The sequence below is a fragment of the Phycisphaerae bacterium genome (assembly GCA_035384605.1).
Taxonomy (GTDB): domain Bacteria; phylum Planctomycetota; class Phycisphaerae; order UBA1845; family PWPN01; genus JAUCQB01.
The window spans coordinates 1-41,173 of the sequence record DAOOIV010000043.1 but is presented as its reverse complement, the minus strand read 5'-3'; the positions used below and the strand labels follow the sequence as shown (position 1 = coordinate 41,173).

The window sequence follows — 41,173 nt, the reverse complement described above, 5'->3', positions numbered from 1 at the left end:
GACTACATATTCAAACCGGCGAAATCTCTGCACTTTCAGAACGACGCTGGCACTCGGGATCCGTCCGCGCGTTGGTGAAGATGGCCGAGTACAGCGTAGCCGCCGGCGTCTTTCCTTTGGAATCAAGCTGTTCGTCATAGCCCTTGGACATCGCGATATTCCATATCTCGCTAGGCGAAAGGGGCTTGTTCTCCTCGCGGAGAATCTTCTCTGCAAGACCAAGAAATGTCATTCTTGCCATGATGCACCTCTTTGCGATTACTGGCCTGAGGAACGGCAACACAAGAAAAGGTCAGGTTTGTTTTCTCCTTCAGTCTATCACCCGCCGTCTGTCATCTCGTCGATTGCGTTCACCGCTCTCCCCGTAACCTGAGGCCCGCCGTCGGCACGATCACAGGTTATAACCTATCCCCACAGTTTAACAGATACAAGTGGCAAGACAAGCCGTTGGCTCTCAGCTCTTGGCTCTTAGCTTTCCCTTGCTGTCCCTCGCCCCCTTCGGCATAGTCCGCGTCGTCCGCGGTTCGGTCCCGAACATCCGTTTCCTCCTCATGCCCTATCGCCTTTCTCGTGGCCAACAACCTCCACCCCCCATCCGCGTCCATCTGTGTGATCTGCAGGCCATACGCGCCGTTGGCTCTCACGTTTCCGGGTTCGGCACCAGCACCAATTGCCCCAGGCCCCGGCACCGAAGAATCCTTGGCTGCCCAAACGGTCTCTCCCCGCGCTTGCGTTCCGGTTTCCCTCATAGGCGGTTGCGTCTCCCGCCTGATCTGCCACGGACCCGGGGGCGGCCTCCGGGTCAGAATTGGCGGTCCTCCTTGTGATTGTCCGGGGTAGCGACAGACGCTGAATAGGTTTACAAAAAAGGGAAAGTGATCACCCGCGGCCTGATCCTGTGAATGTGGGCAACGTCGACAGCATGCCGCTTTCTTCTCTCGGAGGCCCAATTGAGCCGAGAATAGGTCGCTTCAGCGGTCTTTCCCGAAGGGCAGATAGGCCGGCCGTTTTACGGCTGGTTCGCGGTCACTCGTTCCTCTCTCCTTGTTTCCCCACATTGAGCCCGTTTCAACGGGCTTTCCCGGATTTCTAAGATGGCCCCGCGCTGACGCTGGGGGTTTTGAAAGAGCCGCCTGGAGGGTGACGCAAGCCCGATTCCGGGCTACCGTGCTCCCGGCATTGATTCACCTGCCCCGATGCGGTGTAATGGCGGGTCTGTGTTCTTGGGGTACCAGTGAGAGACGACATCAATGGATCTGTTTACCTACAGGAATGGCGAGTTGTACTGCGAGGACCTGCCGGTCCGTCAGATTGTAGATTCCGGCATCGGGACCCCGACCTACATCTACTCCGCGACAACCTTCAGGGAGCATTACTCCCGCATGGCGTCCGCTTTCGCCGAGTTGGATCCGATCATCTGCTACTCAATCAAATGCTGCCAGAACATCCACATCGTCCGCCTGCTCGTCGAGCAGGGCGCGGGCATGGACGTGGTCAGCGGCGGCGAGCTGTACCGGGCCCTCAAGGCCGGTGCGGATCCGTCCAAGATCGTTTATGCCGGTACGGGCAAGACGGACAAGGAGATCAACGAGGCCATCGACGCAAGGATCGGCTGGTTCAACATCGAGTCCGAGGCCGAGCTGGCCAACCTGATCCACATCGCTTCGCAGCGGCAGACGACGGTGCGCGCTGCCCTGCGGGTCAACCCCGATGTCGATCCCAAGACGCACCGCCACACCACCACCGGCAAAAAGGAGACCAAGTTCGGCGTAGATATCGAGCGCGCCAAGAGGGCGTTCGAGGAATACGGCCGCAACAAGTCGGTCAGGCTCTGCGGCATCCATCTGCACATCGGCTCGCCGGTCAACGCCGTCCAGCCGTACGTCGAGGCCATCGAAAAGGCATTGGACCTGATCCTCTCGCTGCGGCGAGACGGCTTCGAGATCAACACGCTTGACATCGGTGGCGGATACGGCGCCGACTACAGCGCCGGCGAGGCCCTGTCCGGCAAGGCCTACGCCCAGATGATTGTGCCGCTGCTTCGCGAACAGGGGCTCAAGATCATCCTGGAGCCCGGCCGATCCATCGCCGCAAACGCCGGCATCCTGGTCACCCGCACGTTGTTCATCAAACGCAGCGGCGACCGCCAGTTCGTCATCGTTGACGCCGGCATGAGCGACCTGATCCGGCCCGCCCTGTATGACGCCTATCATTTCCTGTGGCCGGTCGCTCCGGGTCCGCAGTACGCACTGGCCGAGCGTCGCCGGAACGTGAACATCCCCGAGACCGTTAAGGTCGACGTGGTCGGACCGATCTGCGAGACCGGCGACTTCCTGGCCAGGGACCGCGACCTGCCGCCGATTAAACGAGGCGACCTGCTGGCCGTCTTTACGGCCGGGGCCTACGGTTTCACCATGGCCAGCCACTACAACTCGCGGCCCAACGCCGCCGAGGTGCTGGTGGAAGGTTCCACGTTCCGCACCATCCGCCGGCGCGAGACCTACGATGATCTCATCGCCGCCGAAGAACAGGTCTGACCACTGCCCGCTGCGCCCCCAGGCCGTGGTCGCTTCTCCAGCCGCTTCCCCGCGAGCCCCGCCGCTGCGCCAATGGCCAGTCCGACCACGTGTGTCGCACCCACGAGCGCCACCCCCGCTGGTGCCGAGGTCGGCAGGAGCACCTGCCCGGTCAACGCTTCGATCACTGATTTGGCCGCAACCAGCGCCAGCACCCCGATCCATGCCATCGCCTTGCGCCGCCCGTCCTGGATCGCCATCGTCGTCAGGATCCACGCCAGCAAGGCGCAATCCACCCCCGAGACGCCTCGATAAGTGGCGACGTCGTCCGCCAGCCCGAACACCGCAAGTCCCACCGCCGGCGAAGACAGCGCCACCACCCAAGACAGTCCCCGTGATCGTCCTTCCGCAATCCAGCATAATGCGGCGAACGCCATAAGATTGGCTGCCAGGTGTGCCCAGCTATAGTGAACGAAGTTGCCGGTCAGAAGCCGCCAGGTCTGCCCGGCAGCGATATGACCGCGATCGAATTCCAGCATGGACTGGACCGCAGGCGACAGGTGCACCAACAAGGAGAACGCAGCCACGCCGATCCAGAAGAATCGCTCCCAGGAGATGGTACCCGGCAGCACCGTGCCGCCGGGTACTCGCGTCACATGGACATTGACCGTTGCAGGGTCGGCCGCTTTCATGCCGCACCCCGGCGACGACGACGCCATTCCATGACCGCTAGAAATGCGATGCCGGCTACTCCCAGCGGACCGACCGGGCCGCCGCCTCGCGGCCGCAGGCTGATGTCGCCCGGCCCCGACGGGGGCGGAGGCGGAGCGCCGGTCGAGACCATCTGCTGTCCGCCGAGTGGAGCGGTCGGCGGAGTCATGGTCAACGGCTCCACGCCGCCGTCGCGCGGCCCGAGGTCTGTCATCGCCTTGTTTCGTATCGCTTCGAAGTCGGCGATCAGCTTCTGTTGCGAATCGCGATCTCGTTGCGAGCGAAGCACGTTGCGGCGATCGATCTTCCACCGCTGATACTCGGCGTCGTTCTCCAACACCAGGAACGACGTGTACGGAGTCACGATGGAGTAAGCCTCGCCCAATCGCACGATCTCATTTGCGACCGCGGCGTGCGAACCTGCGCGGTCTCCCTCCTTCAGCAACCGCTGCACCTTGTGCCACGCCCACATACGCTCGATTTCAGGATTCGCGTCTTCGGCGTCCGGGAACTTCAGATCAACGCTGCTGACGATTTCCTGACCCTCCACGGCGGCACGCACCACGGCCTTGCCCGGCCCCTGCCCGCGATAGCGCCCGTACATCCTTGCGGGCGCGCCGTGAAACAGGTTGGGCACCAAGGGCGGCTCAACGTCAAAGGTTTCCACACCCTCGATGCTCACGCGGATGTTGGTCGCCGCCGGGCGCGTCAGCTTCCGCCGGAACGATTGAGCCTGTCGCTCGAAGTTGTCACCAGGCGACAGGAATGAGGCGAGCCCACCCGAATCATCGGCCATCTGCTCCAGCAGCGGCCGGTTGACCTCGTTGCCGACCCCCACGCAGAACACACGGGCGTTGCCCGGCCGCGATTTGATCATCTCCAGCAGCGTGCGGGACTCGGCCTGCTCGGTCATTCCGTCACTGAAAATGACCACGTTCAGCGTACGGGCGGGATCGGCGTACTTGTAGGCAACTTCCAGAGCAGGCTTCATCATCGTGCCGCCCCTCGCCTCCTGTGAAGCGAGAAAGGACGATGCTTTCGCCGTACTCTCTTCGCCGGTGGTCGTCAGGGACTTGAAGAGGGAATGCGGCGACACGTTGAAGGTGATGATCTCGAATCGATCGTCCTTGCCCAGCGACCGAATGAACGCTTCCACCGAGTTGCGGGAGAGCGCTAGCTTGCCGTCGTCAGCCATGCTTCCCGAGCTGTCGATGATGAACACGTAGTCCATCCCCGAGGTCTCCTTGGCCAGTTCCTCCCCGGCAGTCAACGTCAGGCAGAAGTATCCGTCCTCACCGGGTCGCCGAGAGGCGATCATGTCGATGCCGGTATGCGGGCGCGACACGTGACACGCCACCACCACGTCACGATTCAGGTCGCCCGACTTCGTCTCCAGGCTCGCCTGAATCTGCGTCTCGCCGTGCCGGGCAACGGCCATCTGGTCTCCGTGGCTGGGGCTTTCCACCTCGACAATGGGCACCTGAGACCTGGCCTGCAGGGCGAACGAGAATCTGCCCGTCGTCTTCGAATTGATGTCCTTGCGCGTCTGCGTGGCCAGCGGGTATACGTAGGTTGCCCAATCGTGGTCATAATCCAGTTCCTGGTAGTAGCAGATCTGCACCTTCTGGTCAGCCTTCGGACCGATCGGGAAGATCCGCATCTCAAAGGTCTTGAAGTCCTTCTGCTCCAGCAGGCCCGGGTCGCGACGCACGCGTTTGTAGCTGTCATAGATCTCCCGGGCCCTCTGCTTCTCCACCACTTCGCCGACCATTTCCTTGCCGTTGATCCACATGGAGAAATTGGACACCGAGGCGTCTTTCGGCACCGGGAAAGTGTAGAGCGCCTCAACCTGGCGATTCTCCGTATTGCGAAATACCTGGGTCACCTCGGTCACCGCGATACCGTTGTTGATCGTCACCTGCACGTTGTGCTCGCGGATTTCCAGTACGCCGCCGAGCCCGCCATCGGCAATCAGCAGCCCCGCACCGCTGGCGGCAGTCTGGATCATCAGGATCATGCAGCCGGCCGCGATCGACCCGCCCATGCGTCTGTGTTTCGAACCGTTCATCTCATTCTCCTTTTGCTCTTGGACTCTGTGCATGCGCGCACCTTCCACCTCGGCCCACACGCTGCCGCGCGCCGAGCCGCACTTCGACCCCTGCCGCCGGTTCATCGCTCGGCGACAGTTGCCCACGTCATCAAGGAAAACCCACTGACCGGGCCGCGCGCATCCCGGAAAACTCAGGAACCCTCCATCCGTTGCGGCGGGCCCTGCTTTGACAGCAGACTCGCCACCATGGACTCCAGTTGGTCCAACGACGTCGTCGCCGCATATCCCTTCGCCCACAGCGATTCACTGGGGAAGTCATTCGGATGCTTTCGTCTGACCGCCTTGCCTGCGGACTGAAAACGATGCACGGTCTTCTCCGGCGAGTGATTCGGCCATGTCTCGACCACCAGGACGACATGATCCGGCTCAATCTGACATTCGATGATTGACCATCCGTGCTCGATGGCCTCGCGTTCAAAGGCGTGCCGCATCCATTCCGCCCGCGGTCCGGCCAACAGAGGCAACCTGTGCCACGTAACCCATGCCAGTCCGTAAACCACCCGATGCACCACGTCTTCGTCGGTCTTGAAAACCTCGTGGAGCTTGCGCTTGACGTGGCTCATCGCCGAAGGCCGGTGAACGAGTTGAATCGACCGGGCCTTGTCCCGCGTGCGCGTGATGTGGCCTTTCTTCTCCAGCGCCTCCACATGCCCTCGCACGGCATTGACATTGGCCAGACCCAGCGCCGCGCCGATCTCCCTCAGCGTGGGTGGATAGCCATGTCGCTCGCTAAAGCCGCTGATGTAATCGAGCACGTTCTGCTGCTGGACTGTCAAAGGCTTGCCGTCCATACGGACCTCATGAACACTGTACGTATGTATAGTATACACCACCGGGCCACCGGATGCAAATCAGATCTACCAAAAAATGCAGGATCGCAGATTGTTCGCAATCGTATTTATTATAAGGACTTATGTTTTCCAGGCGTTGGTCTATCGGGTCGAGGCCTGCTCCTCGGCCCAGCCCGCCGGCTCCTCATCCTGCTTGAGGTCCAGCGTCTGGCGGCCGACTTGAATCAGGAAGCTCAGCAGGGCAATGAGCCACGCCAGTGTCGATTCGGCCCCTTGGTTGTGATTGGGCCCTTCGGGCGTGAGCCCGTCGCAACAGCCGCCCGTACGGAAGTCGTACAAAGGTGCATCCAAGTCGTTGCGGCCCAGGAACCATTCGACCGCCAGGCGGGCCTTGGCTAACCATTTCTCCTCGCGAGTCGCACGATATGCCTCGGCACAGGCCAGCACCATCTGCGAGGCCTCGATCGGTTGCTGATCGAAGGTTGCCTTCTCGCCGCCCCGTGAGAACCATCCCTGGTTGCCGACAAAGGAAAAGTGCCCGCGATCGGAGCCCTGCACGTCGCACAACCACTGAAGGCTCCGAAGCCCCTGATCACGCATCTCGCCATCGGGAATCCACGTACCCGCCAGAATCAGGGCGTGAACCAGAGTGGCGTTCGAGTAGGTCATGGTCGGCTCGCACCACTGCCAGTCCGGCGAGACGTTTCGTCGGAATAGATCGAACAGCTTCTCCGCCAATACCTGGCGGACGCGCCGCACCCGTGCGTCGCCGCTGAAGTACTCCAGGTAGGCGTGAATGCCCAGGAGCGAATACGCCCACGCCCGCGGGTACTCGAATTGCTCGGCCGAACCGATCACATCCTGGAACAACTGCACCGCCATCATCCGCGAATTCTCGTTGGGCGCGTGAGCGGCCGTCATTCCCAGGCCCCACAGGGCTTTGCCCTGACTGTCTTCGCTGCCCACCGCGTCGAGCCACTGTCGCGAATAGGACATGAAATTACGGAAGCGGTTGGTCTTCTCGTTATAGGCGTGAGACAGATACGCCAGGTAGATCCCGGCCAGGTCGTCGACTTCGTCCGAGTCGTAGAGCTGCCGATGAAGCGCGCAGACCACCAACCCGCGCCCGTTGTCGTCGAGTGAATAGCCCTGTCGCCGATCCGGCGTCGAGTACAGACAGTGCTGCAAGACACCCGTAGGGTCGGTCATCGTCCGCAGGTGGCGAACATCGACTTCGGGCAGCTCCTCGGCCCGAGCCACGCGGCGCCGCTTGTGGGCCAGCAGGCGGGGCTGTCGTGCCCGTTCGTGGAGCAGCGATTGCCCCAGCAGCAGATACTCGCGAGCCACCTGCTTCCAAACCATCTCCCGGCAATAGGTGTAGGCCCGCTTGCGTATCTGGTGCCGCTCGGTGTCATTCTGGAACAAGTGGATGACCGCGTCCGCCAGAGCCTTGGAATCCTTGAACGGCACCAGCACGCCTCGCCCGTCGGCCAGCAGTTCCTGGGCATGCCAGTAGGGCGTGGATACGACTGCTTTGCCCGCGCCGACCGCGTACGCCAGCGTGCCGGAGGTGATCTGCGCCTCGTGCAGGTAAGGCGTCACGTAAACGTCCGCCGCGCCGATGTACTCGCACAGTTCCTCCAGTTCAACGAACTGGTTGCGAAACCGAACGTGCTCCTGCAGGCCCAGATCCGCCACGCGACGTTGCAGACTGCTGCGGTAGGCCTCGCCGAACTGGCGAACCAGGTGCGGATGCGTCGCACCCAATACGATGTAGAGCACATCGGGAAAGGCTTTCACGATCTCGGGCATCGCCTCAATCATGTACTCGATGCCCTTGTTCGGAGACAGCAACCCGAACGTCAATATCACCCGCCGCCCCTCGGCCTTGAACTGGTCCTTGTAGTAATTCGGGTCCACGAACGGCACATCCGGTATGCCGTGCGGTATCAGCGCCACCCTCTCGGCGGGCACGTGGTAGACGTCCAGAAGCATCTGTCTGGCGCGATGGCTCATCACCACCAGCCGATCGCACAACTGGGCCAGCTCCTCCAGCACGCGACGCTGGTCGGCTGTCGGCTCCTGCAGAATCGTGTGCAAGGTGGCGATGACCGGTATGCGCAGCTCGCGGAGCAGCCGCAGCACGTGCGAGCCCGCCGGCCCGCCGAAAATGCCGTATTCGTGCTGAAGGATGAACACGTTGGCTTGATTGCCCATCACGTAGTCGGCCGCCAAACGGTAGTCGGGCTGATAGTTGGCGCGAAGCTGAAATCGGACCCGCTCCGGGTAACGATAGCCTTGCGGAATGTCGTCGAGTGCCAGAGCAAAAACCTCGCCCTTGTTGCCCAACTCCGCGGCGATGGCCTCGGCCAGATCACTCGTGAACGTGGCAATCCCGCATCGGCGCGGAACGTACGTTCCCATGATCGCAAGTTTCTTCAGATCCAATGCAGGAATCGTAGCCATGATGTGCTCAGAACCTCCTGATACCCGCGGCGCACGAACCAAACTACACCGAATGGTCAGCCACCCCCTCCAACCCCCGGAAGGTGACGGCGTTTCGCCACTGCGTTGCGTCCCCACTTCAATATCGGGGCAATCGCCCCGCAGTCTTGACACACGCAAGACCCTGAAGCATCGTCAGTATTCTGAACTGCATCAGTCTCTCTCAAAGCGAGCATGCCATATGGTGACTTCCCAAAGGTATCCTGATTTGCCCGACGCCTCCTTCATTCCCAGGGCCTACACGGGTCTCTCCCGACAACAAGTGTCGGAGTTGCGACACCGGTATCTCTCACCGGCACTACTACTGTATTACAGCAATCCAATCATGATTGTCGAGGGTCGGATGCAGTACGTGTGGGACGACACGGGCAAGCGGTATCTCGACGCATTTGGGGGTATTGCGGCCGTGTCCATCGGGCACTGCCACCCTCACGTAGCCAAGGCCGTCCAGGAACAGGTGAACCTCATCCAGCATACGACGGTGATTTATCTCCACCCGACGATCGCGCGGTTCGCCGAGAAGCTTGCGGCAACGTTCCCGGCGGGTAGCGGCCTGCAGGTCAGCTATTTCACCAACTCGGGAAGCGAGAGTAACGACCTGGCCCTGCTTATGTGTCGCCTGTACACCGGTCGTTTTGATGCCATTGCCCTGCGAAACGGATATCACGGCGGTACTCACGCCACCATGGCCCTGACCGCCCAGAGCACCTGGAAGTTTCCCATACCGCACTCGTTCGGCGTCCATTTTGGCATGCCGGGCTACTGCTACCGCTGCCCGATGGGATTGCACTATCCGGCGTGTGATTTGAAGTGCGCTCGCGACGTGGCCCAGACGATCCTCTATGAGACGCCGGGCGAGATCGCGTGCTTCATCTGCGAGGCCATCCAGGGCGTCGGCGGCGTAATCGTGCCCCCGCCGGATTATCTCAGAATCATCTACGAAGCTGTCCGCAAGGCCGGTGGCTTATGCATCGCGGACGAGGTTCAAGCGGGGCTCGGACGCACCGGTGAGACGTTCTGGGCCTTCGAGAATTGGGGAGTGGTGCCCGACATGGTCACCATGGCCAAGGGCATTGGCAACGGCGCGGCCCTGGGCGCCGTGGTTACTCGGATGGATGTGGCCAAGGGGCTGGCAGGGCGCCTCCACTTCAACACCTTCGGCGGCAATCCGGTCGCAGCGGCCGCCGGTCTGGCAACCATCGAAGCGATCGAAACAGAGAACCTGCGCGAGAATGCCCGACAGGTCGGCGCGTATCTCAAGAGCAGATTGCTCGAGATGCAGCAGCGACATCCGCTCATCGGTGAGATTCGGGGCATGGGGTTGATGCTCGGCATGGAATTCGTCCGCGATCGTGAAAGCCGCGAGCCGGCCAAGGACGAAGCCCATGACGTGGCCGAACTGGCCAAGGAACATGGGCTGCTTGTGGGAACCTCGGGCATCTTCGGCAACACCATTCGGCTTACCCCGCCTCTGTGCTTCACGAAGGACGACGCCGATTTCGCGGCCGATTGCCTCGACCAGGCGCTCGCCGAGGTCCAGGCCCGTGCCCGATAACGGCCCCAAGCGGCAGTGGCCGCTGTCTCGGGTCCCCTGGGCATTTCAATGCCGCTCCGCCCGCAACTGTAAGTCGTTGTCCTGCGGCGTCTTGCGGTCCGTGTCCCAGGGCTTTCCGGCAGTTGCCGACGAAAAGGAAACGGCAATTTCCTGGCCGCGGGGGCGTTATGCCCGTATGTTGGGAAGATGATGGATGCTGTGGTACTGGATGACCTGATCCGCAGAGCCCGTCAGCGGGATTCGGCGGCGTTCGAGACGCTGGTTGAGATCTACAGCCCACGTCTGTACGGCTACTTTTATCGGCTCACCGGCCGGCGAGAGGATGCAGAAGATCTGCTGCAGGAGGCTTTCGTCCGCGTCGTGCGAATGATCAGCCGATACGAGCATGACAACCGATTCGACGCGTGGCTCTTTCGGATCGCAACCAATCTCGTGCGCGACCGGGTGCGGCGGCAACGCCGATCCGCGGATGCCGGGGCTTCGGGTGCCCGGCAGGATGAGCCGGGGATTCTTGAGGAGGTTGCCGACAACGAGGTTGACCGGCCGGATGATGTCTTGGAGACCACCGAGCAGGTTGACCGGTTGCAGTGGGCCCTGAAGCAGCTACCCGAAGCCGAGCGAGAAGTGATCCTGCTGCGTCACTTTTCGCAAATGTCGTTCAGGGAAGTGGCCGAGGCAATGGGGACTCCGTTGGGGACGGCATTGGCCAGAGCGCATCGGGGCTTGGCGAAACTGCGGCGGTTGATGAACGAAGACGCCGCGTGAAGCAACAAGAGGTGCAATCTCAGGCCGGGAAAAGCACCGCAAAGCCGCAAGACGGATGAGAGAAATCGACCAAGGATTTATTGTTCGGCAGGAACAGTGATGAGTGACGAACTGAACGAACTGGAACGAGAAGTTGAGCAGGAAATGGCCTTGTTGCCAAGCCTCCTGGTGGAGCCGTCGGATGCCACCGTGCTTCGCGTGAAAGCCGTGGTCCGCCACGAGCTCAACGAGGAATGGCTTGCCGGCCAAGCGGCGCCGTTGCCGTCGGCCGAGGCCGTTCGACGGGTACATCAGGCTGTTATCGCCGAACTAGCCAAGCCCGCCTCCGCTCGATTGTCGGCATGGGGCAAAACGGCGGCAGTCTTGGCCGCCGCGGCAATGATCGCGATTAGCGTGGGTGTGATCCGACGGACCGGACTGGTTGGCTCTCCATCTGTGTCACCCGAGGTGGCTGAGGCCGAGAAACACGTGGAACTTTTCCTGGCAACGGCCGAGAAAGTGTTCTCGCTCGACGACTTGACCGAATCAATTGCCGATGACCTCAGCGCGATCGAAGAGGACATCGACGGTTGGCAATCAGCGGGCAGCGGCGAGACCGGCGGACTTGGAGACGTTCTGCGTGAGATCGACGGAACAACGCCGGAGCCTCTCGACAACCACGGCGTCTCTCATCTCTCGACCGTTTCTCAGGGAGCCTGGGGATGAAATGGGCAACGGCAGGATTACTGACGGCGGTCCTCGGCGGTCTCCTCGGCTTGTTCGGACCGGCGGACAGCAATGAGTCCCAAAGCCCGAAACCGCGCGACCGAGGTGCTTCAGCGATCGGCCGCCCCGCCGAGACAAGTGACGGGCTGGAAATCGAGCAGGGTGTTCGTTCTCCCGCATGGCCTCGAGACGCGTGGCCGAGACGCGATTGGCGAGGTCGCGATGGAACGGTCGGCCCGCCCGACCGCTCCCGCTACAGGCAAGGTATGGGGGGACGCTCCTGGGACGATGAAGATGACGAACAGATGTCGCCCGAGCAGGTAGCTGAGTTGATGAACTTCGCGGAAAGGGAGTTTCCCAAACTGCACCGGCGACTTGTAAGCATACGCGAGACGGACCCCACGTTGTTCAGAAAAATGATCAGACGCGTACGCGGTCCGGTCTCTGAAATCGTCCGGATCCAGCAACATGATCCCAAGGCAGCCAGACGATTAATCGATGCTCACCGCATCGAGATCGACCTGACGGAGCTGCAAAGTCAATACCAGGCCGCCCAAAACGACGCGCAGCGCGAACAACTGAAGGCCACGATGCGGGAACTGGTGGTCAAGCGCTGCGAGCTTCGCCTTCAAAGGCTCAAAGCCGAGATCACAGAATTGGAAAAGCGGCTCGAACACGCTAAGAAGGAAATGGCCAACCGCGAAAGAGACCAGGATCAGATTGTCGATCAGGAGTTAAGCAGACTCTTGACGACCGGAACCGCATCGCCCGGCGGGGGTCGTTTGTGGCCTTCAGGTGAACTGGGCCCCGGCTTCAGGGGCGGCAAACGTGGCCCCGGTCCGCCTTCGACAGGGCCGTCGGGCACGGTGGCACCGATCGAATAGGAGCCGTCTGCGTCGAGCACGATGGCCTTGTCGGGCACACCGGCGCTGACCGCCATATTACGCATGGCCTCGGTCTCGTGGTTGGGTCGGTTGCCCGGCCTGCCGGACATGATCACGGTGTGGGTCAGACCGTTGAGGTAGTAACGGCACGCGGTTCGCACGCGGTCGGCGAACGCATCGGAGAGTGTGCCATCCGTACAGGTCCGGGCTCCAAAAACGACGACCGCGTCGGCTTGTCGGCGATGGTCGGTCTTGCCGAAGCAGTCTGGGCCGGGGCGGAAAGGCGGAGTGGTAACAGGACCGCAGCGCCAACGAGGCACATGTTTCCGACAACGGGGAACAGGAAGCCAAAGCCGATCCACCGGATGCCGGGATCATGACCTGGCCGAGGCGGATTGCCGAGCAGGTTCAGTAGTGCCCCCCCAACGGATGCCGCCGGGCCGCAAACAAGGCCGTGTCAGATTAAAGAACAGGTGTCGCCATGAGTCATGCCGTTTTCTGCAGTCTCTGTTTGAGCCTTCTGACTTCTCCCTTGTACGGTGTATCTTCTCCCAGCATCGTGCTTCTCTATGCTGATGACCTGGGCTACGGCGACGTCGGGTGTTACGGCGCGACGCGGATCAAAACGCCGAACATCGACCGCCTCGCTCAACAGGGCTTGCGATTCACCGATGCCCACTCATCGGCCGCCACGTGTACGCCCTCTCGCTACTCTCTGCTGACCGGTGAATATGCCTGGCGACGAAAAGGCACGGGAGTCCTGCCCGGCAATGCCCGGCTGATCATCGAGCCCGGCCGAACCACGCTTGCCTCGATTCTCAAGAAAGCCGGCTACACGACCGGCGCGGTCGGCAAATGGCACTTGGGGTTGGGAGACGACAAGCTCGACTGGAACGGCGAGATCAAGCCCGGCCCGCTCGAGATCGGGTTCGACTACTGCTTCCTGATTCCCGCAACGGGCGACCGCGTGCCCTGCGTCTACGTCGAGAACCACCGCGTTGTCGGGCTTGACCCTGCCGATCCCATCAAAGTCAGCTATGACGAGCCGATCGGCGACGAGCCCACCGGCAAAGAGCATCCTGAGTTGCTCAAACTGCATCCCAGCCACGGGCATGACCAGACCATCGTCAACGGCATCAGCCGGATCGGCTACATGAGCGGCGGCAAGGCAGCCCGTTGGGTGGACGAGGACATGGCTGACGTGATCACCGACAAAGCCGTCGCGTTCATCGAGCGAAACCGCGACAGACCATTCTTTCTGTACTTCGCGACGCACGACGTGCACGTGCCCCGCGTCCCTCATCCACGATTCGTCGGTAAGAGCGAGATGGGCCCGCGCGGCGACGTCATCGTACAGTTCGACGCCTGTGTCGGCCGTGTTTTGGATGCCCTCGATCGCCTGAAACTGACCGAAAACACCCTGGTAATCTTGAGCAGCGACAACGGCCCGGTGGTGGACGACGGCTACCGGGACCAGGCCGTCGAGAAGCTCGGAGACCACAAGCCCGCCGGTCCCTGGCGAGGCGGAAAATACAGCAACTTCGAGGGTGGCACACGCGTGCCCTTCTTGGTCCGCTGGCCCGACCGCGTGAAACCCGGCACGAGCGAGGCCCTGATCTGCCAGGTGGATCTCATTGCGTCGTTTGCGGCACTCACCGGCCAGTCGCTCGGTCGGGATGACGCACCCGACGGCATGAACGTCCTGCCCGCGTTGTTGGGAGAATCCAAAATCGGCCGCGATCATCTGGTGCAGCAGGCCGGCGCGCTGTCGCTGCGAAAAGGCACGATGAAATACATCGCGCCAAGCAAAGGGCCCAAGGTCAGTCGTTACACGAATGTCGAACTGGGCAATGATCCCGCGGCGCAGCTCTACAACCTGGCCGACGACCCCGGCGAAACACGGAATCTGGCTCCCGACAAGCAGCAAGAGACGCAAGAACTTGGCATGTCGCTGCAAAGGCTCCAGGACTCGGGCCGATCGCGACCCTGACCGGCGAACCGGATCGCGAGACAGGGGCCGCGCTCGCTGTGCGGGGCCTTTTGCTGCTTCGAGATCGGGGTTACGCGCTTGGCGGCGCGACCGGAATCGGCTCCGGCACCGGCGCGACAGCCATGCCTTTGCGCCGGTCACGCTCGACACGGAACATGATCACCGAACCCAAAGCGAAAAGCACGACCGCCAGCGCGAGCGGCATGCGAAGATCGCCCGTCCAACGGTAGAGAGCCACGGCCGGGAACTGGCCTATCAGCCCGCGGATACCAACCATCGTCGCGTGAATCGCCAGGTAGGTCGGAGCTTGCGAGGCGTCCCGGGCCAGGAATATCGGCCCGAGCGTCCATGCCAGGTTCACGCCGCTGAGCATCACGCCGTACAGGATGGTCACGATCATCAGGCTGTTGACGTCGTACGCCCACATGAGGCCGATCGGATAGAGCGCTAACGCCGCAAAGGAGTAGGCCGCCGTCTTGAGCGGCCCGAGCTGATCCATCAGATAGGCCGTCGGCAGCATCGTCAGCAACAGTGTCAACTGCAGGACCGTCTGGGTGGACCGGGCAACCTCCTCGTACGTCAGCTTCAACTTGTCAACGCACAAAAACGGCAGCAGGGCCCAGCAGATCATCCAGCCCAGCCCGTAAATCGAGAAGGCCGTCTCATGCCGCCGGAAAATGCTGTCCTCTCGAAAGACTCTCAGCATATTGTGGTACACTCGCCGGAGGCTGGTGCGCAGCCGCTCCGACGGCTTGGCCTGCTGGCGCTCGATGAACAATTGCCGGCGAGTGATGCAATAGAGCAACCACATCCCCATGCCGACCAGCACCGTCCCGACCGGCAGGTACCATCTGAACGAATCCGGCCGCCAGTTGAGCCACAGACCGATAAGGTAAGTGCCCACCATGACCGTGAACTGCGTCACCATCTGAACAACGCTGAAGATCCGGTTCCGCGACGCCGGCGGATAACAGCTTCGCAGGATGTCGCCGGTGAGCGGCTGCATGCCGCCGAAGCCGGTTGCGGCGATCACGATGAATACGAGTGACGTCCATGCCTTGTGACATAACGCGATCCCCGCCAGAGGCGCGATGGCTGAAATCCATAGCAGGGCCAGATACCGCCCTGACCCAATCCGGCGGTACAGCTCGTTCCAGACGACCGACAGCACCAGGGTGATCGAAATGGCGGACGTCGAGATGACCGTTTCCCATTCGCTGGCCTGGAAATAAGACCGCAGCAGAACGGGTAGCATCTGAAACACCGCCGCCTGCAGGGCAATGAACGGCGTCGCCCAGAGCTGGAGCCGAAGGATGTTGCGGCTTTCGGGAAATGCGACCAGACGATCGAGAATCAAACAATGCCCCCATTCAACACGCGACAACGAAGGCCATAGTCTAATTGAAGCGGAGCCCTCATGGAATCACCGGATCGGTACCCTCGCTCAACGGGTACTCGTGCATGAGGTGGTGGAACTCCTCGCCGGACCGCACGGATCGCATCCGGTGTCGCCACTCGGGCGACGGCTGGAGCTTGGCGGCATACCAACTGAAACGCTGTCGCATGATCGCGCAGGCTACTCGCTCGCTCTTGATGCGCTTGAGCTGCTCGAAATGCCGGACGACAAGATCAAGCCGATCGCGCACCGTCGGCGGCGGCGGCAAGATGCCGGTTGTCAGATAGGCATGTGAATCACGGAAGATCCACGGATCGCTCAACGCCCCTCGGCCGATCATCACCCCCGCACAGCCGGTAGCGTCAATCATCCGCTTGGCGTCGGCGGGGCTGCGGACGTCTCCGTTGCCGATGACCGGGATGGATCGCACCGCCTCGACCACCCGGGCGATGCCGTCCAGCCGGACCTTCCCGCCGAACTTGTCCGCCGCCGTCCGCCCGTGGACGGTCACCGCCGCCACCCCCGCCCGTTCCAAGTCGGCCGCCAGTTGCGGTGCCACCATCGACGAATCATCCAAACCCAGTCGCAGCTTGGCGGTCACCGGCAAATCCACCGCCCGGACGACCGCCGCCGCCAGCCGGACCGCGCTGGCTGGGTCGGACAACATCGCTGCCCCGCCACCACGGGTGCAGATCTTGGCCACCGGACAACCCATGTTGATGTCGATGACGTCGGCTCCATGGTCCCGGCAGTATTTGGCTGCGTCGATCATCTCGGCCGGGTTGGCCCCGTAGAACTGCACGCAGAGCGGCTTGTCATCCGGCTCCGTGCGGATCAAGGCCATCGATGCCCCGGTTTGCCGCAATACCCCCCGCGGGTTGACCAGATCGGTGCACGCCAACCCGAGCCCGCCCAACGGCCGGACCACCAGCCGGAACGCCAGATCGCAGTATCCGGCGATCGGCGACAACAACAGGTTGGAGATCAGTCTGAGACTCCCGAGCGAGAACACTTTCTCGGCCTTTCACAGTCAAACCGAACGCGTTTCATCGGGCCGCATCTTCGCCGAGGTGCAGCCTCCCGACAACTCCCATCTTGCGATCGACCAACCTTCCGCGAGCATGCTTGCACAACCGTCCCGACACGCCTGATAATGCAGAGGGCTTTGAAAGCGGTCAGACGGCAGACCGTGAGGCCCTCTGCCCCTCGACTCAAAAGAAGTTTGCCAGCGGACAAGGCCGCGAGACGCACACGTAAACGATGTGAAAGCTGGCTGACCCGAAAACGAGCCCGCATACCGCTCGTCTCCGGATGGTCGCCTGAAAAGGACTGCCGCGAGGTAAGACAATCGCTCTGGATTCACCCATTTGTTGAGGAGCTGCCGCCTATGAGACACCTGCAACTCTGGATGGCACTTGTGGTCACATGGAGTCTCTCTCACGCGGTATCCGCAGGGGCCGGCGCACGGTATCGGATGCTCAGCTCAGTAGCGCGAAGGTTGCCTCCAGTGATCGAATGCCGTATCACCGTCGGTCCCACTGAAACGACGCCCGACGGAACCCAGGGCCAGTGGTGGTCCATTCGTTTCCAGAAAGAGGACGAGGATTTTCAGATCTGGTGCCTTTCCGAGCAGGTTCCGATGCTTGCCGCGTTGCCCGCCACAAGTCCCGGCCGAGTGTGGCGATACATCTATCGCGAGGGTCACAGGCCGATACTCGAATACCGCCGAGAAAGCACTGGGGAGGTCCTGCTTCCGGGATTTGGCTGGCAGGATCATTTCCTCCCGCACCCGAAGCGTGCCACCGAACGCAGCTCAGGCTGGCTGGTGAGCGGGCGGTGCATGGGGCATGTCATCGGTTTGTTGGAGACGCAGGAATCAGCCGAGTGGGACCAACCCTCCCCCCAGGAAGTCACCATGCTGCCGCTGGACGATGGACTGCTTGTTGCCACCTGCCTTTCCAAGCGAGACATCAACTACGGCAAGAAGCCGGACGGCGACTACACCTACCGACGCTGGGATGAGGCCGATGTGAAGGCGGTTATCGAAGCCGGCTTCAACATGATGATCGTGCACAGCCCTGAACTGGAAGACTGGGTGTGGAAGCAACCGGTGTTTCAGTTGGGTGCTCCTGACCCTTACCCCCAGATGTTTTTCCGAAGCGCCTACCTCGGATCACATTTCTTCATTGATGAACCCGCGCACCACGTGGCGACTCGCGAGCAACGCCGCTTCTTCGCCGATATCCCGCGTTACGACCTCATGTACGACCTTCTGGCCTCTTTCACTGAAGTCGCCCTCAAGGAGCAATCCTCGCACATCATGAGACCTGGATCGGCCTGTCTTATGGGTAAAGCCGTGCCGGACGTCAACTGGGGTACTCTGGAGGTGCGAAATGAGCTCCTGCCGGCATGGGAAACCCACTGCCCCGCCGCGTTCTGCGAAATGGATGCCGGCGCCAGAGGCGTTGTCATTGAGGGCCGGTTTCAACGCCCCGCATTCAACGCCCAGATTACCGAGCTACTTGGTGAAGACATGAATGTCAACGCCGAGGAAATGCTGGCGTGGCATGTGGCCTTCCTGCGAGGAGCAGCCAGAGCATTCAAAGGGGAGTGGGGCATGAGCATCTATGGCCAGGCCGACCCCGAGATCGCCAAGCTGGCCGTGGTGAACGCCTACAAGCTCGGAGCCCGCTACATCTGGTTCTGGACGAACGATCATGACCACCATGTCCCGTTCGAACGCCAATTGGAACTTGCCCGCCTGGTCACCGATGCCAAGCGAAACGACCGCCAACCACGGAACCTGGCAAGACTCCGCTCGGCCGCAACGGCAGCGGTCGTGCTTCCTACGGGCTACATCTTCACAATGGGCGGCCCACTGCTTGGCAATTACTCTCTGAGCACCGACAGCAAGAATGCTGCGACGGCACCGCGAAGGGCCGTTCAGCAGACCATCGTGCGAACCGGCCTGGAGCTGATGAGAAACGGCGTGACTTTTGACTATGTCAATCAGTGTCCCCATCTTGCTTCGCTGGGTTATGATCGACTGCTACACATTCAGCCCGATGCGACGTTGCACGAGACGAAAAACGGCAGTTTGCCGTAAGCCGTTTTTCTGGGATAGCGGGCAAAAGCGGATACGGCCAGTTTTGCGGTGCCAGGCGTGCGGGCGCGGGTGTCGGAACGAGGACGTTGTTTTTGGCACCGATGGACTTACGGAGCCAGTGCGTTCAAACAAGCGCGCTTCCTTGTTCGTATTCGCGTACCGCTCTCTACACCATCCCAACACAGCGATCTCCTCATAAGTAATTGGAGACACAGGGTTTGCGCCTCCTGTCGCGCATGCTGTCTCGAAGTCACGTTGCCTGAAATCAACACCCCTGCACATTCCGGTCGAAGGCGAGCTGAAGCCCTGAATCGTCGCAATCTATGTAACTACTTGTAAACCAATAAGTTAGTCCTAGCTTGGGCCGCCTGTGATGATCCGGCACTACTGGCACCCCCTTTGCCCACAGAACTGGCAAAACCGCCCGCCAGCCGTCCGGAGGTGGGTGGGACCGTGGACGCACCGGTGACCAGCCGGTGGCAAGCAGCCGACGGGGTGACCTGATGGAAGAGGGTTCCTTTCACAAGACGCTCAGCAAGCTGGTCAGTGAGATCAAGACGATGCCCGAGGTGGAAAAGAGCAAACTGGCGAAACTGGCGGAAGAGACCAAGCACCGGCACGAGCAGCTCAAGAAGACGGTGAGCAGCCTGCAGGAGAGCATCGACTTTCTTCGGCTGTCAATCAAGTACCTTCTGTTCGACCTGGAGGCGACCAAGCGCGAAAACGTGCAGCTTCGCAAGATGCTGGAGGAGCGCTCCGACTCGTAAGTCGGATTCTGTCGGAATATCCGTTGCTCGGCCCGGAACCAGCGTTCAAGATGCCGCCCGCAATGGAACCTGAGGGCCGATGCGAGCCATCGGCCAGGCCCTTCAAGCCCAAGACCTGCAGCCAAGAGGGGAGCGAAGGAGGACAGGCAGGGGGCAAGAAACCCCGATCGTTCGGGGAAAAGCAAAGAAGTCTTCGAGACGCCGTAATTGTGTTACGCTTGAAGACGAAAACGGCGAACGCCTTCCACTCGCTGCGTTCGCCGTTTTCATGCGCCCGTATCGGTTGATCGGTCCGCCGCGAGATTCTGCCGCGAGGCGGCCGTCAAATGACTCATCAGAAGAAGGGTAACCCGATAAAGAAGTTGAACACGCGCGTGTCGTCCTCGCTGTCCTTGATAACCGGCCAGGCGAGATCGAACTCCATCGGGACGGTCCCGAAAATCTCCAGGGTAAGCCGGACTCCACAGCCCACTGATGCCCGCCAACTGCTGATGCCGAAGTCGCGCTCGACGGTACCCATGTCGCTGAAGAAGACGCCGCGAATGACCTTGTCGTACATCGGGAAAGAGTATTCGGCACCCGTCAGGAGCATGAAGTCGCCGCCCACGCGATCCTTTTTCAACCCCGAGCGGGGGCTGATTCCACGAAAATCAAAGCCGCGCATGGACCCGATGCCGCCGGCATAGAAGCGCTCGAACACCGGCGCGTCGCCGAGAATCTGTCCGATGTTGGCCCTGGCACTGACCACGCTCTTTCGGTCCTGCTCATCGATGGCCACGGTCCAGTGCTGCGCGTATCCGGCGGTAAGTTTGGAATGCGTGTAATCGCCGCCCATGACGCCCGCCTGTTCCCAGGACAGGTTTGCCCGGTGGCCCTTGCCCGGATCAAGCCGGCTGTCGGTCGTGTCATGGACCAGCGAGAACTTGATGGTGGACAGATAACTGCCGCCTTTGACTTTCTGAATGTCCCTGGCTGAGAACAGTTCGACGTCATCGACGTTGACATACTCGGGCCGCAGGGCGATCTCGCCGAGCCAACCCTTGAGCAGGCCCTCCTCGAACTTCTTGTCAAAGCTGACATAGACGCCGGCTCGCTGTTCGGTGTACGCGTCTCGCGGACGCTCGAACAGGAAAACGCCGGTATTGAAGCCGATCGGTCTGTCGTTCAGATAGGGCTCGCGGAAATCGATGCGAAACCGCGTGTATTCGGTGCCGGGCTCGAATTGCACGCGCATCGTCTGGCCGGCGCCTTTGAAGGCCCGACCCTTGAACAGCTCATCCCAGGTTCGAGGCGTGTCGAAAAGATCAAAGTTGGTGTTTTCCAGCACGATGTTGCCGACCAGGCCGCTGTCGCTGCTGGCCCCGATGCCCGCGATGAAATTGGTGGTTTTCGTGTTCTCCTCGACGGTCACCCGCATGTCCCGAACGCCGGGCTGCGGCGCGGACGGTTCGACGGCCTCGACCGTCGCGCCGATGAACAGCCCCGTCGCCTTCAGATCCTGCTCCGCCTTGGTCATCTTGGTGACGTCATAGATGTCGCCCGGGTACAGCCCCACCTCTCGTCGAATGCACTTCTCCTGCGTCCGCTCGTTGCCGTCAACCTCGATCCAGCCGACGGTGAACTGCTCGCCCTCCCGGATGCTCAGGGTGAGGATAACCTTGGCCGGCTCAGAGGCAAAAACCCAGCTCGCCGTGACCTTCACGTCGATGTATCCCTGCGAGCCATATTTGGTTTCAAGCCGTTTCACATCGCTCTTGAGGCGGGCGTCGATCAAGGGGTCGCCCGTCTTGAGATCCATCTCATTGAGCAGCTCCTCGGCGGTGAACACTTGGTTGCCCTGAATCCGGATCTCGGCGACGGCGTACCGAACACCCTCGTTGACGCGGAAGATGACATCAAGTTTCTCACGGGCCACATCTTGGAACTCGGTCACGTAGCCGACCTCGGCATCGAGGAACCCCCGATCCCGATAGTATTTCTGCAGCGTGGCGGCATCCCGCGATGCCTGATCCGCGTCGAAGTTCCCGGTCCGGAAGATGGGTATGTAACTCTTGGTCTCAATCTGCCTCATCAGTTCCCCGGCGTCGTAGGTGACGTTATTCTCGAAACGGACCTTGCGGATCTTGACCCGCTGGTTCTCAATCACCGTGTAGACCACGCGGCGTTCGGCGGCCAGCAGGTTCTCGTCGTAGGTTACCGAGACATAGGGATAGCCCTTCTCGCGATACAGTCGTTCGATGGTGTCACGACCCTGCCGCACCTCGTGCATGTCGAGCGGATCGCCGGCGGCAAAGGTCAGCTCTTTGAGCAAGTCCTTGGTCTTGATTTTCTGGTTGCCGACGATTTCGAGGGCCTCAACCTCGGGCTTCTCCACCAGTGAGAACGTCAGGTTGATTTGACCGTCGACCAGCACCGGCTCGGCTTTGACGTCGAGAAACCGGCCGGTCCTGAGCAACTGCCCCCGGTCCCGCTCCACCTGATCCTGAGAGTAAGTCTCGCCCGCACGCGTGCGGATGCGATTGCGGACATAGGCCTCTTCAATCCGCCTCAAGCCGGTGATGTTGAGTTGTCGGATCTGCCGGCCATCCAGCGGCGAAGCCGGCCCCGCAGGCAAAGTGGCCGGCACCTGGGCGACCAGTGGCGGCGACGTGAGCGGGAAGATAACGAGTCCTCCCAGAAGCAAACATAACCACCGCCGCCGGTCGTTGCCCAACCGAGTCGCGTGCTGTCGTGTCATTGTCGTGTGTCCGTCAGAAGTCGTTCTGAGACGCCAGTGACCGCACCTTGGAGTCGTATGATACGCGGAGCAATGTGGCTGTCAAAAAAAGAACCGACAGCACTCCGGGCCGGCGTCAAGCCTTGCGGACGAACCCCCTCTCGGGCGCCTTCCCGACAGCCCGCTTACCCCGGCAAGACCCCGCAAGTCGCAGCACCCGCGGCTCAGGACCGCAGAGACCTCAAATGTGCCGTGAACCACTTGACACAAGCCTTGGGTCTTCCGCACGCAGTGTTGCCGGCCGGAAACCGCCACGACCTCCCGGTTACGGCCCAATCGATGTGAGCATCACCGCCCCGACTCCTCAATTGGGGTAGCCTTGTCATGCAGACCCCGTGCGAAGCCGGAACCTTCCGATCGCCTGCGGAAATCAAGAGCTGCTCACACCATGCGGATAGATGTCACCCGCACCTCCGGCATGATGGACACCTGCTGCCAACAAGGCGTGGGTCGTGAAGCTCGTACGGATTCATGTTGTGTGTCCCGGTTGCCGGCAGCCAACATGTTAGAACCGGGCGTCATCCTTGGGCTTCATGGCGACGGTCACCTCGATCTCACGGCCGATAGCCATCAGGTCGTCCTGAAGACGACCGGCGTCCACGGAGGGGGGTATCTCCACTTCGAGCAACATCACGTACAGGGGCTGGGCGTGATGAATGACCTCGGTGTGGAGATTGGTGATGTTGACGCCGAACTCGGCCAGCCGCTTGCTGATCCGGTGGATAATGCCCTTTCGATCCGCACCATAGACGTGAATCAGGTGCTTGGACTGTGACGACCTGGCCTCGCGCGCCTCTTCGGGCCTGAGATCCTGCAGGTACATGCGCAAACCGAGCTCCCCGGCCACCCCGGACAAGCGATCCTCAAGTTGGCGGCTTGCCATGCCCTCCGGCATGCGAATCATGAGCATGCACGCAAAGTCGGAGGCCAAACGAGCCATTTGCGAGTCCTCGATGTTGCAGTCGCTTTCCAAGAGCACCCCGGTGATGGCCGCGACGATCCCAGGGCGGTCGGGTCCACTGGCAGTCAGCAAAGCGTAGTTGGGCATTCCCAAGCACCTTCCAAAGCCGGTCCGGCATGACGACCCCGACCGTCGAACCACCGCAGCGGGGCCAAGACGACGGTTCGACCAGTGTAGGAGCCCAATTGGGCTATTTCAATCCGCGGCCGACGGTCACTCAGGTCACCGTAAGCTGGAGGCCGGAACCGCAGACCGGCCAAGAAAATTAACCGTGACGGTTTTTCGCCTATGTGTAACCTTTTTGGCTGGAAGAGGTTGTACAGGGCATCATATCCGCCGCACTTGACGATCCTTACAGAAACCTTATAATGCGTGTTGACCCCTCGCGTCGAGAAAGGCGCGGAGAGGTATTTTCATACGGGAACTCGACCGATTGACTGCCGTTTGGGAAAGTTCGACAACAGCGGCGGGCGATCGGGGAGTTCGGGTCTAGGTCATGCGACCGTATGGTCGGGCCTTGATCGTCGGGAGATTCATATAATCCGGATGGTACCTTGCCCAAGGCAAGGTCAATCCTGAGGTTCACACAGATAGTGGTATCGGCCGGTGCTCGATCCGGGTTCCGGCGGATATCAGAGTGGGGACTGAACCCACAGCGCGTTCATCGGTGTTGACGGCCAGCGTGCCGAAGAGGTGGTGTCGACCGCAAACCAAGGTCGCGCGAAGTATTAAGGAAGGTGAGTGGCTTGAGAAATCCAGGTGGCACCGGTCAGGCGACTTGCGGATGTCGGACAGACGCCGCGTGCAGGGCCCACGGGGCGCGGAGTCCCGACCAGAGCCCTCCCGATCGCACCGGATAGATGCCCACAGCGACTTACCACCTGCATGTGACCGAAGGCACGACACCACAAACCTGCGGTGCTGGCGGCGTTCGAACGATTGTCTGCAGAACCTCGCCTTGACTTTGCCGACGGCGGTCCCCCTGCCGAATCCCAGGGCTCGTTTCCGGTAGCTCTCCTGACCGTATCTAGATGATTTACTTTAATCCGCTCCGTGATCGGGCGGGGATGTGCTCAATCCGCGCTCCTTGCCGGCCGGCAGCATAGAGACCGATCAGGAAGGTGTAGAATGGGACTGCCTTTCACTTTGGCTGTGGCAGATTATGTTCCGGCGCTATTGGTGATCTCTTCGTTGATTACCGGGGCCGTTGCCACTTACATGGGCCTGCGGATCTTCGGCAAGCAGAAACTCGCCACCGCACAACGCGATGCCGCCCAGATCATCGAAAAAGCGAAAAACGAAGCGGAGGTGATCATCAAACGGGCGGAGGTCGACGCCAAAGGCGAGTTCATCCAGCGAATGGATGAATTCGAGAAGAAGAGCGCCGCCATCCGCGACGAATTGAAGGAACAGGAGCGCCGGCTGGAGAAACGGGCTGACAACCTGGATAAAAAGCTCGATACCCTGGTAACCAAGGAGCGAGCCCTCGAGCAGGCCGAGCAAAGACTGAGCAGTCGGGAAGCATCCCTGGCCCAGAAAGAAACCCAACTGACTGAGATTCTGGAGCAACAGCGCGCCCAGTTGCTCCGAATCACCGGGTTGAGCATCGATGAGGCCCGCAACCTGCTTCTCAACCAGATCCGGCACGAGGTGGAACACGACGCCGCCGAGATGGTCGACAGGATTCTGACCGAGGCTCGTGAGACGGCCGAGAATAAGTCCCGCGAGATCGTGGTCACCGCGATCCAGCGGTATGCCAGTGAGCACACCAGCGTCAACACCGTCAGCACGGTGGATGTACCTTCGGACGACATGAAGGGCCGCGTCATCGGCCGTGAGGGCCGCAATATCCGGGCGTTTGAAAAGGCCACCGGTGTGGACGTCATCGTGGACGACACTCCCGGTGTCGTGGTGGTCAGCGCGTTCGATCCGGTTCGCCGTGAGGTGGCCCGACTGTCGATGGAGAAACTCATTCATGACGGACGCATCCACCCGTCGCGGATCGAAGAAGTCGTCGAGGAAACGGGAGCGGAGGTGGCCCGTGAGATCGTCGAACGCGGCAAAAAGGCCGCCGTGGAGGCCAACGTCGGCGGCCTGAATCGCAAGATCATCGATCTGCTCGGGCGGCTGAGCTATCGCACAAGCTACGGGCAAAACGTCCTTCAGCACAGCATCGAGGTAGCGTTCCTGTGCCAAGTCATGGCCGACGAACTCGGTTTGAACGGAGCTCTGGCCCGCCGATGTGGGCTGCTCCATGACATCGGCAAGGCCGTCGACCATGAGGTGGAGGGCGGCCATCCCCAGATCGGCGCCGATATCTGCAAGCGATTCGGCGAGCGGCCGGAGGTGATCAACGCCATCGTCGGACATCATGGCGACGTTGAAGCCATCAGCCCGTACACCGCCCTGGTGGCGGCCGCCGACGCGATCAGTGCCTCGAGGCCGGGCAGCCGCCGCGAGTCGTTGGAACGTTATATCAAGCGGCTCGAACAACTCGAGGGTATCGCCAACAGCTTCCCCGGCGTGAAGCAATCCTATGCCGTCCAGGCCGGCCGCGAAATCCGCGTGATCGTTGATGCCGCCAACGTCGACGACAGCATGGCTTCCAAGACGGCCTACGACATCGCTAAACGCATCGAACAGGAGATGACCTACCCCGGCGAGGTCAAGGTCACCCTGATCCGCGAAATGCGGGCGGTCGAGTTCGCACGATAGTCGTCAGACGCCGGATCGCCGCGGCAACTGCTGGCGAGGCAGATGCTCGTTCCGCTCGTTCTGAAGTTGTTTTGTCTTCTTGGGGTGCTGCAAATGGAAGACGACGTTGTCAGATTGTTGACGGAGATACGCGACAATCAGCGGGAACAACTGGCCTTGGCCAGAGAGCAGCGGGAGATCGGCAACCGGGCCATCGACGAGTCGGTGCGCTTGCAGCGTCTCGCCATCCGCAGGCAGATGATCGGGATTATCATCGCGATCGTCTTTCTTGCGATCGGCCTGGCCGCCATCTTTTTCAAGGCATAATTGGTAGTAAGCGTTGATCGAGTCGTTGGGTCATTCTGCGGACTTGTGGCGTCCGGATTCGGGCGGCCCCGAAACCAAGGAGGCAGCTAGAATGCGAACAGTTCAGAGATCGCTGTGGTCGACTGCGGTTCTCCAAGTCGCCTTCTTTGCATTCTCAGGTGCGGTTGTTGCCGCCGATCGCCCGCCCAATTTCGTGATCATCTTCGCCGACGATCTGGGCTACGGCGACCTGGGCTGCTATGGTCACCCGACGATCCGCACTCCCAATCTTGATCGGATGGCCGCCGAGGGGATGCGTTTCACGCAGTTCTACTCGGCCGGCGAGGTCTGTACGCCCAGCCGTGCGGCGCTGATGACTGGCCGGCTGCCGATCCGCAGCGGGATGTGCAGTGACAACCCGCGGGTGTTGTTCCCCTCGTCGGCAGGGGGCATTCCCGACGGCGAGGTCACGCTGGGTGAAGCCCTCAAGGCCCGGGGCTATGCGACGATGTGCGTCGGCAAGTGGCACCTTGGACACCTGCCGCAGTACCTGCCCACAAAGCACGGCTTCGACGGCTACTTCGGCATTCCCTACAGCAACGACATGAAACCGACGCCGCTGATGCGGAACGAACAAACCGTCGAGGAGCCGGCCGTCCAGGAGACGCTGACGCCGCGATATACCGAGGAGGCCGTCCGCTTCATCAAAGCTAATCGCGACAAGCCGTTCTTCCTTTACTTCGCGCATACGTTCCCGCACGTGCCTTTGCACGCTTCCGCACGATACAAGGGCACGAGTCCACGGGGTCTCTATGGTGATGTGGTCGAGGAACTCGACTGGAGCGTCGGACACGTGCTGCAGACATTGCGGGAGCTCGGCTTGGCCCAGAATACACTGGTGTTCTTCACCAGCGACAACGGGCCATGGCTGACGCAACGGCAGAATGGTGGCTCGGCGGGGCTGCTGCGGGACGGCAAAGGAAGCACTTGGGAAGGCGGTATGCGCGAGCCGGGCATCGCTTGGTGGCCGGGACGAATCAAGGCCGGCCAGGTGACGACGGCACTGGCCGGAACCATGGACCTGTTTCCGACGTTCGTCCGACTGGCCGGCGGCGAGATCCCCAAGGACCGGGTCCTCGACGGCGTGGACATGGGCCCGGTATTGTTCGGAACGGGCCCAGGCAATCGCAATATCCATTTCTACTACCGCGGCCAGAGACTCATGGCCGTTCGCAAGGGCCCGTGGAAAGCCCATCTGATCACCCAGGACGGCTACGGGAAGAATATCGAAACGCACGATCCGCCGTTGCTCTTCCAGCTTGAGCAGGATCCATCGGAGCGGTTCGATGTGGCCAAGGAACACCCCGATGTGGTGGCCGATCTGCTGGCCGAGATCGAACGGCACAAGGCGACTGTCCAGCCGGTCAAGTGCCAGCTCACCGACCGGGTTCCTGGCGAATAAGCCCGCGGTCGGCCGATCTTTACGGAGCCCCGCCGGCAGTATAGCCTTGCGTCCCGGTGGCCGTTCATGCAAGGCGGGATGAAGGAGCCGCTATCCGGGTCAGTCTGCAACTCGTTGGCCCGCAATTCTGTTGATTGCCCGACTCGCCTGCTCGCCCGGATCCGCCGACGCCGGCGGCGCGTGACACCCGCCATGACAGGAGATTCCAGTGATCGACATGAATGCCATTCGAACAACTTGCGTGCGAGGCGTTTGTTGCTGGCTCGCCGTTTTCGTTGTGGCCGCAGTCGTGCACCGGGGCGGCAGACCCGCCTTCTCGCAGTCAACCGCCGGGCCTTCGCAGACGACCGCGCCGCCCAATGTGCTGGTGGTTTTCGACGATCAGCTTCGAGCCGATGCCTGCGGTGTCTACGGGGGGAAGAACACCACCACCCCGAATATTGACCGGCTGGCCTCGCAAGGCGTCACCTTCATCAATGCCGTGTCCACCTGCCCCCTCTGCACGCCGTACCGGGGCATGCTGCAAACCGGCCGCTACCCCACGCACAGCGGCCTGGTCCTCAATTGGGTTGAAGCCAACCCTCGTCAGCGCTGCATTGCCCACGTGTTTCGGGACGCAGGCTACCGGACAGGCTTCATCGGTAAGTGGCACCTGGCGTCCGGCAGACTGAAGAAAGCAGGCAAGCACGCCGTCACTCCCGAAGATGGCCGGCGGATCCAGAGGATGCAGGCCGAATACCAGAAGGAAAACCCGGAGACCGAATATGTCCCGCCCGGCCCGGCCCGGCTGGGATACGACCACTGGCAAGCGTACAACTTCCACACGACGTTCAATAATGCCTTCTACTATGAAGACTCGCCGCAGCGGCTGATCATGAAGGGATATGAGACTGATGCCGAGATGGACATGGCGATCGAGTTCATGCGAAGGCAGCAGGAAAAGCGACAGCCGTTCTTTCTGATGGTCGCGCCGCATCCGCCTCACCCGCCGTGGAAGCCCCAGGACTGCCCGGCGGGTTACCTGGAGCAGATTCGGCAGGACCTGATCTGGGCCCCCAACGTGCCTGAGGACCACGCCCTTCGCAAGAATCCCCTGCCCGCTCGTTGCTACTACGCGATGGTCAAGAACTTTGATGATGCCTTCGGGCGGGTGCTCGATTTTCTGGACAAGTCGGGCCTGGCCCAGAACACCATCGTGGTGTTGACGTCCGATCATGGCGACATGCTGGGCAGCCACGGCCGCCAGAACAAGATGGTGCCCTACCGTGAGGCAGTGAACGTCCCGTGCATCATCCGCTGGCCCGGTCGCATACCTGCCGGAAAGCGGATCGACGTTCTATTGACGCCGATGGACCATTTCCCGACGTTGTGCGGGCTTGCCGGCCTGCAAGCACCAACGACCTGCGACGGCACGGATCTGAGCGGCGCGCTTATGGGCAATAGGCGAATCGACCGCGACGCGGTCCTTATGGCCAACTACGTGTCGCATTGGGATTTCTTCGACACCGGCACGAACTGGCCCGAATGGCGTGGCATTCGGACCGAGCGATACACGTACGTCAAATGGCTAGACGGCAAGGAAGAACTCTACGACAACGTCGAGGACCCCTACCAGATGAAAAACCTGGCGGAGAGCCCAAAGGACTTGCCCCTTCTCCACGCGTTGCGCATCCGCCTGGCGGAACTGCTGGCCGATGCCCACGATGAATTCCTGCCCGGCACCGCTTACGCCGACTGGTACGACGATGAGCGGAACCTCGTGAAGACCGCGCTGGGACCCGTCGAGCGATAGTCGCAGGGGCTGTCGGATCGGTCGGCTGTCTTTTTTTGAATCGGCGGCGGCGTGAAAGGCCGGCTGAGGGTGTCCGACTCTACCGGCCAGGGGTCAGTACATACGTGCGGTGATTGAGAGCTTTCGCGCTCACCTTACCGATTCATCGCCGGGGTCACGGATGAAGGTGATCTTGCGTTGGGCGGGCTCCGACGTCACCCCGTGCAGTGTCGGATACCGAAGACCCTTTGCCACAGGGTGAACTGATACCCGCATTTTCGGCAAGACTTGGGCATGAAACCTCGGGCCGGATGGCCACAATTGGGGCAAAACATCGAGGGGGTTAGGGCGAAACTCTGTGCTTCGAGGTGAGGAATCTGCCCTGGTTTCGCGATAACAAAAGCAGCGCCGCATTCCGGGCAACGAGCAGAGGTCAAAGCGGTAAGATTGTAGCCGCAAGTCGGGCAGCGGAGCCCGGTGTCATCTGCAGCGCGGTCGATTTCGGGCGGTTCGTCGGGCAAGTCTTGCCTTCCCTTCGTGCGGCAGGACATGGCCACTCCGTCTCTTGCTCAATAGATTAACCGTCATCCCCCGGATCAAGGATGGCCATGAAGGCCTCCTGGGGGATGGTGACCTGGCCGACCATTTTCATGCGCTTCTTGCCCTCTTTCTGCTTTTCGAGCAGCTTGCGTTTCCGGGTGACGTCCCCGCCGTAGCATTTGGCGGTCACGTCCTTGCGAAGAGCCTTGATGGTCTCGCGGGCGATGATCCGGCCGCCAATAGCCGCCTGAAGCGGAATGTCGAACAGGTGCCGGGCGATCTCCTTGCGAAGCCGCTTGATCAAAGCCCGCCCGCGACGCTCGGCCTTCTCACGGTGAACGATGACCGAAAGAGCGTCCACGGGCGTGCCATTGACCAGGATATCCATCTTGACCAGATCGTCGGCATGGTAGCCGTGCAGCTCGTAGTCCATGGTCCCGTAGCCCTTGGTTGCCGCTTTCAGGCGGTCGTAAAAGTCGAAGATGGTCTCGGCCAATGGGAACTCATAGGTCAGCATCACTCGCGTGGGCGAGAGGTACTCGGTCTTGAGGTATTTGCCGCGGCGGTCCTCGGCGATCTTCATGATCGAACCGATCGAATCGGCCGGCACGATCAGGTTGGCGGTGATCATCGGCTCGCGAATCTCCTCGACGACCGACATGTCCGGCAACTCGCTCGGCGAGTCGATGTGAATTACCTCACCGCTCTTCTTGAGAATCTCGTAGGTCACCGTCGGGGCGGTCTGAACGACGTCGACTCCACCTTCCCGCTCCAGGCGCTCCTGGATGATATTCATGTGCAGCAGGCCGAGGAACCCGCAGCGGAAGCCGAAACCCAGAGCGTTGCTGTGCACCGGCTCGAACGAGAACGAGCTGTCGTTAAGCCACAACGTTTCCAGCGCCTCTCGAAGCTGCGGGGCTTCGGTCATCGGCCCGGGGTAAAAGTCGCAGAACACCATCCTCTGTGGCGGCTGGTAACCGGGCAGCGCCGTTGCCGCCCGGTTGCTTTCCAGGGTGATGGTATCACCGATGTTCACGTCGTGAATGGTCTTGATGCCCGCAATCAGGTAGCCCACCTCGCCGGCGGCAATCGAGTCGACCGCCTGCGGCTTGGGCATGAACTTGCCGATTTCTGAAACGGTATACCCTCGCCCGGCAGCCATGAGGACAATCTTGTCGCCGCGCTTGATGGAACCGTCCATCACCCGAACGTGGCAGACCACGCCACGGTGAACGTCGTTCTTGGCGTCATAAACCAAGGCGCGCAGCGGGACATCAATACTGCCGGCAGGCGGCCGGATCCTTTCGATAATTGCCCGGAACAATTCGTCGATTCCAAAACCGGTCTTGGCGGAGGTGAAAACGGCATGCTCGGCCGGCAATCCCAGGACGTGCTCGATCTCCAGCGCGACGTCTTCGGGCATGGCCCCGGGCAGGTCGATTTTGTTGACCACCGGGATGATATCCAGCCCGGCCGCAACCGCCAAGTAGGCGTTGGCCACCGTCTGGGCCTGCACGCCCTGCCCGGCATCGACCAGGAGCAGCACGCCCTCGCAGGCCGCCAGGGCCCGGGAGACCTCGTAATGGAAATCCACGTGGCCGGGGGTATCGATCAAGTTCAGCATGTACTCCTGTCCCTCATGCTCGTGGAAAACCGTCGCCCGGTTGGCCTTGATGGTGATCCCCCGCTCCCGCTCGATCTCCATGTCGTCGAGGAACTGAGCGCGCATCTCCCGTGCTGGCACGGCTTTAGTGGCGACCAGGATCCGATCGGCCAGTGTACTCTTGCCGTGATCCACATGGGCAATGATGCTGAAGTTGCGAATCAGGTTCCGGTCAAACATCGTCGCTGGGAACTCCCTTTTGCGTGTGGACCCTATAGTCTATCGACTATCGGACAGTTATGAAAGAGCTTGATGCTGGCTGTTTCGCGACCTTTCCGTTGCTTCGCACCTTCACCGTGATAGACTTACCCCTTCGGATCTGTCGGTACGGACCTCGCCGCCACTGCTGAGTAATTGCCATGCAAACCTACGAGAAACTGGGTGCTTTCTATCTTGGTCGCACTTATGACCTGCAACAGCGCCGCCCAACCACGGACCTGGTGCTGTACGACAGCCGCGATCTGGTCACACACGCGGTTGTCGTGGGTATGACCGGGAGCGGTAAGACCGGCCTCTGCGTCACGCTTCTGGAAGAGGCGGCAATTGACGGGATTCCCGCGATTGTCATCGACCCCAAGGGCGATCTGACAAATCTGCTTTTGACCTTTCCGGAATTACGTCCGCAGGACTTTCGCCCCTGGATCAACGAGGAGGATGCCCGCCGCCAGGGGCTTGATCCGGATTCCTACGCCGCCAAGCAGGCGGAGCTGTGGCAGCGCGGTCTGGCTGACTGGGACCAGGACGGCAGCCGCATTCAGCGCTTGCGCGACTCGGCGGAGTTCGTCGTCTACACTCCGGGCAGTGATGCGGGCCTTCCCGTGGCCGTGTTGAAGTCATTCGCCGCTCCGCCACCGGAGGTTGTGGGTGATTCCGAGGCCATGCGGGAGCGCGTGGCCGGTGTAACCGCCGGCCTCCTCGGCCTGTTGGGCATCGAGGCCGACCCGGTGCAGAGCCGCGAGCACGTTCTTCTGAGTACCATCCTCAACAACGCCTGGAACCAGGGGCAGGGGCTTGATATGCCCGCCCTGATCGCAGCCATTCAGAATCCGCCGTTCAGTCGGCTGGGCGTAATGGAGCTGGAGAGTTTCTATCCGGCCGCGGATCGGTTCGCCCTAGCGGTCCGGTTGAATAACCTGATCGCCTCGCCGGACTTCAGCCGATGGCTGGAAGGTGAGCCGCTGAATGTCGGCGAGATGCTCTATACGGCGGCTGCCAAGCCGCGCGTGGCCATCTTCTCGATTGCTCACCTCAATGACGCCGAACGCATGTTCTTCGTTTCGCTGTTGCTCAGCGCGACTCTGGGTTGGGTTCGCAGCCAATCCGGGACCGCCAGCCTGCGAGCATTGCTGTACATGGACGAGATCGCCGGTTACTTCCCGCCGGTGTCGAACCCCCCGTCCAAGGCCCCGCTGCTGACGCTGATGAAACAAGCGAGGGCATTTGGCCTTGGGGTGGTGCTGGCCACCCAGAACCCGGTAGACCTCGACTATAAGGGCTTGGCGAACGCCGGCACCTGGTTCATCGGTCGGCTCCTGACGCAGCGAGATAAGGACCGGGTGCTGGATGGGCTGGAGGGAGCCGCGGCCGGCGCTTCGAGCGAATTCGACCGAGCCGCCATCGATAAGATGCTCTCACAGTTGGAGAATCGCGTCTTCCTGATGAACAATGTGCACGAGGATACGCCCGCGGTTATCCACACACGCTGGGCAATGTCCTATCTTCGCGGGCCGCTGACCCGCCGGCAAATCCGGATGCTGATGGATCCCTATCGCCGGATTGTCTCAAAGGAGGCTCCGGTAAGAATGCCTCAGCGTGAAGGCGCTTTGCCCGCGGAGGCTGTTCCATCTCCGACCGTGCGGGTGCCGGCCGAGAGGACTTCGAGGCCCATCCTGCCCCCCGGCGTCCGACAGGCATTCATCCCTGCCCGCTCGGTACCGGCCGGTCCAAACGCGGTATATCGCCCCATGCTGCTGGCGACCGCGACGCTCCGTTACGCTGACACCAAGCTCAGCATCGACCAGGAACAGCGAGTGGTTTACTTGGTGCCGCTGATCCCACGGAGCGGCTCGCCGGTGGAATGGGACTCCGCGCAAACGACGGACCTCGGCGAGGCCGACCTTGATCCTGACCCAGCCGCTACGGCCTCCTTCGCCCCGTTGCCCCCGGAAGCCGCCAACGAGCGGTCCTATCAAGCCTGGAAAAAAGACTTCGCGGATATGCTCTACCGGAGATCTGTTCTGGAGCTGCTTCGATGTCCGAGTCTCGAGATAGTGAGCCGCCCCGGCGAGAGCGAGCGCGAGTTTCAACTGCGGATCTCGCAAGCCGCTCGCGAGCGACGCGACGACGAGGTCACGCGGCTGAGGGAGAAGTATGCTTCTCGGATGAACGTCCTGCAGGAACGTCTGCGCCGGGCCCGGCAAGCCGTGGAGGTTCAAGAGGAACAATCGCGGGCCTCAAAGCTCTCCACGGCCGTCTCGTTTGGCGGGGCAATCCTCTCGGCCCTCTTTGGCAGAAAGACGGCCGGCGTTCTGAACATCGGTCGTGCGGGCAGCGCCGTCCGCGGCGTAGGACGCTCCATGAAGGAGGCAGGAGACGTCCGCCGGGCAGAGGAATCGGTCGAGGCGGTGCAGCAGAAGATCGCCGATCTCGAGGCTCAATTGCGGGCGGATATCGATGCGATTAGTCAGCAGACCGGCGAGGCGTTGGAGCACATCGCAGTCCGTCCCAAAAAGTCGGACATCAGTGTGCGGTCCGTCCTGCTGGTGTGGGAACCGTGCTGGGATACAAGGTCACAAGTGGGTGGCTGAACCATTCGCCCGCCGTTCTCGGCTTCCTGCAAACGGTGAAAGCAACGAAAGCTCACGCGGCCGCTGGCACGGGCTCACGACGACCCCGCGGTTGTCGTGTTCGCGGTGCCGATACGCGAGGCACGGAGCGTTCAGGGCTTCGCGACGCTGCTTCCCCCCAGGCATGCAGACTAATGCCAACGACCAGCCCGATGCCTACCACGGCAAAGAGGATGCCCATCCAGATGGAACCATAGGGAACGATCGCGGACCAAGTGCCAACGGAAAGCGAAACCACGGCCGCGAAGCAGGTCCACACAAACAGGATCCAACGCACCATGGCCGATTCTCCGCTACCATTCGAACTCGTCGATCAACGAGAAATCACGGTGTCGCCTGTACAGACGACGAAAACGCAGCGCTGACCCGATCATGCTGATGCCCACTACTGCTGCGGTTGTGGCCACCAGGAGTTCAAGCAATCCCGGAAACAAGATGACGCACAAACCGATGGCGATCAGCAGAATCCCCAGCATCAGTTGGTGCTTCCACAAGAAACCCAGGTCAGCAGCTTCGAAGGCAAAAAACTCACGTACTCGCATGGTTTCACCTCCTCGTCCTGCAGACGCGTACTTGATCTCAGCCTCCGACTGACCGCCTACTCTATCTGTCCTTCTGCTACCGCTCGCGATTCCGCGCTAGCAAAAGACATGCCAGAGAATAAAACGGGAGCATCGTTTTAAATGGCTTTTCTGTAAAGACTTATGTTCGGCGTTACCGATGCAGGATGCCGACAGTCTGCCGTTCTGGCAGGATCGGCGCCACCGCGACCAGGCAAGGCCTCTGCGCTTTGTCCCGAAAAGCAGCTCTCTTCGAGCCGAGCGGCAGGCAAGTTGTTGATCCGCGACAAGCATGAGCTTGCCTTCGCGCCTCATGAAACGCGATTCACGGTCCGCCGTGGCCGGGTCGATCTTGACGTCGCTGTTCTCTCGAAACGCACTGGTCGGCCCGCAGCAACTTCGATCTTTGTGTCAGATCCGTGGCCGTTCCGCCAGACTCTTCGGCTGTGGCTCGCCCCGAAAACCAAGCTGCGGCCGGAGCCGGACTGCCTGCACCAGTCTGCCGCACAAGGTCGCAAAGCGACAACTTCGGGCACGTGACTGACATGTAATCGTCCTCCCTCGTTTTCATCGACTCCACAGCCGGCCAGCGCGCTCTAACCTAAGTCGGACCGCCTCTTTGCGGGTAGCAACCAAAACGCACTGTAATCCGGAAACATGTGCGCAAAACGCGCAACAGATACGACAGAAGAGACAAAGCAGATCCGCACGACCGGAAGGATGCCCCGAACGTCTGCCCGACCAGTTGATCGGGGCGATCCGCAATAGTCCCATTTTCTTTGTGGCAAGCTCCCATGTAGTCGTCCCAGATTATTCACGGGCTGGATTCCCATCGGGAAGCAGGGACCGAATCGGTGGCTGGAATCTGCGTCGAGATCGGCAGCACATTCGGTTGAAGAGGAGACTTCGTCGTCCACTTCTGCTTTCTCAGCGGCTTCGCAGGGACCTCAGCCCCCCGCGACGAGGAACCCGGAAAGGCACTCTGAACAACGGTCCGAGCTATGTTTTCGGCCCAGTCGCCTTCGGGTACAATAACCCTGTCGCACAACCGGAATGTCTGATTGAGGCCACAACATGCAGCACACCGCACAAGCTCCGCCAAGGATTCAGTACCTTCGGGTCCAGAACTACCGCGCCCTTCACGATCTCGAACTGCGGAACCTGACCCCGCTCACGGTGTTCGTCGGACCCAACGGGAGTGGCAAGTCAACAATATTTGACGTCTTCGCCTTCCTTTCGGAGTGCTTCTCCGTTGGCCTGCGCAAGGCGTGGGACAAACGTGGTCGCTTCAAGGAGTTGCGGACCCGTGGCTGCGAAGGTCCGATCACTATCGAGGTCAAGTACAAGGAGGTCAATCTACCAATCATCACCTACCATTTGGATATCGCGGAGGATTCGAAAGGACCGTACGTCGCGAAGGAATGGCTGAGATGGACCAGAAAAGTGGGTAAGGCGGGTCGACCGTTCAACTTCCTGGATTTCTCAGAAGGCCAAGGGACTGTCATTTCCGGCGAGCTACCGGAGGAGACAGACGAGCGCATCGATGAGAAACTTGATTCGCGGGAGCTTCTGGCCGTCAACACCCTTGGCCAGTTTGCCAGGCACCCTCGAGTGGGTGCCTTGCGTCGCTTTATAACGGACTGGTACCTGTCCTACCTGACCGCGGACAACACCCGAGGTCAGCCCGAAGCCGGGCCACAGGAACGGCTCTCGGCTTGGGGAGACAACCTGCCCAACGTCATTCAGTACCTCAAAGAGCAGCATCCCGAGCGACTGGACCACATTCTGCAAGTTCTATCGCGCAGGGTACCTCGCCTGGAAAAAGTTGATGCCGAGATCATGGCTGATGGACGGCTGCTCTTGCAGATCAAGGATGCCCCTTTCGAACGGCCGGTCATGGCCAAGTTTGCATCCGACGGGACGCTCAAGATGCTTGCCTACCTTGTTGTCCTGTATGATCCGTCGCCCCCGCGGCTCGTGGGCATCGAGGAACCCGAGAACCACCTTCACCCTCGCCTGCTGCCCGAATTGGCAGAGGAATGCCGCCAGGCTTCACAGGCCACCCAACTGTTGATCACGACGCATTCACCCTTCTTCGTGAACGGGCTGCGACCGCAGGAGACCTGGATCATGTACCGCGACGAGAAAGGTTACACGAAAGCCAAGCAGGCGTCGGAAATGGAAGGAATCACGGAATTCATTGAGGAGGGTGCTCAATTGGGATACCTTTGGATGCAAGGGCATTTCCGTGTTGGCGACCCGCTGGCCTCCAAACCGTCCTCGCCGCCAGCCCAAGCGAAGATACCGCATCGAAAGACTGAGCGACCCTGACGGAACTGACCGCGATGCACATTGAGTTCCTTGTCGAAGAACTCTCCGCCAAGGCAGCTCTTGATGAGCTTCTGCCTCGGTTGCTGGGGACCCAGGCAACCTTTGACGTGCACGCGCACCAGGGAAAACACGACCTTCTGGCCTGCTTGCCCAGCAAGATAAGGGCCTACGCCGGGTTTCTTCCGGCGGACTGGAGGGTGGTCGTGCTCCTCGACCTCGACCGGGAGGACTGCAAGAAGTTGAAACGCAAGCTCGATCGCATCGTTGGCGATGCGGGACTGAGAACGAAGATGTCCTCCGGGGGGCAAGCCGGATTTCAGGTGCTCAATCGGATTGCGATTGAGGAGCTGGAGGCCTGGTTTTTCGGCGACGTTGCCGCATTACATGCCGCCTATCCGCGCGTCCCTCTGACGTTGGGCCAAAAGAGCGGCTTCCGAGACCCGGATCGGATCAAGGGTGGAACCTGGGAGCGGCTTGAACAAGTCCTGCAGAGACACGGCTACTTCAAGAGCGGCTACCCAAAGGTGACGGCGGCTCGGGAGATCGCCAAACACATGGACCCGAGCCGAAATCGCTCGCGAAGCTTCCAGGTCTTCCGCGATGGGCTGCGGGCTCTCCTCGAATCGTAGGGCCCTTTCAGTCCCCGCAGGGTCGCTCGAATGCACAATGCGCGGTCAACCGACCAGACTCGCAGTTGAAGTCAACTCTGTCGCCTGACTCGCGTTCCAGATGGAGAATCCTCGACCAGATAGCCGCTGGCGGTGAGCACGTCGCGGATTCTGTCAGCGGTGGCAAAGTCGCCTTTCTTGCGGGCTTGGTCGCGTTGCCGGACAAGATCCTCGATTTCCGGGGAGATGTGCGCGGGGGGCTCGGCGGATAAAAGAATGCCGAGGACCGCATCCACCGCCCACAGGGCAGCCATAACTTCTTTGGCGTCTTCCTGGAAGAGCCGACCCTGCGTCATCAAGTAATTGGCCTGCCGCACCAGGCGGAAGAGTGCGGCGAGCGCGACTGATACGTTCACGTCATCGAACAACGCTTCCCGCAGAGACTCTCTCATCGCCAGTATGGAAGGTCCCAGCTCGGGCACGCGCGGCCCCGACGTGTTGACCGCAGCCAGCTTGGCAACGCACTCGTCGAGCCTGCGAAGCGAAGCAGCGGCGGCATCGAGCCCTTCATCGGTCAGCTCGATCGGCTGTCGATAGTGCGTCTGCAGGAGGAAGAAGCGGATTTCGCGGGCCGAGTACCCCTTCTCAAGCAGGTCGGGAAGGGTAATGCAGTTGTCCTGCCCATAGGCCATCTTCTTGCCCTTGGCCAGCACCAGTTCCGAGTGCAACCAGAAACGCGCCGGCGAATCGCCGGTAAGTGCTCTGCTTTCGGCCAGTTCGTTCTCGTTGTGCGGAAAGACCAGATCGGTTGCGGCGGTGTGGATGTCGAAGCGGTCGCCGAGTTTGCCCCGGGCCATCGCCGCGCACTGCACGTGCCAGCTCGGCCGGACGTTACCCCATTCGGTCCTGTGGCTGAGACCCTTCCGCATCTCGGCCAGGGTGCATCTCCGCATCAGCGTGAAATCACGAGGATCATTCTTGTCGTACCGCTCGAGGTCCACGGTGGCGCCGATTCGGATCTTGCCGAGATCCTTGCCGGATAGCTCCCCATAACTCTCGACCCGACTGATGTTAAAGTAAACCGAATGGTTCTTCTCGTACGCAAAGCCCTTCTCGACCAGCGACCGGGTCAGGTCGATCATATCGTCCACCGACTCCGATGCCCGTGCGTAGGCGGAGGCAGGTTTGATGCCCAGAGCCCGCAGATCCTCGTGGAACTCAGCCTCATGCTGGGCACACAATTCGGACATGGCTCGACCCGTGCTTTCGGCCGCCAGGATGGTGTTGTCGTCCAAATCGGTGATGCCGACGACGTGCTCGACGTCATACCCCGCCAGCTCCAACGTCCTGCGGACGAGATCGGCCGCCAGCATTCGCCTCAACACGCCAAGATGCGGGCGGGCGTGAACCGTTGGACCGCAGGAATACATTGTCACTTTGGCACCGCTTGATATCGGTTCGAACGCTTCGTACTTGCCCGTGAGGCTGTTGAAGAAGTGGACCTTCACAGGCGCGACCTCGGGCTCGGCCACCTGAAACAGCGTCGTCGACAGGTATCGCTCGCCGCCGTCGGGCAAGATCGCCACCACCACGCCGGAATCGATGCTCTCCGCAATCTGGCATGCCACGAACATGGCCGCGCCGGAGCTCATGCCGACCAGAAGGCCTTCCTCCCGAGCCAGTCGGCGGGCCATCTCGTAAGCCGCGTCGTCCTCGATGTTGATCTTCTCGTCAATCGCGGAGCGATCATAGATGCCGGGAACGTAAGCCTCCTTGAGATTCTTGAGTCCCTGGATGCGGTGCCCTAGATACGGCTCGACGCCGATCACCCGAACGGCCGGGTTCAGCTCCTTGAGCCGCTTGGAGCACCCGACCACCGTGCCTGTGGTGCCCATGCTGGCGACAAAGTGGGTGATCCGTTCCTGGGTCTGCGCCCAGATTTCGGGGGCGGTGGTCTCGTAGTGTGCGAGAAGATTGGCCCGATTGTTGTACTGGTCGGGAAGGAAAAACCGATCGGGCTCCCGGGCGGCTAATTCGTAAGCTTTTTCGATGGCCCCGTCGGTGCCCTGATCGGCAGGCGTGAGCAGGAACTCCGCCCCAAGAGCGGCCAGGATCTTCCGCCGCTCCACGGAGACGCCCTCGCTCATCGCCAACAGGATCGAATAACCCTTGATGGCCGCTACCATCGCCAGCCCGATCCCCGTATTCCCGGATGTCGGCTCCAGAATGGTCTTGTCCCGCGTAAGCTGGCCGCTTCGCTCGGCTTCTTCAATCATGTAAAGGGCAATCCGGTCTTTGACCGAACCGCCCGGATTGGCCCGTTCAAGCTTCGCGTATAGTTCAACCCTCGGGTTGGGATTAAGCCGGCGGATCGGCACAAGAGGCGTGTTGCCGATCAACGAAAGCAGCCCCGGCCGATCCGGCAGATTGCGCTTGCCGGGGGACGTGGATTCCATCTTGCTGTCATTCTTCGCGGTCATAACCACGCAATCGTACCGCATTCGGAATGCAAGATCACCTGCCGTCTCGGCGGCTCCTTCCCGGCGAGCCAGTGAAACTCCAGGTGGTCAGACGCTGCGGTTTCTTCAGAACCGCGAGCGTGCTTGCCACGCCAAAGCCCGGCGAAGGCGGGAGGGAGCGGCCGTCCTGTGACGGGTAGCCCGAGTCTGGTGGACCTGGGATTGTCCAAGCCTCTATTGGCCGACCACGATCTCCAGCGGCTGGCCGGTCGTAGCGGGGTGCGTCACATGGATCGTGTCGACGAACTGAGCATCGGTCAGGGTCAGGTGGTACGTTCCAGGCTCGGGCGAGATGGTCAGTGACAGCGTGGCCAGGACTGTCTGACCGGCGGGTA

At 61.1% G+C, this 41,173-nt stretch carries 27 protein-coding genes; 15 read left to right on the top strand and 12 right to left on the bottom strand.

What is annotated here, in order from left to right:
• Positions 1 to 10: 10 nt before the first annotated feature.
• Positions 11 to 241, bottom strand: coding sequence for a winged helix-turn-helix domain-containing protein (locus PLL20_11305; protein HPD30574.1), 231 nt, complete (start codon positions 239 to 241; stop codon positions 11 to 13).
• Positions 242 to 1,250: 1,009 nt separating this feature from the next.
• On the opposite strand from PLL20_11305, the gene lysA reads away from it, so the two are divergent.
• Positions 1,251 to 2,537, top strand: coding sequence for a diaminopimelate decarboxylase (gene lysA / locus PLL20_11300; protein ID HPD30573.1), 1,287 nt, complete (start codon positions 1,251 to 1,253; stop codon positions 2,535 to 2,537).
• Here lysA and rrtA read toward each other — a convergent pair.
• From rrtA to PLL20_11280, 4 genes are all read right to left on the bottom strand, one after another.
• Positions 2,501 to 3,208, bottom strand: coding sequence for a rhombosortase (rrtA, locus tag PLL20_11295; GenBank protein HPD30572.1), 708 nt, complete (start codon positions 3,206 to 3,208; stop codon positions 2,501 to 2,503). The genes lysA and rrtA overlap by 37 nt on opposite strands.
• On the bottom strand, positions 3,205 to 5,295 hold the full coding sequence (locus PLL20_11290; GenBank protein ID HPD30571.1) for a VIT and VWA domain-containing protein: 2,091 nt from the start codon (positions 5,293 to 5,295) through the stop codon (positions 3,205 to 3,207). Before PLL20_11290 ends, rrtA begins: the two co-directional genes overlap by 4 nt.
• A gap of 173 nt (positions 5,296 to 5,468) precedes the next feature.
• The gene (locus PLL20_11285) at positions 5,469 to 6,128 is read right to left on the bottom strand and encodes a transposase (protein HPD30570.1); all 660 of its coding nucleotides are present in this window, start codon (positions 6,126 to 6,128) and stop codon (positions 5,469 to 5,471) included.
• Between the two features lie 141 nt (positions 6,129 to 6,269).
• Positions 6,270 to 8,594 (bottom strand): glycosyltransferase family 4 protein, encoded by a 2,325-nt coding sequence (locus PLL20_11280; protein HPD30569.1) that lies wholly within the window; start codon positions 8,592 to 8,594, stop codon positions 6,270 to 6,272.
• Between the two features lie 220 nt (positions 8,595 to 8,814).
• Here PLL20_11280 and PLL20_11275 point away from each other — a divergent pair, with 220 nt between their 5' ends.
• From PLL20_11275 to PLL20_11255, 5 genes are all read left to right on the top strand, one after another.
• A complete protein-coding gene (locus PLL20_11275; GenBank protein HPD30568.1) occupies positions 8,815 to 10,188 on the top strand; it encodes an aspartate aminotransferase family protein in 1,374 nt (457 codons plus the stop codon).
• 186 nt (positions 10,189 to 10,374) lie between these two features.
• The gene (locus PLL20_11270; GenBank protein ID HPD30567.1) at positions 10,375 to 10,953 is read left to right on the top strand and encodes a sigma-70 family RNA polymerase sigma factor; all 579 of its coding nucleotides are present in this window, start codon (positions 10,375 to 10,377) and stop codon (positions 10,951 to 10,953) included.
• 99 nt (positions 10,954 to 11,052) lie between these two features.
• Entirely contained in the window at positions 11,053 to 11,658 is a 606-nt protein-coding gene (locus PLL20_11265; GenBank protein HPD30566.1) for a hypothetical protein, read from the top strand.
• Complete coding sequence (locus PLL20_11260) at positions 11,655 to 12,542, top strand: hypothetical protein (GenBank protein ID HPD30565.1); 888 nt, start codon at positions 11,655 to 11,657, stop codon at positions 12,540 to 12,542. Before PLL20_11265 ends, PLL20_11260 begins: the two co-directional genes overlap by 4 nt.
• A gap of 481 nt (positions 12,543 to 13,023) precedes the next feature.
• The gene (locus PLL20_11255) at positions 13,024 to 14,532 is read left to right on the top strand and encodes an arylsulfatase (protein ID HPD30564.1); all 1,509 of its coding nucleotides are present in this window, start codon (positions 13,024 to 13,026) and stop codon (positions 14,530 to 14,532) included.
• 70 nt (positions 14,533 to 14,602) lie between these two features.
• Here PLL20_11255 and PLL20_11250 read toward each other — a convergent pair whose 3' ends face one another.
• Together PLL20_11250 and dusB are read right to left on the bottom strand one after the other, a co-directional pair.
• A complete protein-coding gene (locus PLL20_11250) occupies positions 14,603 to 15,889 on the bottom strand; it encodes an MFS transporter (protein HPD30563.1) in 1,287 nt (428 codons plus the stop codon).
• Between the two features lie 58 nt (positions 15,890 to 15,947).
• Complete coding sequence (gene dusB, locus PLL20_11245) at positions 15,948 to 16,940, bottom strand: tRNA dihydrouridine synthase DusB (GenBank protein ID HPD30562.1); 993 nt, start codon at positions 16,938 to 16,940, stop codon at positions 15,948 to 15,950.
• 375 nt (positions 16,941 to 17,315) lie between these two features.
• Here dusB and PLL20_11240 point away from each other — a divergent pair, with 375 nt between their 5' ends.
• Both PLL20_11240 and PLL20_11235 read left to right on the top strand, forming a co-directional pair.
• Positions 17,316 to 19,034 carry a hypothetical protein gene (locus PLL20_11240; protein HPD30561.1) on the top strand — a complete coding sequence of 573 codons (1,719 nt, stop codon included), beginning with the start codon at positions 17,316 to 17,318 and terminating at the stop codon, positions 19,032 to 19,034.
• A 476-nt stretch (positions 19,035 to 19,510) separates the two neighbouring features.
• Positions 19,511 to 19,801 carry a hypothetical protein gene (locus tag PLL20_11235; GenBank protein ID HPD30560.1) on the top strand — a complete coding sequence of 97 codons (291 nt, stop codon included), beginning with the start codon at positions 19,511 to 19,513 and terminating at the stop codon, positions 19,799 to 19,801.
• Positions 19,802 to 20,135: 334 nt separating this feature from the next.
• Here PLL20_11235 and bamA read toward each other — a convergent pair whose 3' ends face one another.
• Both bamA and PLL20_11225 read right to left on the bottom strand, forming a co-directional pair.
• The gene (gene bamA / locus PLL20_11230) at positions 20,136 to 22,538 is read right to left on the bottom strand and encodes an outer membrane protein assembly factor BamA (GenBank protein ID HPD30559.1); all 2,403 of its coding nucleotides are present in this window, start codon (positions 22,536 to 22,538) and stop codon (positions 20,136 to 20,138) included.
• Between the two features lie 544 nt (positions 22,539 to 23,082).
• A complete protein-coding gene (locus PLL20_11225) occupies positions 23,083 to 23,625 on the bottom strand; it encodes an ACT domain-containing protein (GenBank protein HPD30558.1) in 543 nt (180 codons plus the stop codon).
• A gap of 1,041 nt (positions 23,626 to 24,666) precedes the next feature.
• On the opposite strand from PLL20_11225, the gene rny reads away from it, so the two are divergent.
• The 4 genes from rny (at position 24,667) to PLL20_11205 (ending at position 29,792) form a co-directional block, all read left to right on the top strand.
• Complete coding sequence (rny, locus tag PLL20_11220) at positions 24,667 to 26,253, top strand: ribonuclease Y (protein HPD30557.1); 1,587 nt, start codon at positions 24,667 to 24,669, stop codon at positions 26,251 to 26,253.
• 93 nt (positions 26,254 to 26,346) lie between these two features.
• On the top strand, positions 26,347 to 26,559 hold the full coding sequence (locus PLL20_11215; GenBank protein HPD30556.1) for a hypothetical protein: 213 nt from the start codon (positions 26,347 to 26,349) through the stop codon (positions 26,557 to 26,559).
• 91 nt (positions 26,560 to 26,650) lie between these two features.
• Complete coding sequence (locus PLL20_11210) at positions 26,651 to 28,000, top strand: sulfatase (protein ID HPD30555.1); 1,350 nt, start codon at positions 26,651 to 26,653, stop codon at positions 27,998 to 28,000.
• Between the two features lie 217 nt (positions 28,001 to 28,217).
• Entirely contained in the window at positions 28,218 to 29,792 is a 1,575-nt protein-coding gene (locus tag PLL20_11205) for a sulfatase (GenBank protein HPD30554.1), read from the top strand.
• 556 nt (positions 29,793 to 30,348) lie between these two features.
• Here PLL20_11205 and lepA read toward each other — a convergent pair.
• Complete coding sequence (gene lepA / locus PLL20_11200; protein ID HPD30553.1) at positions 30,349 to 32,154, bottom strand: translation elongation factor 4; 1,806 nt, start codon at positions 32,152 to 32,154, stop codon at positions 30,349 to 30,351.
• A gap of 179 nt (positions 32,155 to 32,333) precedes the next feature.
• Between lepA and PLL20_11195 the strand changes: the two genes are divergently transcribed.
• The gene (locus tag PLL20_11195; GenBank protein ID HPD30552.1) at positions 32,334 to 34,781 is read left to right on the top strand and encodes a DUF87 domain-containing protein; all 2,448 of its coding nucleotides are present in this window, start codon (positions 32,334 to 32,336) and stop codon (positions 34,779 to 34,781) included.
• Positions 34,782 to 35,113: 332 nt separating this feature from the next.
• On the opposite strand, the gene PLL20_11190 is transcribed toward PLL20_11195, so the two are convergent.
• Positions 35,114 to 35,362 carry a hypothetical protein gene (locus PLL20_11190; protein HPD30551.1) on the bottom strand — a complete coding sequence of 83 codons (249 nt, stop codon included), beginning with the start codon at positions 35,360 to 35,362 and terminating at the stop codon, positions 35,114 to 35,116.
• A 1,092-nt stretch (positions 35,363 to 36,454) separates the two neighbouring features.
• On the opposite strand from PLL20_11190, the gene PLL20_11185 reads away from it, so the two are divergent.
• The gene (locus tag PLL20_11185; protein ID HPD30550.1) at positions 36,455 to 37,711 is read left to right on the top strand and encodes an AAA family ATPase; all 1,257 of its coding nucleotides are present in this window, start codon (positions 36,455 to 36,457) and stop codon (positions 37,709 to 37,711) included.
• 14 nt (positions 37,712 to 37,725) lie between these two features.
• Positions 37,726 to 38,340: a DUF4276 family protein gene (locus PLL20_11180; GenBank protein ID HPD30549.1), complete on the top strand. Its 615-nt coding sequence runs from the start codon at positions 37,726 to 37,728 to the stop codon at positions 38,338 to 38,340.
• Between the two features lie 71 nt (positions 38,341 to 38,411).
• Here the strand turns inward: PLL20_11180 and cysS are convergent, their stop codons facing one another.
• The gene (gene cysS / locus PLL20_11175; GenBank protein HPD30548.1) at positions 38,412 to 40,799 is read right to left on the bottom strand and encodes a cysteine--tRNA ligase; all 2,388 of its coding nucleotides are present in this window, start codon (positions 40,797 to 40,799) and stop codon (positions 38,412 to 38,414) included.
• Positions 40,800 to 41,173: the final 374 nt, after the last annotated feature.

Excerpts from the sequence above, each read along its gene's own strand:
- PLL20_11305 (HPD30574.1), bottom strand. The coding sequence starts at position 241 with ATGGCAAGAATGACATTTCTTGGTCTTGCAGAGAAGATTCTCCGCGAG.
- lysA (HPD30573.1), top strand. The coding sequence starts at position 1,251 with ATGGATCTGTTTACCTACAGGAATGGCGAGTTGTACTGCGAGGACCTG.
- rrtA (HPD30572.1), bottom strand. The coding sequence starts at position 3,208 with ATGAAAGCGGCCGACCCTGCAACGGTCAATGTCCATGTGACGCGAGTA.
- PLL20_11290 (HPD30571.1), bottom strand. The coding sequence starts at position 5,295 with ATGAACGGTTCGAAACACAGACGCATGGGCGGGTCGATCGCGGCCGGC.
- PLL20_11285 (HPD30570.1), bottom strand. The coding sequence starts at position 6,128 with ATGGACGGCAAGCCTTTGACAGTCCAGCAGCAGAACGTGCTCGATTAC.
- PLL20_11280 (HPD30569.1), bottom strand. The coding sequence starts at position 8,594 with ATGGCTACGATTCCTGCATTGGATCTGAAGAAACTTGCGATCATGGGA.
- PLL20_11275 (HPD30568.1), top strand. The coding sequence starts at position 8,815 with ATGGTGACTTCCCAAAGGTATCCTGATTTGCCCGACGCCTCCTTCATT.
- PLL20_11270 (HPD30567.1), top strand. The coding sequence starts at position 10,375 with ATGATGGATGCTGTGGTACTGGATGACCTGATCCGCAGAGCCCGTCAG.
- PLL20_11265 (HPD30566.1), top strand. The coding sequence starts at position 11,053 with ATGAGTGACGAACTGAACGAACTGGAACGAGAAGTTGAGCAGGAAATG.
- PLL20_11260 (HPD30565.1), top strand. The coding sequence starts at position 11,655 with ATGAAATGGGCAACGGCAGGATTACTGACGGCGGTCCTCGGCGGTCTC.
- PLL20_11255 (HPD30564.1), top strand. The coding sequence starts at position 13,024 with ATGAGTCATGCCGTTTTCTGCAGTCTCTGTTTGAGCCTTCTGACTTCT.
- PLL20_11240 (HPD30561.1), top strand. The coding sequence starts at position 17,316 with ATGAGACACCTGCAACTCTGGATGGCACTTGTGGTCACATGGAGTCTC.
- bamA (HPD30559.1), bottom strand. The coding sequence starts at position 22,538 with ATGACACGACAGCACGCGACTCGGTTGGGCAACGACCGGCGGCGGTGG.
- PLL20_11225 (HPD30558.1), bottom strand. The coding sequence starts at position 23,625 with ATGCCCAACTACGCTTTGCTGACTGCCAGTGGACCCGACCGCCCTGGG.
- rny (HPD30557.1), top strand. The coding sequence starts at position 24,667 with ATGGGACTGCCTTTCACTTTGGCTGTGGCAGATTATGTTCCGGCGCTA.
- PLL20_11215 (HPD30556.1), top strand. The coding sequence starts at position 26,347 with ATGGAAGACGACGTTGTCAGATTGTTGACGGAGATACGCGACAATCAG.
- PLL20_11210 (HPD30555.1), top strand. The coding sequence starts at position 26,651 with ATGCGAACAGTTCAGAGATCGCTGTGGTCGACTGCGGTTCTCCAAGTC.
- PLL20_11205 (HPD30554.1), top strand. The coding sequence starts at position 28,218 with ATGAATGCCATTCGAACAACTTGCGTGCGAGGCGTTTGTTGCTGGCTC.
- lepA (HPD30553.1), bottom strand. The coding sequence starts at position 32,154 with ATGTTTGACCGGAACCTGATTCGCAACTTCAGCATCATTGCCCATGTG.
- PLL20_11195 (HPD30552.1), top strand. The coding sequence starts at position 32,334 with ATGCAAACCTACGAGAAACTGGGTGCTTTCTATCTTGGTCGCACTTAT.
- PLL20_11190 (HPD30551.1), bottom strand. The coding sequence starts at position 35,362 with ATGCGAGTACGTGAGTTTTTTGCCTTCGAAGCTGCTGACCTGGGTTTC.
- PLL20_11185 (HPD30550.1), top strand. The coding sequence starts at position 36,455 with ATGCAGCACACCGCACAAGCTCCGCCAAGGATTCAGTACCTTCGGGTC.
- PLL20_11180 (HPD30549.1), top strand. The coding sequence starts at position 37,726 with ATGCACATTGAGTTCCTTGTCGAAGAACTCTCCGCCAAGGCAGCTCTT.
- cysS (HPD30548.1), bottom strand. The coding sequence starts at position 40,799 with ATGACCGCGAAGAATGACAGCAAGATGGAATCCACGTCCCCCGGCAAG.